At 57.8% G+C, this 43,928-nt stretch carries 39 protein-coding genes (1 of these 39 running past the window's edge); 27 read left to right on the top strand and 12 right to left on the bottom strand.

All coding sequences use genetic code 11. From position 1 onward, the window contains the following. From dnaA to gyrB, 4 genes are all read left to right on the top strand, one after another. A partial coding sequence (dnaA, locus tag CWI75_RS03530) for a chromosomal replication initiator protein DnaA (RefSeq protein WP_101520120.1) occupies positions 1-815 on the top strand: 815 nt, incomplete at its 5' end. Between the two features lie 26 nt (positions 816-841). Further along, positions 842-1,945, top strand: a complete 1,104-nt coding sequence (gene dnaN, locus CWI75_RS03525) for a DNA polymerase III subunit beta (protein WP_101520054.1) — start codon at positions 842-844, stop codon at positions 1,943-1,945. A 95-nt stretch (positions 1,946-2,040) separates the two neighbouring features. Continuing rightward, positions 2,041-3,141, top strand: a complete 1,101-nt coding sequence (gene recF / locus CWI75_RS03520) for a DNA replication/repair protein RecF (RefSeq protein WP_101520053.1) — start codon at positions 2,041-2,043, stop codon at positions 3,139-3,141. Positions 3,142-3,251: 110 nt separating this feature from the next. After that, a complete protein-coding gene (gene gyrB, locus CWI75_RS03515; RefSeq protein ID WP_101520052.1) occupies positions 3,252-5,669 on the top strand; it encodes a DNA topoisomerase (ATP-hydrolyzing) subunit B in 2,418 nt (805 codons plus the stop codon). A 112-nt stretch (positions 5,670-5,781) separates the two neighbouring features. Here gyrB and CWI75_RS18895 read toward each other — a convergent pair whose 3' ends face one another. Beyond that, positions 5,782-6,192, bottom strand: a complete 411-nt coding sequence (locus CWI75_RS18895) for a thiol-disulfide oxidoreductase DCC family protein (RefSeq protein ID WP_101520051.1) — start codon at positions 6,190-6,192, stop codon at positions 5,782-5,784. Positions 6,193-6,246: 54 nt separating this feature from the next. Here CWI75_RS18895 and CWI75_RS03505 point away from each other — a divergent pair, with 54 nt between their 5' ends. Beyond that, the gene (locus CWI75_RS03505) at positions 6,247-6,690 is read left to right on the top strand and encodes an MOSC domain-containing protein (protein ID WP_206604619.1); all 444 of its coding nucleotides are present in this window, start codon (positions 6,247-6,249) and stop codon (positions 6,688-6,690) included. On the opposite strand, the gene CWI75_RS03500 is transcribed toward CWI75_RS03505, so the two are convergent. From CWI75_RS03500 to CWI75_RS03490, 3 genes are all read right to left on the bottom strand, one after another. Beyond that, entirely contained in the window at positions 6,680-7,963 is a 1,284-nt protein-coding gene (locus CWI75_RS03500) for an MgtC/SapB family protein (protein WP_101520050.1), read from the bottom strand. The genes CWI75_RS03505 and CWI75_RS03500 overlap by 11 nt on opposite strands. A gap of 97 nt (positions 7,964-8,060) precedes the next feature. Next, positions 8,061-8,480: a Zn-ribbon domain-containing OB-fold protein gene (locus CWI75_RS03495; protein WP_101520049.1), complete on the bottom strand. Its 420-nt coding sequence runs from the start codon at positions 8,478-8,480 to the stop codon at positions 8,061-8,063. Positions 8,481-8,484: 4 nt separating this feature from the next. Next, positions 8,485-9,699 carry a thiolase family protein gene (locus CWI75_RS03490; protein WP_101520048.1) on the bottom strand — a complete coding sequence of 405 codons (1,215 nt, stop codon included), beginning with the start codon at positions 9,697-9,699 and terminating at the stop codon, positions 8,485-8,487. 247 nt (positions 9,700-9,946) lie between these two features. Here CWI75_RS03490 and CWI75_RS03485 point away from each other — a divergent pair, with 247 nt between their 5' ends. The 11 genes from CWI75_RS03485 (at position 9,947) to CWI75_RS03435 (ending at position 23,637) form a co-directional block, all read left to right on the top strand. Then, the gene (locus CWI75_RS03485; protein WP_101520118.1) at positions 9,947-12,094 is read left to right on the top strand and encodes an adenosylcobalamin-dependent ribonucleoside-diphosphate reductase; all 2,148 of its coding nucleotides are present in this window, start codon (positions 9,947-9,949) and stop codon (positions 12,092-12,094) included. A 14-nt stretch (positions 12,095-12,108) separates the two neighbouring features. Further along, on the top strand, positions 12,109-12,792 hold the full coding sequence (locus CWI75_RS03480) for a TSCPD domain-containing protein (protein ID WP_101520047.1): 684 nt from the start codon (positions 12,109-12,111) through the stop codon (positions 12,790-12,792). 4 nt (positions 12,793-12,796) lie between these two features. After that, the gene (locus tag CWI75_RS03475) at positions 12,797-14,053 is read left to right on the top strand and encodes a sigma 54-interacting transcriptional regulator (protein ID WP_146003540.1); all 1,257 of its coding nucleotides are present in this window, start codon (positions 12,797-12,799) and stop codon (positions 14,051-14,053) included. After that, on the top strand, positions 14,037-14,609 hold the full coding sequence (locus CWI75_RS03470) for a hypothetical protein (protein WP_101520045.1): 573 nt from the start codon (positions 14,037-14,039) through the stop codon (positions 14,607-14,609). The genes CWI75_RS03475 and CWI75_RS03470 overlap by 17 nt, the downstream gene beginning before the upstream one ends. A 104-nt stretch (positions 14,610-14,713) precedes the next feature. After that, the gene (locus tag CWI75_RS03465; protein ID WP_101520044.1) at positions 14,714-15,127 is read left to right on the top strand and encodes a response regulator; all 414 of its coding nucleotides are present in this window, start codon (positions 14,714-14,716) and stop codon (positions 15,125-15,127) included. A gap of 3 nt (positions 15,128-15,130) precedes the next feature. Next, entirely contained in the window at positions 15,131-15,691 is a 561-nt protein-coding gene (locus tag CWI75_RS03460) for a chemotaxis protein CheW (RefSeq protein WP_101520043.1), read from the top strand. Next, positions 15,688-17,028, top strand: a complete 1,341-nt coding sequence (locus CWI75_RS03455) for a methyl-accepting chemotaxis protein (RefSeq protein WP_101520042.1) — start codon at positions 15,688-15,690, stop codon at positions 17,026-17,028. The genes CWI75_RS03460 and CWI75_RS03455 overlap by 4 nt, the downstream gene beginning before the upstream one ends. Before the next feature lie 30 nt (positions 17,029-17,058). Continuing rightward, the gene (locus CWI75_RS03450) at positions 17,059-19,428 is read left to right on the top strand and encodes an Hpt domain-containing protein (protein WP_146003539.1); all 2,370 of its coding nucleotides are present in this window, start codon (positions 17,059-17,061) and stop codon (positions 19,426-19,428) included. A 27-nt stretch (positions 19,429-19,455) separates the two neighbouring features. Continuing rightward, positions 19,456-22,617 (top strand): hybrid sensor histidine kinase/response regulator, encoded by a 3,162-nt coding sequence (locus CWI75_RS03445; protein ID WP_175580182.1) that lies wholly within the window; start codon positions 19,456-19,458, stop codon positions 22,615-22,617. Positions 22,618-22,634: 17 nt separating this feature from the next. After that, positions 22,635-23,075 carry a hypothetical protein gene (locus CWI75_RS03440; protein ID WP_146003536.1) on the top strand — a complete coding sequence of 147 codons (441 nt, stop codon included), beginning with the start codon at positions 22,635-22,637 and terminating at the stop codon, positions 23,073-23,075. Between the two features lie 226 nt (positions 23,076-23,301). After that, positions 23,302-23,637 carry a hypothetical protein gene (locus tag CWI75_RS03435; RefSeq protein ID WP_101520038.1) on the top strand — a complete coding sequence of 112 codons (336 nt, stop codon included), beginning with the start codon at positions 23,302-23,304 and terminating at the stop codon, positions 23,635-23,637. A gap of 67 nt (positions 23,638-23,704) precedes the next feature. Here CWI75_RS03435 and glyS read toward each other — a convergent pair whose 3' ends face one another. Together glyS and glyQ are read right to left on the bottom strand one after the other, a co-directional pair. Next, entirely contained in the window at positions 23,705-25,792 is a 2,088-nt protein-coding gene (gene glyS / locus CWI75_RS03430) for a glycine--tRNA ligase subunit beta (protein ID WP_101520037.1), read from the bottom strand. Further along, positions 25,789-26,733 carry a glycine--tRNA ligase subunit alpha gene (gene glyQ, locus CWI75_RS03425; protein WP_241521059.1) on the bottom strand — a complete coding sequence of 315 codons (945 nt, stop codon included), beginning with the start codon at positions 26,731-26,733 and terminating at the stop codon, positions 25,789-25,791. Before glyQ ends, glyS begins: the two co-directional genes overlap by 4 nt. A gap of 130 nt (positions 26,734-26,863) precedes the next feature. Here glyQ and djlA point away from each other — a divergent pair, with 130 nt between their 5' ends. Beyond that, on the top strand, positions 26,864-27,658 hold the full coding sequence (djlA, locus tag CWI75_RS03420) for a co-chaperone DjlA (protein WP_101520035.1): 795 nt from the start codon (positions 26,864-26,866) through the stop codon (positions 27,656-27,658). Here the strand turns inward: djlA and CWI75_RS03415 are convergent. From CWI75_RS03415 to def, 5 genes are all read right to left on the bottom strand, one after another. Beyond that, on the bottom strand, positions 27,655-29,103 hold the full coding sequence (locus CWI75_RS03415; RefSeq protein WP_101520034.1) for a TrkH family potassium uptake protein: 1,449 nt from the start codon (positions 29,101-29,103) through the stop codon (positions 27,655-27,657). The two genes, djlA and CWI75_RS03415, sit on opposite strands and share 4 nt — an antisense overlap. Positions 29,104-29,113: 10 nt before the next feature. Next, positions 29,114-30,490 (bottom strand): Trk system potassium transporter TrkA, encoded by a 1,377-nt coding sequence (gene trkA, locus CWI75_RS03410; RefSeq protein WP_101520033.1) that lies wholly within the window; start codon positions 30,488-30,490, stop codon positions 29,114-29,116. A gap of 97 nt (positions 30,491-30,587) precedes the next feature. Next, positions 30,588-31,874, bottom strand: a complete 1,287-nt coding sequence (gene rsmB, locus CWI75_RS03405) for a 16S rRNA (cytosine(967)-C(5))-methyltransferase RsmB (protein ID WP_101520032.1) — start codon at positions 31,872-31,874, stop codon at positions 30,588-30,590. Beyond that, positions 31,871-32,833 carry a methionyl-tRNA formyltransferase gene (fmt, locus tag CWI75_RS03400; protein ID WP_101520031.1) on the bottom strand — a complete coding sequence of 321 codons (963 nt, stop codon included), beginning with the start codon at positions 32,831-32,833 and terminating at the stop codon, positions 31,871-31,873. Before fmt ends, rsmB begins: the two co-directional genes overlap by 4 nt. A 19-nt stretch (positions 32,834-32,852) precedes the next feature. Beyond that, positions 32,853-33,359 carry a peptide deformylase gene (def, locus tag CWI75_RS03395; protein WP_101520030.1) on the bottom strand — a complete coding sequence of 169 codons (507 nt, stop codon included), beginning with the start codon at positions 33,357-33,359 and terminating at the stop codon, positions 32,853-32,855. A gap of 225 nt (positions 33,360-33,584) precedes the next feature. On the opposite strand from def, the gene CWI75_RS03390 reads away from it, so the two are divergent. The 5 genes from CWI75_RS03390 to aroE all read left to right on the top strand — a co-directional run bounded on the left by CWI75_RS03390 (position 33,585) and on the right by aroE (position 38,540). After that, the gene (locus CWI75_RS03390) at positions 33,585-34,619 is read left to right on the top strand and encodes a LysM peptidoglycan-binding domain-containing protein (RefSeq protein ID WP_101520117.1); all 1,035 of its coding nucleotides are present in this window, start codon (positions 33,585-33,587) and stop codon (positions 34,617-34,619) included. 65 nt (positions 34,620-34,684) lie between these two features. Further along, the gene (dprA, locus tag CWI75_RS03385) at positions 34,685-35,806 is read left to right on the top strand and encodes a DNA-processing protein DprA (protein WP_101520029.1); all 1,122 of its coding nucleotides are present in this window, start codon (positions 34,685-34,687) and stop codon (positions 35,804-35,806) included. A gap of 114 nt (positions 35,807-35,920) precedes the next feature. Further along, on the top strand, positions 35,921-36,544 hold the full coding sequence (tsaC, locus tag CWI75_RS03380; protein ID WP_420913245.1) for an L-threonylcarbamoyladenylate synthase type 1 TsaC: 624 nt from the start codon (positions 35,921-35,923) through the stop codon (positions 36,542-36,544). 226 nt (positions 36,545-36,770) lie between these two features. After that, positions 36,771-37,682, top strand: coding sequence for an oxygen-dependent coproporphyrinogen oxidase (hemF, locus tag CWI75_RS03375; RefSeq protein ID WP_101520028.1), 912 nt, complete (start codon positions 36,771-36,773; stop codon positions 37,680-37,682). Between the two features lie 21 nt (positions 37,683-37,703). Then, a complete protein-coding gene (gene aroE / locus CWI75_RS03370) occupies positions 37,704-38,540 on the top strand; it encodes a shikimate dehydrogenase (RefSeq protein WP_101520027.1) in 837 nt (278 codons plus the stop codon). Here the strand turns inward: aroE and CWI75_RS03365 are convergent. Beyond that, a complete protein-coding gene (locus tag CWI75_RS03365) occupies positions 38,537-39,115 on the bottom strand; it encodes a gamma carbonic anhydrase family protein (protein ID WP_101520026.1) in 579 nt (192 codons plus the stop codon). The genes aroE and CWI75_RS03365 overlap by 4 nt on opposite strands. Positions 39,116-39,281: 166 nt before the next feature. On the opposite strand from CWI75_RS03365, the gene CWI75_RS03360 reads away from it, so the two are divergent. From CWI75_RS03360 to CWI75_RS03335, 5 genes are all read left to right on the top strand, one after another. Next, positions 39,282-39,545, top strand: coding sequence for a YheV family putative zinc ribbon protein (locus CWI75_RS03360; protein ID WP_101520025.1), 264 nt, complete (start codon positions 39,282-39,284; stop codon positions 39,543-39,545). A 434-nt stretch (positions 39,546-39,979) separates the two neighbouring features. Next, positions 39,980-41,095 (top strand): cytochrome c oxidase subunit II, encoded by a 1,116-nt coding sequence (gene coxB / locus CWI75_RS03350; RefSeq protein WP_241521069.1) that lies wholly within the window; start codon positions 39,980-39,982, stop codon positions 41,093-41,095. Positions 41,096-41,097: 2 nt separating this feature from the next. Continuing rightward, entirely contained in the window at positions 41,098-42,660 is a 1,563-nt protein-coding gene (gene ctaD / locus CWI75_RS03345; RefSeq protein ID WP_101520022.1) for a cytochrome c oxidase subunit I, read from the top strand. Positions 42,661-42,670: 10 nt separating this feature from the next. Continuing rightward, positions 42,671-43,231: a cytochrome c oxidase assembly protein gene (locus CWI75_RS03340; protein WP_101520021.1), complete on the top strand. Its 561-nt coding sequence runs from the start codon at positions 42,671-42,673 to the stop codon at positions 43,229-43,231. Between the two features lie 42 nt (positions 43,232-43,273). Beyond that, positions 43,274-43,928: the 5' portion of a cytochrome c oxidase subunit 3 gene (locus tag CWI75_RS03335; protein WP_101520020.1), read on the top strand. It continues 320 nt past the right edge of the window; only the first 655 of its 975 coding nucleotides appear in the window; its start codon is at positions 43,274-43,276; its stop codon lies beyond the right edge, outside the window.

Raw genomic sequence — 43,928 nt, 5'->3', positions numbered from 1 at the left:
GGGTTGTGTATCTGCACTCAGAGCGCTTTGTGGCGGATATGGTCAAGGCGTTACAGTTGAACGCGATTAGCGATTTCAAGCGATACTACCGGTCGGTGGATGCATTATTAATCGACGATATTCAGTTTTTCGCTAAAAAAGAACGCTCGCAGGAAGAGTTTTTTCACACATTTAATGCGCTGCTTGAGGGCGGCCAGCAAATGATCCTTACCTGTGATCGCTATCCCAAGGAAATCGATGGGCTGGAGGAACGTCTCAAGTCGCGCTTTGGGTGGGGTCTTACCGTGGCAGTAGAGCCTCCCGAGCTGGAAACACGGGTGGCGATACTCATGAACAAGGCTAATCAGGCGCGTATTGACCTGCCGCCGGATGCTGCATTTTTTATCGCACAGAAAATCCGCTCTAATGTTCGTGAGCTCGAAGGTGCGCTGAAGAGAGTGATAGCGAGCGCTCACTTCACTGGTAGATCAGTGGATGTTGATCTAATCAAGGAGAGCCTCAAGGATCTGTTGGCCCTGCAGGATAAACAGGTCAGCCTGGATAACATCCAGCGCACAGTCGCCGAGTACTATAAAATAAAGGTCGCCGATCTCATGTCCCGGCGACGTAGTCGTTCCGTCGCCAGGCCCAGACAAGTGGCTATGGCTTTGGCCAAGGAGCTGACCAACCACAGTTTGCCTGAAATTGGAGACAGCTTCGGGGGTAGAGATCACACGACAGTTCTTCACGCATGCCGTAAAATAAAAGAACTTCGGGAAATCAATGCTGATATTCGCGAGGATTACAAAAACCTGCTGCGGTCGTTGACGACGTAAGGCCTTTAGGGAAGGAACCTGTATTTATGAAGTTTTCGATTTCGCGGGATGCGCTGCTGAGACCGCTTAACCTGGTTGCGGGAGTTGTTGAGCGCCGTCAAACCCTGCCTATCCTGTCCAATGTCCTGCTGGTACTCGATAACGGGCTGCTCTCTCTTACGGGTACAGACCTCGAGGTTGAGCTTGTGGGCAGGGTGAACCTGGAAGCGCCAGGTGTTGGGGGCGAGGTTACAGTGCCTGCGCGCAAGCTGGTTGATATTTGTAAATCCCTTCCCGAGGGTAGCAGTATCGAATTTACCGCAGAAGACAGTAAGGTCACCGTCCGTTCAGGGCGCAGTCGCTTTACATTGTCTACTCTGCCGGCTGGCGACTTCCCGAGTGTCGACGAAAGCGTAGGTACCCATCAATTGGTGGTCAGGCAAGGGGAACTGCGGCGCCTGGTAGAGCGTACCGGATTTGCAATGGCACAACAGGATGTGCGGTATTATCTCAATGGCATGTTGCTTGAACTGAAGGATGGCCGGTTGAGGGTGGTGGCTACCGATGGACATCGCCTTGCGATGTGCACGTTAGCCTCCGTGGTGGAAGGTGTTGAGGATACTCAGGTGATCCTTCCGCGCAAGGGTGTCCTTGAGCTGGCCCGACTGCTGCTTGATGAGGATGAGCAGATCACCGTTGTGCTTGGAACCAATCACCTGCAGGCGACGACCGCCGAGTTCAAGTTTACCTCCAAGCTTGTGGACGGGAAATTTCCGGATTATGAGCGCGTACTCCCGCGGTCACCAGACAAGATAGTGACAGGATCGCGTCTCGAATTGAGGCAGGCCTTCACCCGCACCGCTATTCTGTCCAATGAAAAGTATCGGGGGGTTCGATTGAAGCTGGCCTCCGATGTAATGGAGATTGTGGCCAATAACCCTGAACAGGAACAGGCTGAAGAGCAAGTGCCCGTCAATTACCAGGGAGACGGTGTCGAGATAGGGTTCAATGTCAGCTATTTGCTGGATGTGCTGGGAGTTCTGAGTGGTGAGAATGTGAAATTCTCTCTGTCCGATGCCAATAGCAGTGCGCTGCTCGAGGAATCGGAGGATGGCGATTCATTATACGTCGTGATGCCGATGCGACTGTGATTCAGCGAGTAATCGGCGGTGTGGTCGTATTCGACCGCGCTGCCTTGCCCCTTCCCTCCTCCCCCGCTCCAATTTTACAAAAGTAGTTTACCCGCGTGGCTATCTCCCAGCTCCAGATCCATAACATCAGGAATCTCCGACAGGTTTCGCTTCACCAGTTTTCCAACATCAACATCTTCTTCGGCGCCAACGGTAGTGGTAAGACCAGCATTCTGGAAGCCATACACCTGCTGGGGATGGCCCGTAGTTTCCGCAGCGGCAATACGCGCACGTTGGTGACCCATGGTGAAACCCAATGCACGGTGTATGGGGTATCCACGACAGACAGCAAGCCGGGAGGGATTCCCCTGGCTATTCAGCGGTCCCTGAACGGAGATGTACTGATTAAGGTCGGGGGCCAGGTGGTGCGGACGACGGCAGAATTGGTAGAGTATCTGCCGGTTCAGTTGTTGGACGCGACGAGCTTTGAATTGCTGTCAGGGCCACCCGGTGCGCGGCGACAGTTCCTGAACTGGGGTGTGTTCCACGTGGAACAACGTTTTTTCCCAGTATGGCAGCGATTTCAGCGCTGTATAAAACAGCGCAACAAAGTCCTACGGCATGGTAAACTAGGCGATGCAGAACTGGCGGTGTGGACGCGGGAGCTGGCGCTAGCGGGGGAGGAGATTCACCAATACCGACTGATGTACTTCGAGGCGCTTGCGCCTCTCTTCCGGGAAATCATGCGTGGTTTGGCTCCATCGCTTGCGGGATTGGAGCTCAGATACCGCAGGGGCTGGGACAAATCGTTAGATTATAATGAGGCGCTCAGAGCAAGCAGCCAGGTAGATCGGGAGCAAGGGTATACCCACGCCGGGCCCCAAAGGGCAGACATCAAGGTTAGTATTGATGGCTTTTCAGCGGCTGACACGCTGTCGAGGGGACAGCAGAAGCTCGTGGTCTGCGCTCTGAAGCTGGCTCAGGGGCAGCTGATGACGGAACACCAAAGGCGCTCATGTACCTATTTGGTGGACGATTTGCCTTCGGAACTGGACGCGTTGCACTGTCGCCTGGTTTGCGATGTTTTAGCGGAGATGGGTTCGCAGGTTTTTATTACTTGTGTAGCCAGAGCGGACCTCGCAAACATGTGGCCGGAGGGTGCAAAGACGCAGGTGTTCCACGTGGAACATGGTCAAATCAGTAAAGTGGCTGGATGATTACACTGAGCCAACAAAACAGGATCCCCTGGTGGAGCTAGCGGATTCCCCGAGCAAGAGCCATCTCTGGCTACGAGATGCCTACATTAAAACGTAATGAGAGCAGTTTGATGAGCGATAACGAACAGAACTACGACTCCTCCAGTATCAAGGTACTCAAGGGTCTGGACGCCGTACGGAAACGCCCTGGCATGTACATCGGTGATACAGACGACGGCACCGGTCTTCACCATATGGTTTTCGAGCTGGTAGATAACTCGATAGATGAGGCCCTCGCGGGCCACTGTTCTCGTATAGATATTGCGATTCACCCGGATGAGTCTGTTTCAGTGAGTGACGACGGCCGTGGCGTACCTACCGAAATGCATGAGGAAGGGGTGTCAGCCGCCGAGGTCATCATGACCGTACTCCACGCGGGCGGTAAGTTTGACGACAACTCCTATAAGGTCTCTGGTGGCCTGCACGGTGTCGGCGTATCAGTAGTGAATGCCCTGTCCGAAGAGTTGGTGCTTACCATTCGGCGTGAAGGCAAGCGGTACGAGCAGGTCTATCACCATGGTGTCCCCCAGGCCCCTTTGGCTGTAGTTGGTGATACTGAAACATCGGGTACCTCGGTGCGTTTCCGCCCTTCTCCCGAAACCTTTTCCAATATCGAATTTCATTTTGATCAGCTGGCCAAACGGCTGCGGGAGCTGGCATTCCTCAATTCTGGTGTTCGTATCGTGCTCAAGGACGAACGATCCGGGCGGGAAGAAACCTACCAATACGATGGGGGCCTGAGGGCATTTGTCGACTACCTGAATCACAACAAGACCACGGTAAACAAACCTTTCCATTTTGAACTGAGCACTGATGACGGTATTACAGTAGAAATTGCCTTGCAGTGGAACGATACCTTTTCTGAAAATATCTACTGCTACACCAACAATATTCCCCAGCGCGATGGCGGCACTCATATGGCCGGTTTTCGTGCGGCACTCACACGCAGCCTGAACAGTTATATTGAGCGTGAAGGGATGGCAAAGAAAGCCAAGGTCTCCGCGACAGGCGATGACGCACGCGAAGGCCTTACGGGTATTGTGTCGGTGAAAGTCCCGGATCCCAAGTTTTCATCGCAAACCAAGGACAAGCTCGTGTCATCCGAGGTTAAAACTGCGGTTGAACAGGCGATGAACGCCAAATTCAACGAATACCTGCTTGAGAACCCGATTGAGGCCCGGTCGATTGTTGGCAAAATGCTCGATGCGGCACGGGCACGGGAGGCAGCACGCAAAGCGCGTGAGATGACTCGTCGCAAGGGTGCACTGGATATTGCCGGTCTGCCCGGTAAGCTGGCTGATTGTCAGGAGAAAGACCCGGCCCTTTCAGAGCTTTATCTGGTAGAGGGTGATTCAGCGGGGGGCTCGGCCAAACAGGGCCGTAATCGTCGTTTCCAGGCCATCCTGCCTCTCAAGGGTAAAATTCTTAATGTCGAAAAAGCACGCTTTGATAAAATGCTGGCCTCAGTAGAAGTGGGGACGATCGTCACGGCGTTGGGTTGCGGCATCGGCAAGGACGAGTTCAACCCCGATAAACTCCGCTATCACAGCATCATCATCATGACCGATGCGGACGTGGACGGCTCCCACATCAGAACTCTGCTATTGACGTTCTTTTTCCGGCAAATGCGCGAATTGCTCGAACGCGGACACATCTTTATTGCCCAACCACCGCTTTACAAGATTGCGCGTGGCAAGCAAAGCCAATATCTCAAGGACGATGAAGCACTGAACCAGTATCTGACGCAATCTGCGCTGGACGGAGCGGCCATTATTGTAAATCCGGAAGCGCCTCCAATCACCGGCGCTGGTCTGGAAGAACTGGTCACCCGGTTTAGAAAGGTTGCAGCAACGATTGATCGGCTGGCCCGACTGTATGCGCCGCCAGTTTTATGGGAAATGGTTTATGGCGATTCTTTGCTGCTTGAGCAAATGGCCGACGAAGAAACCGTCGCTCGTTTCGCTGAGCATCTAAGTGAGCGCTTACTTACTGTGGCCCCCAAAGGCGCCGCATACAAAGTAACAGTACGTAAAGATAATGAGCGAAAAACGTATTTTCCGGTAGTAACCCTGATGTCCCATGGCGTAGAAACCGAGACCGAATACCGGCACGAATTTTTCTCATCCGGGGAGTACCGAAGCTTGGTAGCGCTGGGAGAAACGCTTAATACGCTGATAGATGAAGATGGATACTTCAAGCGCGGCGACAAGACCCTGCAGACCCGGGACTTTGCAGAAGGCCTGACCTGGTTGATGGCCGAGGCCCGCAAAGGCTACAGTATCCAACGCTATAAAGGCCTGGGCGAGATGAACCCGGACCAGTTATGGGAAACCACCATGGATCCGGAGGTGCGTCGCATGCTCCAGGTTAATATTGAGGATGCCATGGCTGCCGACCTGATATTTACCACCTTGATGGGGGATCATGTTGAGCCCCGCAGGGAGTTTATTGAAGAGAATGCACTCTCTGTCGCCAATCTGGATGTGTAGTGATGTGACACACACATTCTGAGCTCAATTTCTACGGTGTCACAGTGGCCGGCAGCTTTGTAGTGGACGTGAAGCCGCAACGAAAAAGCTGCTGCTGTGATTCGCCTGGTCATTATGTCTTGATACCAACAAACCGTGACCTCACCTCTTTTGATGGCACCATACAGACATCTGTCCTACCAAAAAGCTTATAGCGATTGCGAGCAATCAATCTATAGACAGCGTCTCTGATCGGCCTGGGCACGATCCTAACGACATTAAACAGGAACCATAGCCCTGTCAGATCCCTCGCTATTTCAAGCGCTGCATCAGAAAAGACATAGCACCGGTCATTTTTTATGAGCAACAAGGTATCGAGTCCAACATTTGCAATGTTGAACTGCTCTGTTAGTTCGTACGCCAGGTCGCTTTGTATCGGTGTGAATGCGAAGATTCCATCCGGATCTCTCTTGATGATGAAATTCACTGCGCCATTGCATAAATTACAAACACCATCAAAGATTACGATATGTCGGTTATCCATATTCTTGCGCCTCGAGCTCTCTTATTAAGAGTTATCTTAAGGACCTTAAAGGAAATGATCGAATTGTGTGGTATTGCCATCCGGAAGCGGCCCAGGGCTGACATGCAGCCGCTTGAGCGTTGTCACATTTCTCCGCAACGCGGGCTGGAGGGTGACTTCCGTGGCAAGCCGGGCAAGCGCCAGTTGACCCTGTTAAGCCTGCAGAGCTGGCAACAGGTTTGTGCAGAGTTGAATCAGGACATCCCCTGGTGGATCCGACGGGCCAACTTGTTGGTAAGCGGGGTCGAATTTGGCGCTCATGATGTGGGCAAAACCCTCTGTTTTGGTGACGTTGTCGTACAGATCACTCGTGAAACGGATCCCTGCAAGCGTATGGACGAGGCCGTTTCCGGCCTGCGTACCGCCCTGGAACCGTCCTGGCGTGGCGGCGTCTGCTGTCGTGTCATTACCGGCGGTGATGCTGTTATCGGGCAGCGGATTGAATGGCTTACCAGATAGTAATAGCAGCGAATGCCAGTACCAGTGCAGCCGTGACGACAGTCGGTACCAATACCTTGTTGCCCAGCCCGGGCCCGGCAATCCAGCGACAATAGACACCTTTCATAATAGTGTTGGTGGCCGCCGCCAGGCTGATACTCATGACGGCAACATCGGTGCCGAGTGAATCCTGGGCGCGTGGCGCCAGCGAGAGCACGATTGCATCCACATCTGTAGTACCCGTCAGGACTGCAAGCACGTACAGGCCCGCCTCGCCATACCACTGTTGTAATGCTTCAGAGGCCACCATCACTATCGCCAGCAGTAGGCCAAATTGCAGCGCCGTCAACAACTGCAACGGATTCTTGATTGCCGGGCTCTCGCTTTCCCTACTTCCCCGGACCCGGAACATGCGCCATAGCGCAATCCCCAGCAACGCCAGGAATCCTGCAGCTATGGCCGGTATGGTAGCCGGCAGCAAGTCCCTGTTGATTACGAAAACGACCACGGCGATGCGTGCATACATAGTGCTACAGGCGAGGAGGATGCCGCTGCTGATCATTGTGGTAGCCCCCGGTAGCTGATCGCGATGCAGCCGCGACAGGCTCACTGTGACCGCGGTGGAGGATGCAAGGCCACCGGCCAGGGACGTCACCAGTACGCCGCGCCCCGGGCCCACTATGCGCATGGCAAAATAACCGAGCATGGACAGCCCTGAAATAAGCACCACCATCCACCACAGCTCCCATGGGTTCAGGCTCCCCCAGGGGCCGAACTCCCGGTTCGGTAACAAGGGCAACAACACCACCGACAGCAGCAAAAACTGTAATGTGCCCAGTAATTCCTGATGGTCCAGAACCTCGAGCCAGTGGTGCAGCTTGCCCTTCAGGTGCAGCAGCAGGGTCAGCACTACGGCGCTGGCCGCGGCGGGCAACGCAAGTCCCAGAACCGGCATGGTACCAAGCCAGAACGTTGCCATGGCGGCTACTGGCGTGGTGATACTGAGGTCCCCATTGCGGCGCGTTTCCAGCACATACCCCACCACCAGCAGGAAGGCCAGAGGCATGAATGCCAGGGCGGAGGCGAGTACTGCCCACTTCGGTGCGAAATGCTGGCCGCTGGCGGCTACCAGCGCTCCCAACAAGGCCATCAGAGCAAAGGTCCGGATTCCCGCTACCCGCTCTCCCTCTGCATAGTTACGTCGATGCCAGCCACGCTCGCTGCCAATCAGCAGGCCAATTGCCAGCGCCAGGCCCAGGTTGGCAAAGTGATTGAGTACCTCACTGTAATCCACACCGGCTCCCTGTTTCCCGTTGGAACATTTGAGTATCGCACAGTGTCCGGAAGTTGCATGGCAACTTCCTGCTGATCGCCCGAAATACGCTTTTCACCTACCGGGTGGGGTCGATATTGGCCACGGTGAACAGCAGGCGGGTTGTCCCCTGCTCGTCAATGACGTCAAAAGCGGGCTCTAATGCCATACCAATGTGAATATCATCGGCATTCATGCCGGTCAGCGAGGTGTTGGCATTAAAACCTTCCTCGAAGGTAACGATGGCGAGATTCTGCAGCGGTAGCTCCGCAAATGCGGGCAGGGTTGCTACCCTTGCGAAGGTGTAACTGTGCAGGGTCGCCCGTCCCGAAACCCGGCGCCATGTCAGGCGCCGGGAGCCGCACTCGGTGCAGTGTCGGCGCGGGTAAAATATCCAGGCGTCGCAATGGTCACACTGCGGTACCTGGATGATCCGTTGTCTGAGTCCATCCCAGAAAGGGCGTGAAATGGCAGTTGGGTCAGGTCTGGGTATCTGCATGAGGTTAATTGCTCCCTGCCAGTATCAATACACCCTGTTCACTCATGACTCCCCCGGTACCCGAGACGAAGGCCGTATCGTGTACCGGCAACTGGCGTCCACCGGCATCCCCCCGAATCTGGGCCACTGCCTCAATGACCTGGGACATGCCCCCGGCAACACCGGCCTGCCCAAAGGAAAGCTGCCCGCCATGCGTATTCAGCGGGAAGTCTCCTTTCCAGGTGAGATCATGCTCTCTGACGAAGTGCATCCCCTGCCCTTTTTCACAAAACCCTGCATCTTCGAGACTCAGTAACACGGTGATGGTGTAACAGTCATAAATCTGGGCCATATGCATATCCGCCGGTTTCAGCCCCGACATGTCAAAGGCCTTCTTTGCCGCCACTGCGATAGGGGTAGTGGTCATGTCGTGTGAATAGGATGGCGACTTGAAGCTCAGGCGCTCACCGCATCCCCTGACCAAAACCGGTCGGTGCCGACAGGATCTGGCTAAACTCTGCGAGCTGACAATAACGGCGGCTCCTCCCGCTACCGGCATCACAATCTCGAGGATGCGCAGGGGATCGGCAACCAGTTTGCTGGCCAAAACCTCATCAACAGTCAGTGACTGCCCAAAAAACAGCGCCTCCGGATTGGCTTGTGCGTTATAACGCTGATCAACGGCGATTTTAGCCATGGCTGTTGTGTCATAGCCGAATTTATAAGCGTATTGTTGCGCGATCATCGCGTAGCCCGTGTTTTGCCCGACATGGCCATAGGGGATGTCGAACTCGGCCTCCGGTGCGCCAAAGGTCGTGCTATGGGCACCATAGGTCATGGCCTTTGCCGCAGCCGCGAGGTCCTCATCCGGACCTGCCGGTGCCATTCTCTGCGGCAGTACACAAAGAACCGACGAGCACAGGCCCAGTTCGATGGCTGCCGCGGCACGCCAGATCATGGCAACAGCACTGGTGCCCCCAAGGTCGACCACCTCGGCGAAATTGACTTTCACCCCCAGGTACTCGGCTACAATGGCTGGTACAAAGGCCGATGCTTCATGAAAATGGGCGCCGTTTATGACCAGGCCGTCAATGTCCCCAAGACTGAGGCCGGCATCAAGGAGGGCCTCCCCTGCCAGGTCAGCCGCCTGTTCAAGATGAAACATCTGCGGGGCAGTCTGGTATTTTTCGGGCTTGTATTGTGCACAGCCGACGATGGCGGCTTCACCGCGTAAACCCATGGGAATTCTCCGATTCGTTGGCAATTGCAGGATTACCCGAACAGTCTACAGAGCCTTCTCCAGCAGGGGGGCCCGAGATGGCCGGGAACAGCCAAAATTGCCGCCCGGGCTATTCGACTGAACCACGTCCCGGGTCCGGCCGGCGCGGTACCCCGGAAAATTGGTTCAACACCCCCTGTGCGACTTGCCAGGGGAGGCGGCCTTCGCGCACTATAACGATGAACTGTTTGCTTACTCGGAGCTCGTCATGGGAGAAGTTGTGAAAGCCTTGCACAAGGTGGTGGATATCGGTCTGCAGGACGCATCGCTGGATATCTGGGACAAGAAATACCGCCTGCAGGACCGCAACAATAATCCGGTGGATCGGGATATCGCCGATACCCTGAAGCGTATTGCCCGTGCCCTGGCAGATGTCGAGGACAGCGAGACCGGCCGCAAACACTGGTATCAGCGCTTTCTGTGGGCTCTGCAGAACGGCGCACTTCCCGCCGGGCGCATTATTTCCAATGCCGGCGCTGCCGCCTACAAACCCGCCACCTCAACGATCAACTGCACGGTCTCGGGTACCATCACCGATTCCATGGACGACATCCTCGGTAAAAACCACGAGGCCGGCATGACGCTCAAGGCGGGTTGCGGCATCGGCTATGAATTTTCGACGCTACGCCCCCGTGGGGCCTACGTGAGTGGCGCCGGAGCCTATACCTCCGGGCCCCTGTCATTCATGGATATTTACGACAAGATGTGCTTCACCGTGTCGTCCGCGGGTGGCCGTCGCGGTGCCCAGATGGCGACCTTTGATATACACCATCCGGACGTGATGGATTTTATTCGCGCCAAGCGGGAGAACGGCCGCCTGCGGCAGTTCAATCTCAGCCTGTTGATCACCGATGAATTTATCGAAGCGGTGAAAAGTGAGGCGGACTGGCCCCTGAGTTTCCCAATGACCGAAAAAGAGGCGCTCAGCTCGGGCCTGGATCTCAACACCGACCCGTCGGTAATCTGGCGACCGTTCCCGGTCACCGCCGGCTATGTGAGTAATTCCCGCGGTGAAGTGGCTTGCCTTGTTTACAAGACCCTGCCGGCGCGTCGGCTCTGGGACATGATCATGGCGGCCACCTACGACTTCGCCGAGCCCGGCTTTATTCTGATTGATCGGGTTAACCAGATGAACAACAACTGGTGGCTGGAAAATATCCGCGCTACCAATCCTTGCGGCGAACAACCCCTTCCCCCCTATGGCAGCTGCCTGTTGGGTTCCATCAATCTTACCCGGCTGGTACTGGACCCGTTTACCGAAAAGGCCCGCTTTGACTGGGATCGCTATCGTGAAGTGGTAGCGGTGTTCACCCGCATGCTGGATAACGTGGTTGATATAAACGGGCTGCCACTGGAGCAGCAGCAGCATGAAATCACCTACAAGCGCCGCCATGGCATGGGGTTTCTGGGCCTTGGTTCCACCATCACCATGTTGCGAATGTGCTACGGTGACGACGCCTCTCTCGAGTTCACCGAACAGGTGGCCCGGGAAATGGCCCTGGTTGGCTGGCAACAGGGTATTGAGCTGGCTGCCGAAAAGGGTCCCGCGCCCATTATGGAGGACCTGTTTGAGGTGACACCCGAAATGCTGGCCACGCGGCCGGATATGGTTCGCGACGGTATCGCGGTTGGTGACCAGGTGCCCGGCAAGGTGTTACTGGCCCGCTACAGCCATTACATGCAGCGAGTAGCGGAGGTTGCACCCGAGCTGGTGGAACAGCTCGCGAGCAAAGGTGCGCGCTTTACCCATCACTCCTCTATTGCCCCGACCGGTACAATCTCCCTCTCGCTTGCGAATAATGCAAGTAACGGCATCGAACCCAGTTTTGCTCACCACTATGCGCGCAACGTGATCCGTGAGGGACGCAAGACCAAAGAAAAAATTGATGTGTATTCTTTTGAACTGCTGGCCTATCGGAGCCTGGTGAATCCTGCCGCCATGCCTTTCAGCGATAAGCCAGGGGAACAGTTGCCGGATTATTTTATTGTTGCCGATAGTGTCACCCCGAAACAGCACGTGGATATTCAGGCCGCGGCGCAAAAATGGGTGGATTCGTCCATTTCCAAAACGGCCAATGTGCCTACGGATTACCCGTTCGAGGATTTCAAGGATATTTACCTGTACGCCCATGCCACCGGCCTCAAGGGTTGCACTACCTTTCGCTTTAATCCCGAGGCCTTCCAGGGAGTGCTGGTCAAGGAACAGGACCTGGCCGATACCACCTATCAGTTCACCCTGGAAGATGGCTCCAGGATAGAGCTGAAGGGTAACGAAGAGGTTGAGTACGATGGCGAAATGCATACCGCCGCGAATCTTTTTGACGCATTGAAAGAAGGCTACTACGGCAAATTTTGAGCCAGGAGACGGTAATGACAGTGAAAATTGGCAGCAGGATTGTCGACTATAAGGTTGTGCGTAAAGAAGACACGGCGGCGGATGCGGCCCCGGTCAGCGATGTGGTGCACATGCATGAATCCTTTCAGCGTCCCGAGCGACTCATGGGGTCCACTTACAAGGTAAAGACGCCGATGTCGGAGCATGCACTCTATATCACCGTCAACGATGTGATCCTCAACGAGGGCACCGAGCACGAGGTACGTCGCCCCTTTGAGGTCTTTATCGCATCGAAGAACATGGAACATTTCCAGTGGGTGGTTGCGCTCACACGCCTTATTTCGGCAGTATTTCGCAAAGGGGGCGACGCCACTTTCCTGGTTGAGGAGCTCAAGGCGGTGTTTGACCCTCGCGGTGGCTACTTCAAGAAGGGAGGGGTATTCATGCCCTCCATTGTCGCTGAAATTGGTCACGCCATTGAAGATCACATGAAACACATTGGTCTTATCGGCAACAGGCTCGATGATCACCAGCGACAATACGTCGAGGACAAGCGTCGCGAGTTGATGGCAGCGGCCAATAACGACGCCGGCGCGGAAGAAGAGAGCCCGTTGTTTCCTCCAGGGGCTGTCTTGTGCCTCAAGTGCAACACGCGGGCCTCGGTGATGCTTGACGGCTGCATGACCTGTCTCAACTGCGCCGATTCCAAGTGCGGCTAGTCACTTGCCTTTAGCCGCCGCTGACACCCTGAGCGGTTATGTGCTCGATAATATGGAGGGCGCCGTCGACCAGGCCGGTTTTCTTGCCACGACGGACACCCCCGTCGCTATTGTGGGGGCCCGGGGAACAGGGAAAATGTATATTGCCCGGGTTTTGCACGCGAAAACGGGAGCGTCACCCGAGGCACTGGAGGTGGTGGATTGTCGCGAGTTCCGCAATCGCGACGAGGCTAACCGGCGCATTCGCGAGGCTCTGCTGTCGGGCGCGGGCAAGACGCTGGTCTTCAAGTCGCCCCATGTGATGAATATAGAATCCCAGCTAAAGCTCGCGCGGCAAATCGCTACCAGGCGGCTGGCAGACACCGAGACACCCACCTACCTTCCGGCTGTCAGGCTCATAGCGCTGTTCCCCGACAACCTGCAGCGGTTGCTGCTGCAAGGGTCCCTGCATGAGCGCCTGGCGAGCGTATTCGCCGGCTACCCGATCCAGGTGCCGCCGATTCGCCAGCGCAAGCGCGCGATACTGCGCTGGGCCTATAAAATCCTGGGCCAGGAGCAGGAACATGTAACCGGTAAAAAGCATATCAGGGGTTTTACTCCCGAGGCCGAACAGGTCATGCGAGAGCACACCTGGCACGGTAATATCAGCGAGATTCGCAGCCGCATAGTGCACGCGCTTGAGCATAAACAGGACGGCGAATGGCTAACGCCGGTTGACCTGAAGCTGTTTAGAGGTGAGCAGACAATAATCACAACCATGGCGCTGCCGTTACAGGACATGGATGCTTACGCGGCAAGACACGAAAGTTACAGCCCGAACGCCTGGGAAGAACTCGATGTTATCCTGGGAGACCGCGTAAATCGTGTATTACAAGAGGCAACGCCATTACCGTTGGGCACCTGGCTGGCAGATGAAGTGGTACTGGCGGCCCTGGCCCGTTACAGCGGTGACCAGGGGCGCGCCGCCACCTTCCTGCAAACCAGCAGGCGTAACCTCAGCCGCTGGTTGCCGGGCATAAGGCAGCGCAGCAGTGCCCGGGCTTCCTCTTCCCTGTGGCTGGAGCCCGCGCGTCTGATCGGCGACTGGGTGCGTGGCCTGGGCATCGCCGGGGTCGCTCCCCTGGCACAGGCCGAAATGCTTCTGCTGGGCCACCTCGAAGCCCGTCGTCAGGACACGACGATTAATTTTCGTGGCCAGCTGTTGGGTGTGTCGAAACCTACTTATGTTAAAAAGGTGCGGGATCTTGAAGCCACCGCGTAAGGATCTAACCACCCTGGCAGCCAGCTATCGGGCCTGTGCAGCGGAAACAGCGCCGCCACCATTGGGTTTTTCAGCGCGCCTGAACCTGCTTTGGGACCTGGCAGGTGCCGCACCTTCCCTGATCGAGGGTCGTGTCCTGAGTGTGCTCGCCATCAATCCCGAATGGCGGGAAGCCGATGTGCGCCGCTGGTTGCAGCAGGATGTATTGCCGCCGCGGCAGGATCTGCGCAATATGGTCGCTTTTCTGGTGGCAGAGCTGGGGCCGGAGCACGATACCGTGCGCTGGGAAGCCTTTCTGGTCTATGGCGCACCTATCGTGCCCTCCCCTGTGGAGCACCTCCTTTATCAACAGGACTCGGGCCGGCGCCTGATTGCGGCGAGGATATTTGCCCGGATCACCGAGCAGTATGGGATTCAACCGTCAAGCTATGATGCCGATATAGTATTCCAGCGCTGCCTGAAACTGATGCACCAGTTTAATATCTATGAGTGGCAGGATTTCCAGGCCGGACATATGGACCCTTTCAGGAACGTGTTGTTTCCAGCGGAGGACTGACAACCGGGAAGCCCGCTGCTGAATGTGTACGAAAACGAAGATATTACTTGCAGACCATGCCCTGCTTTTAAAATACTGGGCAACCTTATTTCACGAGGAAGAAGATGACGGAACAAGCGGAAGACCAGGATATAGCCGGTGTCAGGGTTGCGATAGTGGATGACGCCAAGACGATTCGCATGATGATGTCCCACACATTGAAAAAAATGGGCTGCGAAGTGGAGTCGGCTGAAGATGGCTACCGGGCATTGGGTCTGTTCAGGCGCTTCAGGCCCGAGATAATTTTTCTGGATATCAGTATGCCCGGGCTCGATGGCTACCAGACCTGCAGCCTTATCCGGCACTCGGAAGAAACCCGCGATATTCCGGTTATCCTGTTGTCTTCCTCCGATGGTATTTTCGATATCGCCCGGGGCCAGGCACGTGGCGCTACGGCACATGTCAGCAAAATTCCGCCCGACGCAGTTCTGCGCCAGCTTATTCATGAACATACCCGCACTTCCGGCGTGGCCGCATAAGGCATGACAGTCGCCTTTGTCGCCCTGACGGATCTTCAGCAGAAGTTTGCCCTGGAGTCTGTAGAGCTTCCCGTGCCATTGCCGGCAGTTGACCTCTGGCAGGGGGTATTGCTTGGTATCGCGGATGTTCCGTTGCTGGTCGCAACCGCAGACATTGATGCGATTGTGGCGACCCCCCCTGTTGTGCGAATCCCGGGTACCAAAACCTGGGTGCTTGGCATGGCCACCCACCAGGGTGGGTTGCTGCCGGTTATCTGTAGCGATAGCCTGTTTTACCAACGGCCCCATACCGGCCGCAAGCGTGAGTACTGTATGGTTGTCAAACGCCCGGGCTTTCATTTTGCGCTTACTCTGAGCACACTGGAGCGAAATATCAGCCTGCCCCTGGCGCAACGGGACATGCAACATCCGGTGGTGGAAAGTTTCGCTCCTTACTGTGCCGGCGGCTTTATCCGGGAGGACCAATTCCTGCCGATCCTGGATATCAACAAGCTACTTGCCGACCGCGCCCTGTCGGATACGGCAGCTAATTCTGAATTCCCAGTTGAGGATCCACTGCAATGAGCCAAAAATCCATTTTCGGTGCCGTACCGCCAGGGCTCGCTGCCGTAACGGTGGGCATTTTGCTGTGCCTGGCGGGAATGTTTTATGCGCTGGGTTTAATGCCTGCCGGCAGCGGCGCGGCGAGTGAGTGGGCCGCCTTGCGTGCGACAATAATGGGCGCAGCAGGAGTTTTGCTGGTGTCGGCGGTTATTGCGCTGGCCCTGCTCTGGCGAACATTTCGGGAAGGCAACCAGCCCACTGCCGCGGAAGGTGTCAACAGCGCCCTGCGCAAAATTGCCGAGGGCGACCTGACCACAACCGCCAGTGGAGACTCGCCTACTACCGCAGCGATTGCGGAGCAGTTGAATAACGCCACCGCCCGGCAGCGTGAATTGATACACAATATTCGCGCGCCGTTTGAAACGATCGCCACTGAAATCCACAAGCTGGGACGAGCCAGTGCCGGCCAGTCCCAGACCAGCGCGGAGCTGGCGCGACAGCTGCACGATGCGGCCGCAGCCCTTGCCCGCAGCCTGCAGGGCGCCGAGGACATTAAAAGCGCCAGCGGCGATGTGGTCACTACCAGTAACGATTACCGGCAGCGGGTGGCACGAAGTCACACATTATCGCGGGACATGTCCCGGGCTGCGGTCGAGGTGCGCGAGTCGGTACAGGCCACTTCCAAGTCTGCCAAGCGGCAGGGCGAGCTCATCCAGTCGGTCAGTACGGCTGCCGAGTACATCCAGTCACTGAATACCAAGATCTCGGTAGTCGCTATCAATACGCGCATTGAAGCCGAGCGGGCGGGCGAGTACGGCAGGCCTTTCCTGGGCATCGCGGAAGCGATTGCCGACCTGCTGCGTGAGGCCGAGGAGGAAGGACGCAAGATAACGGCAGAGGTGCGCATGCTGCAGGGCCTGTCAGCAGAGAACCTGCACAGCATGGAAAATACCGTTGGCGCAGTGGTGACGATTCTGGAATTTGTCGAGCGTATTGACGGTGCCCTTGAAGACATTAACCGGGGCGCCGGGGAGACGGCACGGATTATTACATCGCTGGCCGAACGGTCAGGGCAATCTACCGCCAGTGCGCTCGAGCTGGAGAGCTTGCTGGACCACATTCGCGAGCAGAATCTCAGTCTTGGCCAGAATAGTGAGCTCGCTCAAAAGAGCGTTGGGGTTCTACAGCAAACCGTTGCCGGCTTTGCCCGCAATCTGGGCCGTTTCAAAATAGATGACACCGGGTCGGGTGGCTACGTGGAGTCATTTGCGCAAGAGTCCGCGGTGGCCGCCGATGTCCCTGAAACGGCAGTCGCCACAAGAGATGTTAGCGCTGCCCGCAGTCGGGCTGCGCTTTAGATGTGCGAGTACGAACGGGGGGACGGGTAAGTGGCTGGCAAGATAGATATGGTGGCGCTGGATTCAGTGCTGGCTCCGCTGGCTGAACGAATTGAGCAGGCGGAGGCTGCACTGATTGAATACAGTCGTCACCCGGACCATAAGCAACAACTGGTGCTGTGTCTCTGGGCCGTACATCATATCACCGCCGCCGTGCAGCCATTGCGGCTTTACAAGGCGGAACTGCTGTCGCTGGAAATGGAACGGGGGTTGCACCGCCTGTACCACGATAAAGTAGTAGCAGAACGTCGCAACCTTACTCTTGGCGGGCTGATGCGAGCCATCAAGGTATTCCCCGCCTATCTCGACCATGTGCAGCGGGTGCGGGTGGATACCGGCCAGGGCCTGGAACCGTGCGTTAACGATCTGCGGCGCTGGGAGGGGGTGCCTCCGCGCCCGAAAGCACTGTTTTTCCATATGGACATTGCCGAAGGCTGCGGCATCAGCGCCACTGCGACGCCTGAGGCGGACGAAACCATCAGGCGCAGTGCCAACGTGTTGCTGGCGCCCTATTTGCAGGGTGCCAAATCGGCACTTGTCCGCGACCAGGGTGTTACCAGCGTCCGCACGGTAGCGCGCATCGCACACAAGATGAATACCCTGTTTGCCGGTACTGTCCAGGAACCTTTCTGGCTTAATCTCACCGGGTTGTGTGAGGGCCTGGCCGGGGGGTTTATCGTGCCCGATGAATGTATTGCCCAGATATTCAAGGCCGGCGCCTTCATGATCAAGCATGCCCGCGAACACGGTAGCCAACCTGATCCACGGATGCACTACGACGAATATTTGCAGCAGATGCTCTATTACATGGCGTCGTGCGAGACCAGGCCATTGTATATCGGCCATATCTGGCAGGTATTTGGCATCGATGGTAATACAGGCAAAGATTCACAGCGCGGCCTTATCCATTCCGATGTATTGGTCGCAGTGCTTGATAGTGCATTGGTATTGCTGAATCAACTTGTCGCTCACCTGGAGTCCAATGACCTCAAGGCGGTGGCGGCCGGCGACCTTCCGCCGGTATCCGGGGCGCTGGAGATAATAGATGATCTGTGTCTCCGGCTTGTCGCTGTCGAAGAGATTGCGCATGCGGATACGATGCGAGGGGTGCGCGATCTGCTGCGCCAGCTTTACGATGGCCGCTTCACCGCAGATAGCGGGCACCGTTCCCAGGTAATCGGGTGGGTGGTAAGCAGTATCGTTGAGGTTCAGCTGGCGGTTGAACTGCGTCTGCGACATGGTGGCTTCGTGCCTTTCGGTGTTGAAGAGCTGGAGCGCCGCAAAGCACTTACAGCCGCCACTTTTACGCAGATGGCGCAAATGCAGGAGCAACTGCAGGGCGTCCTGCAACGGCAGAAACTGGATGCTGTGCTCTCTGGTTTGCCGCTCGGCGCCGGTGACATGCAGCACCTTGCCGTGGCCCTGAATCCTTATCTGGCCAGGCTTGACCAGGGCCATGAAGAATTGCGCGGCATGGTGGCCGAGGCCGGTGCAGGTACTGCAGATGCGACCGTATTCTCTAACCTGGCCAGGGATTTTTCATTGCAGCTGGAGGATATACCAGAGCGTGAAACCGTCGCCCAGTGCGTGGCGATACTGGCGGCCGTAAACGAGGCCCTGGATTTTGCCGGAATGTGCCGTGAAGCTGCGGTAATCGATAGTGGCCGGAAATGGCTGGAGGTCACGCAGCCGATAGATCATATGCGCCACCAGGAGCCGCTGGGTCGTCTTGCCGACGCGTTTGCCTGTCTTGAGATTCATCTGGAGCGCTCCCTGCTCGACCCGCTGGAAAATAATGACCATTTCATCAATCTGGCCGAGCAGCACTCCGGACGGCTGGTCGATTTTATACCGGTACAGGGGGAGGCTCAGCAAGAGCTCCCGCCGGAAACCGTCCCTGAAACTGTGGTGTCGGCAGAGGATGAAACGATCTCCGAAGTGTTCAGGGAGGTTTTTCTCGAGGAGTCGCGGGATATTATCGACCGCCTCCAGCAGGTCTTGCCGCAGTGGGAGCGCAGCCCTGAAACGGCAGACCTGCTGGAAGAGATACGGCGTCACTTCCATACCTTCAAGGGTAATGGTCGTGCGGTAGGCCTGAATAGTCTCGCCGAGTTTGGTCGCGTAGTGCAGGACATGCTTGACCGGGTGATAGACCGCGCCGGGACCATGGATGAGCGCCTGCCGACACTATTGCGCGATGTGGTGGCGGCGTTGCCGCAGCTGGTGGCAACCTGTGGTGGTGCCGGGCATTACGATGCCCAGGCAGTGCGGACTTTGAGTCGTCGCTGTGAGGCCATTCACCAGTATGGAGACGTTGGCTCCAGTGCAGGTGGCAACAACAGCAACGCCGGATGGCAATAATCGCCAAAGGCGAATGGAGAGGTCAGGGTGGAGACGAAGCCAGACGCAATGAGTACCGAAGAGTGGGCGCAGGACCTTATCGAAAAATGGGGCGAACACGCGTTCCACTGGTTACTGGAACAGGACCCCGAGGAACCCGAAGAGAAGTTGTTCACAGTAGCCAGGGACGGCCTGGAGCACAGCGGCGGACTCAGCGAGGCGGAGGCACGCCTTGCCAACAGGCATATGCTTGGAGGTGTGGTCAGCGATGATCTGGCGGACTTCATAGAAGAAGAAATCGTACTCACCTCGGTCGGCGATGGCAGTGACATCTATGCCGATAACAGTCGGCGACAGGATACCCCGGTAGTGGACCCATCTCGCCATAACTTTATTGCAGTGCAACATAACCGCGGCCATCCACAGCAGGCACTGCCGGGCAGTTTCGGCCATCTCGAGGGGGTCGACATTCTTGGTCTGGGTGCGCCCGTGCAGCCTTCGGCGCCTTCGCCAGAACCTGAGACAGAACCTGAGACCATACCCGAGACCAAGCCCGTCACACCCGCTGAAATTGAAATACCAGAGACTGATATAGCCGATACAGAGGCCCCGGCGGATCTGCCGGAGCCATCCGAGCCGGATTACCAGGCCGATACGCTGCCATCAATGGCATTTCATATTCCACAACCGGAAACGACAGAAGCCGCACCACAGGAAGTCAGCACACTTTCTGAGCCAGAGCCAGAGCCAGAGCCAGAGCCAGAGCCAGAGCCAGAGCCAGAGCCAGAGCCAGAGCCAGAGCCAGAGGCAGAGTCGGTTGAGGCCGACGGTAGTGACGAATGGTCCTGGTGTGTGCCGCGGGATATCACTTTCAATTTCAGCACGCGCAGTAGCGCCGAGCTGTTCCCGGATTTTCTGGACGCCTTTATCGAAGAGGCGGGTATGGAGCTGGAAAAACTGGAGGATGCAATCGGTGGCTGGGAGCGTGAGGCCGATTCGGAGAAGTTACCCCAGGCCGTTCTGCGTATCCTGCACACCCTCAAGGGCATCGCCAAGGGTGTGGGACTGCAGCGTTACGGCACCTTTATCCACAATTTCGAAACCCTGCTCGGGGGTTTGCCGTCGCCCCGGGACGCCGCGGCCGAGGAGTTTTTTCGTATCGTAAACGCATGGCTGGATACGGCGGTTCGCGGTTACGACCATATCCAGGCCCAGCGCGCCGATGTCGCCAGTGAATTGCCCCGCCAAAAGGACAGCCCGGCTCCGGCTGCCGCCGCCACGGGCTCGGCAACCGGTAGGGCTGTGGAAGGCGTATTTCCGCAGTTACAGCCCCTCACCGAGGGCGATCGGCAACAGGACAAACAGATAGCCGATGCCGGGGCCCAGGCTCTGGGTGCGCAACAGAGCATTCGCATCAGCGCCGACGCCCTGGACTATTTGCTGAATTTGGCAAACGAAGTGCAGAAACTGGGCGTCCGCGCCTCCCAGAGCACCATGAACAGCAAGCGTGCGGCCGGCGAGTTACTGGGTCGGCTGGGCAGCTTGCGTACCCACATCGCGCGTATATCCGACCGGGCGCTGCTCAGTGTTACCTCCCAGGGGGGACGTCCCGAAAACAATCTTGACGCACTGGAGATGGACCAATATACAGATATTCACGAGGCCGCGAGTATTCTGCGGGAAGCGGTTGATGACCTTGACGAGCTGGCGCGGCTTTCCAGCCGTCACACCTCCGCTGCGGAAGCGCTGCTCAAACAACAGGCTGCAGTAGTATCCAGTCTGGGCACTTCCATTCGTACCTCAAGAGTTGTTCCCGTATCCAGGCTGATGCCCGGCTTGCGGCGAATTGTGCGTACGGTCAGCGGTGAGCTTGGCAAAGCGGTCACCTTCCGGGTGCTGAGCGAGGCCGGCAAACTGGATCGTGACAGCCACGCCTGTTGCCAGATTATTCTTGAACACATGGTTCGCAACGCGCTGGATCACGGCCTTGAGCTTCCGACTGAGCGGGTCGCTGTAGGTAAGCCGGACACGGGTGTGATCACCATAGAGGTACGCAAACAGGGCTCTGACTACCTGGTTATCCTGAGCGACGACGGTCGTGGCATTGACCCCGAAAGGATGAGGGAACAGGCGCGCCGCAAAGGTCTGGATGTCGTTCCGGAAAACCTGAGCGACCGGGATGCGCAGCGCCTGATTTTCCATCGAGGGTTTTCCACGTCAGCCGCCATCAGCGAGATTTCGGGTCGCGGGGTCGGTATGGACATCGTAATGGGAGAACTGCAGCGTATTGGCGGTGACATTGAAATCGACTCTCAGGTTGGCCGGGGCACGACTTTCCGTATTCGTATTCCCTCCAACATCAGTGTTAACGGTGCCCTGCTGGTAGCAGCTGGCGAGACTTCCTACGCAATCCCCTTTGACGGCCTGATTGGGGTCGAGCACGTAGCGGTCAAGGATTTCTACCAGGCTGTCGAACAGCAAACCCTGTTACCCCTGCTGGGCAGGACCTGTGTGCCCTCCTATCTTGCTACCTTGTGCTCCGGTACTCCCATTCCCGACCATTCCGTATGGGGCGCCACGATGCCGGTCATTGTTGCGGGATCGGGCGGGCGCCATATGGCGATCGCCGTTGACCAGGTAGAGCAGGCGCTGGAACTCGTTATACGGTCCCTGGGTAGCCAGTTTGCCGCTGTGCCCTGGGTTGCCGGCGGCACCACCAGTGCCGACGGGCGGGCAATTGTCGCCCTGAACCTCAATATCCTGGTGGCCAACCAGCCGACAAGCAGCTTGCCATCGCTTACCCTGGAGCCGGCGCAGGATGCGGAGCTTATGGTGATGGTGGTTGATGATTCGCGAACCCAGCGGATGGTGGCAACCACCCAGTTACACTCATTGGGCGTCACTACAGTAACCGCTGAAAACGGCGAGGTGGCGATGGACCTGCTGGGAACCCTGCCTCGGCTACCGGATATTATCCTGCTGGATATTGAAATGCCGCTCAAGGATGGTATCCAGACCCTTCGTGAAATCCGCCGTTCAGAGCGTCTGCAGCATATCCCCGTCATCATGATTACTTCCCGCACGGGCCATAAACACAGGGAACTGGCTGCGCAGGAAGGCTGCAGCGGCTACATGGGCAAACCTTTTAATTTCCCGCTCCTGGTGGAGCAGATAGCAGAGCTCACCGGCCGCCCCCTGCAGGCATCGTGAACCAGGGTGAAGATGCAATGAACGGCACACCCGGCTTGCGCTGTGTACTCCTTCCCTGCGCTGGCCCACACACCTGGGCGGTGCCCCAGGACTGTATTGCCGAGATTGTGACCATGACGGGATCGGTTTCCGGACATCTTGGCTGGCGTGGCTGCGAAGTACCGGTTTACGGCCCCGACAACTACCCTATCGACACTGCCACTGATGCCCTGGCTGCTACGACTGCTATTTTCGTTGTTTTCTTCGGGCTCAGGGGACGAGGTTGTGATTACTGGGCGGTTCGCTTGCAGGGCCATGGTCTCACCTCCACCGAACTTTCCGAGAGCGCGATTGAGGATCGGCCGGATCTGCTGTTACCGGGTTTTCTGGCTGCGTTTACCCTGGCGGGCAAAACCTGCCAGGTGCCGGATTTACCATTTCTGCAGTCACAGGTTGCAGCGGCAACGGACGCTGGCTGACAGGAAAAGGTTGAAATAACGATATTGGCGTTCCATCCCCGTAGGAAAATTATGGCATATCAGCGGTATTTCCTTCGGTAATTGTCCTGCCGGATGGAAAATTATGGCACCTCCAGCTGCGCCTTTTGAATTTTGTCTGAAAATCTCCCCACTTGTATCTGTTCAGCGCCCTTATCCAGTCGTTATAAAGGTTGCCAGTAAGGATTCCAGCGAAAGGGGAACAAACATGTTAACGATTACACCTACTGCTGTTTTGGGGCGCGGCCAGTCAGAGGGCGTGGAAGTTTTTGCGGTAATTGACGGGCGCAAGGTTTTCCTCCCCGAGGAAGCCCGCTATGTGATGCAGGACCGGCGCGGTCTCTGGTTCTATTGCAAGCGCAAGCCCCGGTTGTCGGAAGGAGACTGGACGCCCAATAAAACCAGCATCGCCTGTGTTACTGAGCGGGGCTGTGTGCGGGTCCTGAAAACGGAGAATTCCAGGTCATGGCTCGAGAGCTGCCAGAGCACAGTGCGCATGGTTGCGTCTGACGGCAAACGTCGCCCTGCCGGCGACACAGCCTGAGACACCCCGGTTCGCGTCGGCTGAGAGCGCGCCAGCCGTTTCTACCCTCGTAGAGTCTTGTTCAGTTCTACGGGGTCCGCGCCGCCAGCTGCGAGATATCTGCGACCTGCAGGAACAGATTCTGCAGCCTGTGCAGGAGGTTAAGCCGATTGCGCCGCAAGGCATCGTCTTCGGCGTTCACCATGACGCCGTCAAAAAAGGCGTCAACCGGACCCTGTAATACCGCGAGGCAGGTCAGCGCCTCGCGGTAGGCACCTTTCTCCAGGTGCTCGCCGCTTATCCGCGCCAGGTGCCCCATTTTCTCGGCAAGCGCCTTTTCTTCTGGCTCTATCAGTAAGTGTACGCTTACTTCGCTAAACTCGAAGCCCTCTTCCAGCTTGCCCAGGATATTGCTTACGCGTTTATTGGCGGCGGCCAGGGCCGAGGCTTCGGGCAGTTGCCGGAACGCATTTACCGCGTGTACCCGCCGCTGAATATCCAGGGGACGACTCGGCTTGTTGGCACTGACGGCGCGAAACACCTCGACCGGAATTGATTCTTCTTCATACCAGGCACGGAACCGTTCCAGCATATACTCGAGAACCTGGTCGCTGCTGCCCTCGGCCAAAAGGCCTTCAGGATAAGCACCGGCCGCAAGGGCCAGGCAATCCCGCAAATCGAGGTCCAGGGATTTCTCCACCAGGATGCGGAGCACCGCCAGGGATGCGCGGCGTAGCGCAAAAGGATCCCTGGAACCCGTCGGCGGCTGCCCGATCCCGAAAATCCCCGTCAGGGTATCCAGCCGGTCGGCCAGGCCCAGGGCCGCGGCGGTCAAGCCTTCCGGTAGGCGGTCGCCGGCAAAGCGCGGCCAGTACTGTTGCTCCAGTGCCTGGGCCACCGCTTCGTCTTCGCCATCATGGCGGGCATAGTAGGCGCCGGCGATACCCTGCATATCGGCAAATTCCAGCACCATCTCGGTACCCAGGTCGGCCTTGCTCAATAGCCCCGCGCGCTTTGCCAGCTCGGCTGAACTGCCGAGCTGGGTTGCCAGTTGGCCGGCGAGTGCGGATACCCGCAGGGATTTCTCGTGGAGTGTGCCCAGCTGTTGCTGGAAAACGATGTTGCGCAGGCCGTCTACCCGCGCTGCCAGAGGCTTCTTCTTGTCAGTTTCAAAAAAGAATGCTGCATCGCTCAGTCGCGGACGGATTACCCGTTCGTTACCTTCAATAACCTGGAACGGATCCGAGCTCTCAATATTACTCACGGTTATGAAATGGGGCAGCAAGTTGCCGGTACTGTCCACCAGATGAAAATATTTCTGGTGTTCCTTCATCGACAGCACCAGTGCCTCGGCCGGCACTTCCAGGAAGCGTGCTTCAAAATTCCCGGTAAGAGCCACCGGCCACTCGACCAGGCCGGTCACTTCGTCCAGCAGATCGGGATCTATGACCGCCTCGGCTCCCAACGCGTCGGCCTGGGCCTTCACCTGTTCGGAAATCATCGCTTTGCGCTGCTCAAAATCGGCAACCACTTTTGCCCGGGCGAGGGTCTCAGCGTAGTCTTCCGGGCGTTGCAGGGTAATATCACCACTACTGTGGAAACGGTGTCCACGCGTGGTATTGCCGGTTTTCAGGCCGAGTATTTCACCGTGATCAAAGCTGCTGCCGAGCATCGCGACAACCCAGTGTACCGGGCGTACAAACTCAACCCGGGAGGCGCCCCAGCGCATGCGGCGGGCGATGGGAAGGTCGCGGATACTATCGTGAATGATGTTATTAAGGCAGGCGCTGGTGTCGGCACCTTTGGTGTGGGTACGCAGGCCCAGGCGAGCGCCCTTGGGTGTCTCTATGGTCAACAGTTCCCCGGGCTCTACTCCCTGCTTGCGAGCGAAGCCAAGTGCGGCCGGGGTCCAGTTGCCCTCCTCGTCCCTGGCTCTGTCAGCGGGGGGGCCCTGCACCTCCACTTCCTTATCCGGCGCATGCAGCGCAACGTCCCGGATCAATACCGCCAGCCGCCGGGGAGAGGCAAACCACTCTACGTCACCATGGGATAATTCACGCTGGTCAAGGCCGGCGACAACCCCGTCGCGAAATGCCAGGCCCAGTGTTTTCAGGGATTTGGGTGGCAGTTCTTCGGTGCCCAGTTCCACCAGCAGGGTTTCACTATGGTTGCTCACGGCGTCGCCTCCGTGTTCGCGTCAGCCAGGAATTCACGTTGCAGGCGCTCGTCCGCCAGGGGGAAACCGAGACTGGCACGGGTATCGAAATAAGCCTGTGCGACCCCGCGCGCCAGTGTCCGTACCCGAAGAATGAAACGCTGGCGCTCGGTTACGGAAATGGCGTGGCGCGCATCCAGCAGGTTAAAGGTGTGGGAAGCTTTCATCACCATCTCGTAGGCTGGCAAAGGCAGGCTCAACTCGGTGAGGCGCAGCGCCTCGCGCTCACAATAGTCAAACTGGCCGAACAGGTAGTCAGTGTCAGCCTCCTCGAAGTTGTAGCGGGACATTTCCACTTCATTCTGGTGGAAAACGTCGCCGTAGGTCACCGTGCCGGTTGGGCTGTGTGTCCACACCAGGTCATAGATGCTGTCCACACCCTGCAGGTACATGGCTATCCGCTCCAGTCCGTAGGTGATTTCACCGGTAACCGGGTAGCACTCGAGGCCGCCGGCCTGCTGGAAATAAGTGAACTGGGTGACTTCCATACCGTTGAGCCATACTTCCCAACCGAGCCCCCAGGCACCCAGGGTGGGTGACTCCCAGTTATCCTCGACAAAACGGATGTCGTGCAGGGTACTGTCGATACCCAGGGCTTTGAGCGACTCGAGGTACAGTTCCTGAAATTCCGCCGGCGACGGCTTCATGGCCACCTGGAACTGGTAGTAGTGCTGCAGTCGATTCGGGTTTTCACCGTAGCGGCCGTCGGTAGGCCTCCTGCTGGGTTGCACGTAGGCGGCATTCCAGCTTTCGGGGCCTATCGCGCGCAGGAACGTGGCGGGGTGAAAAGTGCCGGCACCCACCTCCATATCCAGTGGCTGCAGTATCACGCAGCCCTGCTGCGCCCAGTATCGCTGGAGCGTGAGAATAAGATCCTGAAATGTAAGCTTGTCCGGGGACACAATGACACCTGTTCGCTGGCCGCAAAAAGGCTGCTATTGTACAGGCTCTTGCGTCGGCATAATATGCGCAACCACACAGGTTTACACAACCCAGCGTGCCTGCGCTGATTCACGTGACAGCAGGAGTGTTATGATTTTCGGCAAGTTGGTTGCTGGCGCCATTGGCCTGATCGTTGGCGGCCCCATCGGGCTGATCGCAGGCCTCTTCCTTGGCCATATATTCGACCGCGGGCTGGGACAAACCCTGCAGGCCGGGTCAGCCGAGAATATCGCCCGTATCAAGGAGCAGTTTTTCGAGACCATTTTCCTGTTGCTGGGCTATATGGCCAAGGCCGACGGTCGTATATCGCAGCAGGAAGTCGATCACACCGAGATGATCATCCGGCAAATGCGGCTGGATTCCACCCAGCGCCAACGCGCCATTGACCTGTTTCGGCGCGGTGCCTCCCCGGAGTTTCAGCTGCACAGTACGGTGTCCGCTTTCGTCGAAGTTGCCGGCCGCCAGCCTCAACTCCGCCAGACCATGCTCCTGTTTTTGATTTCCCTGGCGCTTGCCGACCACGGCATTGAGCCGGAAGAACACGAGGCGCTGGGCACTATCGCGGCCCTGCTCGGCTTCAACCGGCTGCAGCTGGAGCAACTGTTACGCATGGCCCAGGCCCAGGAGCAGTTCCATCACCGTGACGCCGGGCAACCGGATTCCCCCGACAGATTACAGGCAGCCTACGCCGCACTGGGGCTCACCGCCGCCGCCGGTGATCGGGAATTGAAACATGCCTATCGTAAGCTGATGAGCCAGAATCATCCGGATAAGCTGATCGCCAGAGGCGTGCCCGAGGATATGCTGCAGGTGGCAACCGAGAAATCCCAGGAAATTACCGCGGCCTACGACCTTATCCGCAAGCACCGCAACGGCTCCCGTTAGAGCCGCCAGAACATGGGTGTAAAGAGTACCAGCAAAGTAAAGATTTCCAGTCGCCCCAGCAGCATCGCCAGGCACAGCAGACCTTTGGCAAAGTCGCTGATACCGGCATAGTTGGCAGCGACTGCGCCCAGGCCCGGCCCGAGATTGTTCAATGAGGCCGCGACGGCAGAAAAGGCGGTAATAAAGTCCAGCCCGGTTGCCAGCAGCAGTAGCATGATGGTCACAAAGACAAACATGTAAACGGCGAAAAAGCTCCAGACTGCGCTAACCACAGTTGCCTCCACGCGGTGTTTCCCAACCTTCAGGGGAATCACCGCCTTGGGGTGAACCAACTGCTTCATTTCCCTCAGTCCCTGTTTGCCGATCAGCATCAGGCGTACCGCCTTGATGCCGCCTGCGGTTGAGCCGACACAGCCGCCCATGAACGAAAACATGATCAGCATGATCGGGAGGAAGGTGGGCCAGACTGCGAAATCCTGGGTGGTAAAGCCGGTGGTGGTCGCAATTGAGACGGTCTGGAACAGGCCGTGTACAAGACCCTCCTCCAGGGTCAGGGTCTCACTGATTATCAGGAAGCTGCAGGTAATGGCTATGCCCAGCAACAGGACCCCGAGAAAGAAGCGGGACTCCGAATCCCGGCCATAGGCGGCCAGGCTGCGGCGCCGCCAGGACAGGAAGTGCAGGCCAAAATTCATCGCCGAGATAACCATGAACAGGGTGCAGATCAAGAGGATGGCGTCACTGTCAAAATAGCCCATGCTCGCATCATGGGTAGAGAACCCGCCTATGGCGACGGTGGAAAAGGCGTGAGCGACGGCGTCAAAGCCCGACATTCCCGCCGCGTAAAACGCCGCTGCGCAGACCACCGTCAGGGCCAGGTAGACTGCGAACAGGGCTTTTGCGGTTTCGGCGATCCGGGGAGTGAGTTTGCGATCCTTGCTGGGGCCTGGTATTTCGGCCCGGTACAGCTGCATCCCCCCGATACCCAGCATCGGCAGGATCGCCAGCGCGATGACAATAATACCAATGCCCCCCAGCCACTGCAGTAGCTGGCGGTACATCAGGATGGATCCGGGTAGGCCATCGAGGCCGGTCATCACGGTGGCGCCGGTGGTGGTCAGCGCGGAAATGGATTCAAAAATGGCATCCATAGGGCTCAGGGCCAGGCTGGTGGTCAGCAACAGTGGCAGGGAACCAAAAATACCGAGTACCGTCCAGAACAGGGAGGTCACCAGGAAGCCGTCGCGGATTCGCAGTTCGTGCCGCACATTCCTTACCGGCAGCCACAGCGCCAGGCCCACCAGGAAGGTCAGTCCCAGTGCGCTGGAAAAGGACCTGACAGTGGCATCGTTGTCGATCAGGGCAATGGCCAGAGGCACTGCCATGGTGCTGCTGAACAGCATCAGCAACAATCCGAGGATACGCATTGAAACAGTCAGGTGCATGGGCGGCCCGTCAGGAAAAGAAGCCGAAACCGACGGCGAACAGTTTTTCTACAGCGGAGATCTTGTTGCGATCGATCAGGAAGAGGACGACGTGATCATCGGTCTCCACCACGACGTAGCGGTGGGCAATCAATACTTCATCGCCGCGCACAATGGCGCCAATCGTCACACCTTCAGGCAGGGAAATCTCGTCCAGGCGACGGCCGACTACCCGGGAAGATCTGCTGTCGCCCCGTGCAGTAACCTCAATTGCCTCGGCGGCCCCGCGACGGAGAGAGTGGACATTACTGATGTCCCCCCGCCGCACGTGGGTCAGCAGGCTGCCAATGGTGATCTGTTGCGGTGAAATGGCAATGTCAATTTCGTCGCCCACCAGATCGGCATAGGCCGGGTTGGTGATGAGGGTGATGACCTTCTTGGCGCCCATACGCTTGGCCAGCATCGACATCATGATGTTGGATTCGTCGTTATTGGTCAGGGCACAAAAAACGTCGGTGGATTCTATATTCTCTGATGAGAGCAATTGCGGCTCCGCGGCGCTGCCGTGCAATACGATGGCATGCTTGAGCGATTCGGAGAGTACCCGGCAGCGGTCATAGGACTGTTCTATAACCTTGACCTGGTAGTTGCGCTCAATGCTCTGCGCCAGGGTGGCGCCGATGTTGCCGCCTCCCGCAATGATCACCCGGTGGTAGGGCTTGTCGACCTTGCGCAGCTCTGACATGACCGCGCGGATGTTCTTGCGAGCGGCAATGAAAAAGACCTCGTCGTCGGCCTCGACCACGGTGTCGCCCTCGGGAATGATGGCCCGGTCCTGGCGGAAGATGGCCGCCACCCGGGTATCCACCTTGGGCATGTGCTGGCGGATTTCCTGCAACTGATGGCCGACAATCGGCCCACCGTGGTAGGCGCGAACCGCGACCAGCTGCACCCGGCCATCGGCGAAATCCAGTACCTGCAACGCCCCGGGATTGGCGATGAGCTCGACGATATTCTTGGTTACCAGCTGTTCGGGGCCAATGATCACGTCAACGGGAATATGGTCCGGGGTGAACAGCTTTTCCTGATAGGCCAGGTAGTTGGGCGAGCGTACCCGGGAGATCTTGGTAGGGGTGTTAAACAGGGAGTGGGCAATCTGGCAGGCCATCATGTTGATTTCATCGCTGTTGGTCACGGCGATCAGCATGTCGGCGTCTTCGGCGCCGGCCTGGTACAGGGTGTCCGGATGCGAAGCTCCCCCGGTCACGGTGCCAATATCCAGCCGGTCCTGCAGGGCTTTCAGGCGCTTGCCGTCAGTGTCGACGACAGTGATATCGTTTTGCTCGTTAGCCAGGTGTTCGGCCAGTGTACCGCCTACCTGGCCGGCACCGAGAATGATGATTTTCATTGCTGGGAGCGCCTGCGTAAAATTCTTTGCACCTTAAAGAAAAGCCCTGCGGATTGTAAGTCCATTCAGGGCGAAATAGTGCAGCTTGTGGGCATTGTCACCCGGCGCGCTCAAGCAGGCCGAAAAACAGGCCGCCGGGCCCGTCTGCCTGGGGTAACAGCTGGCCGCCGCAGGAACGTGAATGGCCAACGCTCACCGGCAGCAACCCGGCGTCGGGTGTTGCGTCCAGGAACTGTTGCAGCACACCACTGTTTTCCTCTTCTATGACCGAGCAGGTGACATACAACAGCTGCCCTCCGGGCGCCAGCAAAGGCCACAGCCCCTGCAGGATGCGTAGCTGCTGCGCGGCCAGTTTGCGGATATCCTCCGGGCGGCGCAGCAATTTCACGTCGGGGTGTCGTCGTATCACGCCACTGGCCGAGCAGGGTGCGTCCACCAGAATCCGGTTGAAAAGCCGGCCGTGGAATAGTGAGGGTGGCAGCGAGGCGTCACCGCGCACTACGCTGGCTTCCAGGGACAGTCGTTGCAGATTTTCCCGCACTCTCTCCAGACGTTGCTTGTCCACATCCATTGCCGTCAGGTTTAATCCGGGCTCGAGTTCCAGCAGGTGGCAGGTTTTGCCACCGGGCGCGGCGCAAGCATCCAGGATGGCCTCGCCCGGTTGCGCCTGCAGCAGGTGAGCGGTCAGTTGTGCCGCTTCGTCCTGCACGCTAACGGCACCCCCGGCAAAGCCTGGCAAAGAGGTCACATCCGCCGCCCGCTCAAGGTAGATGGCTTCTGGGGCCAGTTGCCCGGGACGGGCTTCAATGCCGGCATCGGCGAGCAGCGCCAGGTAGGCGTCGCGGCTGTATTGCTGGCGATTGACCCGCAGTACCATCGGCGGTTGCTGGTTATTGGCCTCAAGGATCGCCGCGGCCTGCTCCGGCCAGTCGCGCGCAATGATGTCGTATAGCCACTGGGGATGGGAGGCCGCGGCCGCGGGGCTCAGTCGCTGTTCCAGCGTGGTTCGCTCGCGCAAGTAGCGACGCAGAATGGCGTTACAGAGTCCCTTGGCCCATGACTTGTCCAGGGCAAGGGTTGCTGCCACGGTCGCCGCTACTGCGGCATGGTCCGGAATCCGGGTGTCTGCGAGCTGGTAAAGACCCACCAGCAGCAGCGCCTCGATATCGCGGTCGCGACTGCGCAGGGGTTTATCCAGTAACTGGCCCAGTTGCGGCTGGAGTCGGGGATAACGGCGCAGGGTGCCATAGCACAATTGCTGCAGTAGCGCGCGATCGCGCTCGGCCACGGTATCAAGAGCCGGGGGCAGCAACTGGTTCAGGGAGGCGCCACCGAGAACGTCGGTGATCACCAGGGCCGCGGCGGCGCGAGTATCCGTAGTCATTGGTTTTGCTCCTGCGCCGGTAATTCAAAGCGGGCACCATCGGCGAACAGGGCGCTGCGTGCATTCAGAACCTGCCCGGCGGCAAGTACCTTACCACCGGGCAGTTGCAGGGTATCAATACACAGTGACCCCTGGCCACAGGCCACCACAATACCCTCGCGCCCGGCCCGCAATATCGTACCGGGTGTGACATCAGTGTGGGTTTCCGCCAGTGCCCTGGCCTGCCAGATACGGACGCGTTCACCCTGCAGCACGCCGTAACAGACCGGGAATGGATTGAAGGCGCAAATTGCGCGTGCCAGGGTCGCGGCATCCTGGCGCCAGTCGATGGCAGCTTCGCACTTTTCTATTTTATGAGCGTAGGTGGCGGCGGTATCATCCTGCACCTGGGCGGTTTTCTGGTATTCGGGCAGATCGGCCAGTACCTTCAAGAGCAGTGGCGGGCCAAGCTCGGCAAGTCGGTCATGCAGCTCGCCCGCGGTGGTATGGGGCAGGATGGCGCAGCGGGCCGTCGCCAGCATGGCTCCGGTATCCAGGCCGGCATCCATTTGCATGATGGTGATGCCACTCTCCGTATCACCGGCGGCAATGGCGCGCTGGATGGGGGCGGCCCCGCGCCAGCGTGGCAGTAAAGAGGCGTGTACATTGAGGCAGCCCATCCGCGGGGCATCAAGTATTGGTTGTGGCAAAATCAAGCCGTAGGCGACGACGACCATAACATCGGCGTCGAGGGCCGCCAGCCGTGCCACTTCATCCTCCCGGCGCAGGCTCGCTGGCTGTAACACCGGAATTCCCGCGGCCAGCGCAACCTCCTTGACCGGACTTGCCTGGAGTTTTTTACCGCGTCCTGCCGGTCGATCCGGCTGGCTATAAACAGCCGCAACAGTATGTTCACTCTCCAGCAGGGTCGCCAGGTGTGTGGCTGCAAATTCCGGCGTGCCGGCAAAAACGATGCGCAAGGGTGGGTTGGAGGAGGAGTCAGGCCTGGCGTCGATGTTCTTTCTCCAGTTTTCTGCGGATGCGCTGTCTTTTTAAAGGTGTGAGATAGTCTACGAACAGCTTGCCGTCGAGATGGTCAATTTCGTGTTGCAGGCAGATCGCCAGCAATCCCTGAAGTTCCCGGGTAAAGGTCTCACCGTCAGCGTCCAGGGCGGTAACCGAGATTCGTTGCGGTCGTTGTACGGTCTCGTAAAAACCGGGTACGGACAGGCAGCCTTCATCATACTCCCCAAGTTCCGGATCCAGCACGGTCACTTCCGGGTTGATAAAAACCAGGGGTTCACTGCGGTTTTCGCTAACATCAATCACCAACAGGCGCTGCTGGATGTTGACCTGCGTTGCCGCCAGGCCGATACCGGGCGCAGCGTACATCGTTTCGAACATGTCCGCCAGCAACGCCCGCGTGGCGTCGGTAACTTCAGCAACGGGCTGCGCGCGAGTTCGTAACCTCGGGTCGGGAAATTCCAGGATGTCGAGTATAGCCATGGTATCTGGTGCCTTGTCGGACTTAACGGGCCAATGGTGAATTAGTCACATTGGGGCTTGCCACGGGCTCGGGGCCATCGCAAACTGAGACCATTATATAACTGCTGGCAGGGTAGTGCCCAGCACCCGCATCGGGGTTGCTGTTATAGACCTGCTCGCATGGGAGAAGTTCTGCCGTTTTCTGACCGGCGGAAAAACGATAACAAGGCCAGGCTGGACGTAATGATGAGAGTGAAGTCTTTTGCGGTTTACCTGCTTTTTCTGGGGAGTCTGCTGTCAAGTCCCTGGCTGCAGGCAGCGGTAGAGCTTAATGATGATCTGCCCGATACCTACATCGTAAAGAAAGGAGATACCCTCTGGGATATTTCCGGGATGTATTTGCGAGAGCCCTGGCTCTGGCCGGAATTGTGGGACGTGAATCCGCAGATCGACAATCCCCACCTGATCTATCCCGGGGATGAGCTCTACCTGACCTGGGTTAATGGGGAGCCCCGTTTGCGTGTGCGTCGCGGGCGCGAGGTAAAGCTTGAACCCAACATGCGGGTGCAGCCACTGGATACGGCCATTCCGGCGATTCCCCTGGACCAGATAGGGGCCTTTCTCAAGCGCCATCGTATTTTAAATGGCGATGACCTCGATAATACCGCCTACGTAGTCGCCGGGAACCAGGACCGCCTTCTCAGTGCGCCTGGCGACCGCATTTACGGCCGCGGCATGTTTCCCGACGGCGAGCGCAGATTCGAGATTTACCGGGCAGGTGATACCTACGTGGACCCGCTGACCGATGAAGTGCTCGGTTACCAGGCTCGGGATATCGGCAGCTCGCGCCTGATTGGTAGCAATACCGATCCCATCACCGAACTGGAAGTTACCCGGGTAACGGAAGAAGTGCGTATTGCCGACCGACTGCTGCCCCTGCAGGAACGCGTGCTTGATGCCATGTTCCAGCCGCGGGCGCCACGCTCCGGGATTGTTGATGGTTTCATGATTGCAGTGGATGGTGGTTTGAGCCAGATAGGGACCGACGATATTGTCGTGCTTAATCGCGGCGCTCGTGAAGGCCTTGAGGTTGGCAACGTATTGGCGATTTACCAGGCGGGCAGCACGGTCTATGATCGGGTGGCGGGCGAGAATGTGTCCCTGCCCGACACCCGTGCCGGCCTGTTGATGGTGTTCGAAGTGTTCGACAAGGCCAGCTATGCGCTGGTACTCAAGGCCAGCCGGCCATTGAAGGTGATGGACAAGGTCAGGAATCCCTGACAGCTGGAACGGCGACCATGGAATGGTTGCCTTACATTGAACAGACATTACGTCAAGGATGATGTATGGATGCGTCTCACTCGCGGCTGTGCCTGTTATTGCACAGTCTCCCCAGTCTGGACCGCGGCCGGCTTCGGCAATTGTTGCAACATTTTGGTTCCCCCGCCGCGTTGTGGTCCGCAGATCGTGATTGCTGGGATAAACTGAATCCCGGTGCCGCGGTGCTGGCAGACCTGGAGCTCGCCAGGCGATGTGGTAAACACCCGCGCGCTCTCCGGGATGTGGATCATCAGCTCGACAGCCTGTTGGCGGTCGATGGTTGGGTTCTCGCCCTGGGAGAGCCCGGATACCCTGCCGCGCTCGCTGCCATTCCTGATCCGCCGCCGCTACTCTACGTGCGCGGAGCTGCTGAAATACTGCAGCGGCCGCAACTGGCGGTAGTGGGCAGCCGTAAAGCGAGTCCTGCCGGCCTGCGCAGTGCCGGGAGTCTGGCGGCTGCAGCGTCGAGGGCGGGGCTCGTCATTACCAGCGGCCTCGCGCTGGGTATTGACGGTGCCGCCCACCGGGGTGCGCTTGAAGCAGACGGTGCCAGTGTTGCCGTAATGGCGACCGGCGTAGATGAGATATACCCCCGCCGACATCGCACCCTGGCGCTGGAGTTGCTGGAGCGGGGTTGCCTGGTTAGTGAGTTTGCGCCCGCCACACCGGCGCTTCCGGGGCACTTCCCGGCCCGGAACCGTATTATCAGCGGTTTGTCGCTGGGTGTTCTGGTGGTGGAGGCAGCGCTGCCCAGCGGCTCACTGATCACCGCAGGCACGGCTCTCGAGCAGGGCCGGGAGGTCTTTGCCCTGCCCTGGTTTCCCGACCATTCCGGCGGCCGTGGTTGCCTGCGTTTGATCCGTGATGGCGCCGTTATGGTAGAAACGATTGATGATATTCTGCCGGAACTTGGTGCGGCCTTTCAGTTACAGCACGAACTTTTTCCCGTGACAGCAAGCCTGCCGGCTGTTATCGGGCTGGAACCGGCGGCGCGGCAGGTGCTGGCCCAGGTTGGCTTTGACGTGGTGACGATACAGGAGCTGGTCCAGGCTGGTGACCGTTCGGTCGCCGAGATTCTGGCGGTGCTGTCTGCACTTGAAGTGAACGGCCTTGTGAGTCGCCGCGGCGGTGGCTATGTGCGCCGTTAAGCGCCGGGCTTGCCTTGATGGGGACAAGCCGGTAAATTTCCCCTCCCGGCGCTGGCTTGCTCAACGCCACTGGAGCCATATTATGAATCGACTGCCTGTTGCCGTTATCAGGGGGTGCACTATCAACCCGTTCGTAATGGCTGCCTTTTTTTCGCTATTATCGTTATTGCGGAGCTGAACCTGACTTCCGAACTCCACCTGCGGGCCGCAGTTCGCGTCCTTGGCCAGGGCGGCGTCATAGCCTGCCCGACCGAAGCTGTCTGGGGGCTGACCTGCGATCCCGGCAATCCCGATGCGGTAGCGCGGCTGCTGGACCTGAAGCAGCGGCCGGTGAGTAAGGGCCTGATTCTGGTTGCTGCCGATATGAGCCAGCTTGCACCATTGCTGGCAACGCTCACCGAGGCCCAGCGCAGCAAACTGGCTCTTTCCTGGCCCGGCCCCACGACCTGGTTACTGCCGCATAATAATTGCATTCCGGCCTGGGTGCACGGTGAGCACGATACCATTGCGGTGCGAGTAAGCGCTCACAACACGGTGGCCGCCCTATGTCGTGCCTGGGGTGGCCCCCTGGTGTCAACCTCGGCCAATCCTGCCGGCAGCAGGCCGGCAACAGCCGCTTTCCAGGTGCGCCGTTACTTTCAGCAACAGCTTGATTACATCGTTCCCGGTGCGGTGGGCGGCGCCACCCGGCCCTCCGTTATTCGCGATTTGCTGACCGATCGAATTATTCGATCCTAGGAGCCTGTCGGGCTTAAGGCTGCTCTGCTGCGGAACAGCCGGATTGGCCCTTTTTTGAGCAATTTCTCGTTAAATAGAACCACTATTCGCCTCAAAATTGCTCAAAAAATGACTCAAACCGGACTTTCCCTCGCTACGAACGCTTAAGTCCGACAGGCTCCTAGTGCCCCCAGCGCTATGCGATGCGTATAATAAGCCCCGTCGCCAAGCAATCACGAGATGATTTATGCAACTGGATGCCGTCAAATCCTACCTTTTGCAATTACAGGAAAACATATGCGATGAGCTCGCCGCTGAAGACGGTGGCTCTGAATTCATCATTGACGAATGGCAGCGCGCCGAGGGTGGCGGTGGTCGTACCCGGGTACTCGCCGAGGGGGCGGTATTTGAAAAAGCAGGCGTTAACTTCTCCCATGTGATGGGGGCCAGTCTTCCCCCCTCCGCGACTGCGTCACGACCGGAGCTCGCAGGACGCAGCTTTCAGGCCATGGGCGTATCCCTGGTGATTCACCCACGCAATCCTTATGTGCCCACTTCCCATGCCAATGTCCGGCTGTTTGTGGCGGAAAAGCCGGGTGAAGAGCCGGTCTGGTGGTTTGGCGGCGGTTACGACCTGACGCCTTATTATGGCAACCGCGAGGACTGCGTACACTGGCACCAGGTAGCAGCCGCTGCCTGTGAGCCCTTTGGTACCAGTGTTTATCCACGCTATAAAAAGTGGTGCGACGACTATTTCTACCTGAAGCACCGGGGTGAGCCCAGGGGCATAGGGGGCCTGTTTTATGACGATCTCAGCGAGGGCAGTTTTGATAATTGCTTTTCCTTTATGCGCTCCATTGGCGACTCCTTTCTGCAGGCTTATCGACCGATTGTGCAGCGGCGCAAGAACCAGCCCTGGGACGAACACGAGCGCCAGTTCCAGCTTTACCGTCGGGGTCGCTATGTGGAATTCAATCTCGTATTTGACAGGGGGACACTATTTGGTTTGCAATCCGATGGTCGGACCGAGGCTATCCTGATGTCGCTGCCGCCACTGGTACGCTGGGAATATAATTATCAGCCGGAGCCTGGCTCCCCCGAGGCAGAGCTAACGGAGTATTACCTGCAGGCCCGTGACTGGTTACAGCAGGCACCCTGATACGCAAGGCGCAACATTATCATGACTGAAAAGGACAAATACGCCGTGTTTGGCAATCCCATCAAACACAGTAAATCCCCGGCTATCCACGCAGCCTTTGCCGAACAGTGTGGCCAGCACATGCAATACCGCGCAGTCAGGGTAGAGCTGGATGGGTTTCAGCGTGCGGCGGAGCGTTTTTTTGCGAGTGGCGGTCGCGGCCTTAATGTGACGCTACCCTTCAAGCAGGAGGCCTTTGCCTTTGCCGACACATTAACCGACCGGGCCCGCCGGGCCTCCGCGGTTAATACCCTTAGCGCTTGCGAGGACGGTGGTATTGCCGGCGATAACACCGACGGCATCGGCCTGGTGAGAGACATGGTGGCGAATCTGGGCTGGCAGTTGCAGGGCAGGCGCATCGCACTGCTCGGCGCCGGGGGTGCTGCTCGCGGAGTTCTCGAGCCACTGCTGCGTGAACACCCGGCTGTTCTGATGATAGCCAACCGCACCGCGGCCCGCGCACACGAGCTTGCCGATGCCTTTGCCGACCTGGGCGATATCGTGGGCGGCGGTTATGAGGTGCTGGCGGGGCACGAGTTCGACCTCGTTATAAATGCGACCAGTGCGGGCCTTTATGGCGAGCTGCCGGCCCTGCCCGAGATGGGCCTGGCGGAGCGCAGCTGCTGCTACGATATGGTATACGGGAACGAGCCCACAGTGTTCATGCGCTGGGCGGCACAGAACACGGCCTGGGCAGTAGCGGACGGCCTGGGCATGCTGGTTGAGCAGGCGGCAGAGTCGTTTTACCGCTGGCGGCAGGTGCGCCCGGCAACACAGCCGGTAATCAACCAGATGCGGCAGCTTTTGGCCGCGGCCTAGGAGGTGAGTCCGACAGGCTCCTGGTCAAGCTCGGCCAGGTGCCGGTCCTTGAGGCGTACATAGTTGTCGGCGCTGTAGCTGAAATAGTTGCGTTCCGCTTCGGTTAGCGGCCGCACTTCCCGCGCCGGGCTGCCGGCATATAAATAGCCGCTGCGCAAGGTCTTGCCGGGCGTAACCAGTGCACCGGCACCAATGACCACCTCGTCCTCTACCACAACGCCATCCATCACGGTCGCCGCCATTCCGACCAGGACCCTGTTGCCGATAGTGCAGCCATGCAGGATCGCCTTGTGGCCAATGGTCACCTCGGAACCGATCAGCAGTGGCCAGCCTTCCGTGTTATAGGGTCCCGCATGGGTGATATGCAGTACGCAGCCATCCTGTACACTAGTGCGGGCGCCCAGGCGGATCGAGTGCATGTCGCCGCGAATGACCGCCTGCGGCCACACCGAGACATCGTCTCCGAGTACCACATCGCCGAGCACCACCGCGCTGGGGTCGATCAGCACCTGTTTACCGATTTGTGGCAAGTGTCCGCCAAAGCTGCGAACACTGCCGGCCGTGTAGCGAGGCATAGTAAAAACTCCCTGAGGTCATGTTTACACCATAGCGACACTTTCCGTCACTGGCCAGCGGTTGTGCGATCCGTGTAACTGTGGGCGGGCAGATCCATTCCCTGATTCTGTTACAATGGAGGCCTGTCAAGTAGTCGGCCAGCTGCGGCTGGCCAAAGGATGATATATGCCCCGCTCCCCCTCCAGCCGGCGCTTCATCGCCGGCGCTGTATGCCCACGCTGCAGTGCGATGGATACCATTCTTGTGGACCGCGATACGGACCTGCGTGAGTGTGTCGCCTGTGGTTTCAGTGATCCCCGCCCCCCCGATCCGCTGGTTAGCAAAGAACCCGCTACCCGGGTGAGCCGTGCCGCCGCCAGGCGGGTGGAAACGCCTGTATCGGTGGTTCGCATTATGGAACCAGCAAAGAAATCCGACCCCGGCAACTGAATGCTCCGGGTCCTCTGGGCTGAGTGCGCCCCATATCTGGTGGTGCACTCACTTTTTTACCACCAGATATGGGCAGTTGGCGAGTTCATTACAGCGCCTGCAAATTCCGCGGTAAAGCCCTACAAAATCGGCATATCAGTATTTTTTAGCGCCGGCTTTCGCTATAATCCCCGCGCTCTAAACTGCGGCAGCTGGTCGCAGGCGGGCGGTAACAGCTGAAACCGGCAACCACCCCATTATTTCCCGTCCTCAGGCGGAGGACCCTGGTATCAGGGGTTCCTGCCAGCGGCAATGCGGGACTTGCAAGCAGATGTGCGGCAACAATTGGCGGTGATGTGGTTTTGGTAGGGGGAATTTTTGTGATGACTATGGAGACACGGGAAATGGTCTTGAAAGCGAACAGGCTGCGTAAGCTGGCGCTTGCTCCTGTGCTGATGCTCCTGAGCCTGGCGAGTGCCGGCGTTCTGGCTGCTGGCGGCAAGGTGAATCAGGTGAATATGTCACCCGGCGCTACCGAAATCGGTCAAAGTATCTTTGACTTGCACATGCTCATCTTCTGGATCTGCGTGATTATCGGTGCGCTTGTTTTCGGGGTGATGTTTTACTCCATCTACTATCACCGTAAATCTCGTGGCGTTACACCGTCTACTTTTCACGAGAGCACCAAGGTAGAGATTGCGTGGACCGTAGTGCCGTTCCTGATCCTCATTGGTATGGCCGTGCCCGCAACGTCAACGTTGCTTGAGATCTATGATTTTGACGACGCCGAAATGGATATCATGGTCACCGGCTTCCAGTGGCGCTGGAAATATGAATACCTGAATGAAGAGGGCGAAAACGTTGTCTTCTTCAGCAGCTTGCGCACACCCCAGAGCGAAATCAGAAACGCCGAGGCCAAGGGCGAACACTATCTGCTTGAGGTCGACGAGCCCATGGTGATTCCCGTTGACACCAAGGTGCGCTTTCTGGTCACCGCCAATGACGTTATTCACTCCTGGTGGGTGCCGGAACTGGCGGTGAAAAAGGACGCCATCCCCGGGTTTATCAACGAAACCTGGACCCGCGTCAGCACCGAAGGCATCTATCGTGGTCAGTGTGCGGAGCTATGCGGCAAGGATCACGGGTTCATGCCCATCGTTGTCAATGTCGTGAGTAAAGAGGACTACGCCGAGTGGCTGGACGAGAAGCAGGCGCAAGCCGCTCAGGTCAGCGAACTGATGGCCCAGACCTTCACGCTGGACGAATTGATGGAGCGCGGTGAGACAGTCTACGATCGTAACTGCCTGGCGTGCCATGGTGCGAACGGCGAAGGCGGTGTGGGTACGCCCATCGCGGGCAGCCCCATTGCCACGGGCGATATTGACGCCCATCTGGAAATTGGTATCAACGGCGTTCCCGGCACAGCGATGCAGGCCTTCGGGTCACAGATCAACAATGTGGAGATGGCCGCGGTGATTACCTATCAGCGTAATGCTTTCGGTAATAATATGGGCGATATGGTTCAGCCCATTGACGTGTACAACCACAAACAAGGCCAAGGGGAGAATTAAAGATGGGCGATCATCATCATGGTCCTGCCAAGGGCCTTAGCCGGTGGCTGTTCACCACCAACCACAAAGACATCGGAACCATGTACCTGTGGTTTTCCTTTGCCATGTTTATCCTGGGCGGTTCCTTTGCCATGATTATCCGTGCCGAGCTGTTCCAGCCCGGCATGCAACTGGTTGATCCTGCATTCTTCAACCAGATGACGACCCTGCACGGCCTGGTGATGGTGTTCGGTGCCATCATGCCGTCATTCGTGGGGCTGGCCAACTGGATGATCCCGATGATGATCGGGGCGCCGGACATGGCTCTGCCGAGAATGAACAACTGGAGCTTCTGGATCCTGCCACCGGCGTTCCTGATCCTGGCGTCCACCCTGTTCATGGAGGGTGGTGCCCCGGCTTTTGGCTGGACTTTTTACGCACCTTTGTCCACCACCTATGCGCCGCCGTCGGTTACCTATTTTATCTTTTCCATCCACGTGCTGGGTCTGTCCTCCATCATGGGTTCGATCAATATCATCGCCACGGTGATGAATATGCGCGCCCCGGGCATGACCTACATGAAGATGCCCATGTTTGTCTGGACCTGGCTGATAACAGCTTTCCTGCTGGTGGCAGTGATGCCGGTACTGGCAGGGGCTGTGACCATGATGTTGATGGATATCCACTTCGGCACCAGCTTCTTTTCCGCGGCGGGCGGTGGTGACCCGGTTCTGTTCCAGCATATTTTCTGGTTCTTCGGCCACCCTGAAGTGTATATCATCATTCTCCCGGCCTTCGGTGTGGTCTCGCAGATCATCCCGGCATTCTCCCGCAAGCCGCTGTTCGGCTATGACTCCATGGTCTATGCGACTGCCGCAATCGCCTTTCTGTCCTTTGTGGTTTGGGCGCACCACATGTACACCGTGGGCATGCCTGTCGCGGGTGAGCTGTTCTTCATGTACGCCACCATGCTGATCGCCGTTCCTACCGGGGTTAAGGTGTTCAATTGGGTCAGTACCATGTGGCGCGGCGCCATGACCTTTGAAACCCCCATGCTGTTCGCGATCGGCTTCCTTGTGCTGTTTACTATCGGTGGTTTTACCGGCCTCATGCTGTCTATTGCACCGGCTGACTTCCAGTATCACGATAGCTACTTTGTGGTCGCGCACTTTCACTATGTAATGGTAGCGGGTGCGGTGTTCTCCATGAGTGCCGCGGTGTACTACTGGCTGCCCAAGTGGTGCGGCCGCATGTACAACGAAACCATGGGTAAAACCCACTTCTGGATATCCTTTATCGGCTTCAACATTGCCTTCTTCCCGCAGCACTTTGTAGGTCTGGCCGGTATGCCGCGCCGGATTCCGGACTACGCGCTGCAGTTTGCCGACTTCAACATGCTGTCCAGTATTGGCGCATTCATTTATGGCGCGTCCCAGATCCTGTTTCTCTACAACGTCGTAGCGACTATTGTTGCGGGCAAGCCTACCAGTGAAGAAAAGACCTGGGATGGTGCAGAGGGCCTCGAATGGACAGTCGCTACACCTGCGCCTTACCACACATTCGAAACACCTCCCCAGGTGAAGTGAGGGTAGAACGATGCTGAGGTTAAACAACAACCCTGTACTGGACACCGTGATCAAGCTGGTGACAACCGCGGTGGCGATGTTTGCCTTTGTCTTTGTGGTGATGGTGCCGCTGTACGACGTGCTCTGTGATGCCCTTGGCATTAACGGCAAGACCAGTGGTGAGGCTTATACCGCGGTACAAGCCGGGGTGGACGAGTCGAGAACGATTACAATCCAGTTCGTTGCAACCAACAACGAATCGATGCCCTGGGAGTTCGGGCCATCCGTAACCATGATGAAAGTAAATCCCGGTGCCAGCAATGACACGGTATTTCTTGCACGCAATCCTCTGCCTCAGGCAATGATTGCGCAGGCGATACCCAGTGTGTCCCCTGCTCGCGCCGCGGCCTACTTTCACAAGACCGAGTGCTTCTGTTTTAACCAGCAGCCACTGGATGGTGAGACCGCGACGGATATGCCCCTGCAATTCATAGTGGATCGCGACCTGCCCCAGGATATCAAGACCATTACCCTGTCCTACACGCTATTCGACATTACAGATCTTGTGGACGGCGACGTCGCCGCACGCTAACGCCCGGTCCGGGGGGACGGGTGCTTCAAACGGAGAGATACAATGACAACCCAGAGTTCCACAGAGTACGAGAAGTATTACGTACCGGAAAAAAGCAAGATGGCCATCTGTGCAACAATTGGCCTGTTTCTGAGCACCTATGGTGCCGCCAGCATCATGAACGACATGACCTTTGGCGACCCCGGTGTGGAGACCAACTCGTGGACGATTTTCTGGGTCGGCCTGTTCTTTTTCTCTGCTACCCTGTTCGCCTGGTTCCGGATAGCCATCAAGGAGAACATAGCGGGCCTTAACAGCGCCCAGCTGAAAAAATCCTACGTATTGGGTATGTTCTGGTTCATCTTTTCGGAAGTGATGTTCTTTCTCGCATTTTTCGGTGCGCTGTTCTATCTCCGCAACCTGGTGGGCCCCTGGCTCGCGGGCGAGGGCGAAGGCGGGCGCATGAACCACTTGCTGTGGGAGGGCTTTGAGTATAATTGGCCCATGTCACTGACGCCGCAAGAAGCCGTAGGCGGCGCCGCGAACCAGCCGATCGCCAACATGGGTAGTTTTACCAGCGCTGAAAAGTCCATGGCCTTTGGCGAAGCTGCCGCCTGGTACCTGTGGTTACCAATGTGGAACACCCTGGTATTGTTGTCATCCAGTGTCACCGTCCATATTGCCCACATGGGCATCCTCGACGGTAACAAGCGCAAGT

The organism is Kineobactrum sediminis, assembly GCF_002868715.1.
Lineage (GTDB): Bacteria > Pseudomonadota > Gammaproteobacteria > Pseudomonadales > Halieaceae > Kineobactrum > Kineobactrum sediminis.
Note: the sequence above shows the minus strand (reverse complement) of the source record. Positions and strands in the feature narration are given on the sequence as shown.

What these genes read in the sequence shown, in the direction of transcription:
- ctaD (WP_101520022.1), top strand. Translation starts at nt 41,098, where the DNA reads ATGGGCGATCATCATCATGGTCCTGCCAAGGGCCTTAGCCGGTGGCTG.
- djlA (WP_101520035.1), top strand. Translation starts at nt 26,864, where the DNA reads ATGATTTTCGGCAAGTTGGTTGCTGGCGCCATTGGCCTGATCGTTGGC.
- CWI75_RS03455 (WP_101520042.1), top strand. Translation starts at nt 15,688, where the DNA reads ATGAGCCAAAAATCCATTTTCGGTGCCGTACCGCCAGGGCTCGCTGCC.
- CWI75_RS03365 (WP_101520026.1), bottom strand. Translation starts at nt 39,115, where the DNA reads ATGCCTCGCTACACGGCCGGCAGTGTTCGCAGCTTTGGCGGACACTTG.
- CWI75_RS03505 (WP_206604619.1), top strand. Translation starts at nt 6,247, where the DNA reads ATGATCGAATTGTGTGGTATTGCCATCCGGAAGCGGCCCAGGGCTGAC.
- trkA (WP_101520033.1), bottom strand. Translation starts at nt 30,490, where the DNA reads ATGAAAATCATCATTCTCGGTGCCGGCCAGGTAGGCGGTACACTGGCC.
- CWI75_RS03390 (WP_101520117.1), top strand. Translation starts at nt 33,585, where the DNA reads ATGAGAGTGAAGTCTTTTGCGGTTTACCTGCTTTTTCTGGGGAGTCTG.
- aroE (WP_101520027.1), top strand. Translation starts at nt 37,704, where the DNA reads ATGACTGAAAAGGACAAATACGCCGTGTTTGGCAATCCCATCAAACAC.
- CWI75_RS18895 (WP_101520051.1), bottom strand. Translation starts at nt 6,192, where the DNA reads ATGGATAACCGACATATCGTAATCTTTGATGGTGTTTGTAATTTATGC.
- CWI75_RS03485 (WP_101520118.1), top strand. Translation starts at nt 9,947, where the DNA reads ATGGGAGAAGTTGTGAAAGCCTTGCACAAGGTGGTGGATATCGGTCTG.
- CWI75_RS03460 (WP_101520043.1), top strand. Translation starts at nt 15,131, where the DNA reads ATGACAGTCGCCTTTGTCGCCCTGACGGATCTTCAGCAGAAGTTTGCC.
- def (WP_101520030.1), bottom strand. Translation starts at nt 33,359, where the DNA reads ATGGCTATACTCGACATCCTGGAATTTCCCGACCCGAGGTTACGAACT.
- CWI75_RS03490 (WP_101520048.1), bottom strand. Translation starts at nt 9,699, where the DNA reads ATGGGTTTACGCGGTGAAGCCGCCATCGTCGGCTGTGCACAATACAAG.
- CWI75_RS03360 (WP_101520025.1), top strand. Translation starts at nt 39,282, where the DNA reads ATGCCCCGCTCCCCCTCCAGCCGGCGCTTCATCGCCGGCGCTGTATGC.
- gyrB (WP_101520052.1), top strand. Translation starts at nt 3,252, where the DNA reads ATGAGCGATAACGAACAGAACTACGACTCCTCCAGTATCAAGGTACTC.
- hemF (WP_101520028.1), top strand. Translation starts at nt 36,771, where the DNA reads ATGCAACTGGATGCCGTCAAATCCTACCTTTTGCAATTACAGGAAAAC.
- CWI75_RS03465 (WP_101520044.1), top strand. Translation starts at nt 14,714, where the DNA reads ATGACGGAACAAGCGGAAGACCAGGATATAGCCGGTGTCAGGGTTGCG.
- CWI75_RS03435 (WP_101520038.1), top strand. Translation starts at nt 23,302, where the DNA reads ATGTTAACGATTACACCTACTGCTGTTTTGGGGCGCGGCCAGTCAGAG.
- CWI75_RS03495 (WP_101520049.1), bottom strand. Translation starts at nt 8,480, where the DNA reads ATGCAGATACCCAGACCTGACCCAACTGCCATTTCACGCCCTTTCTGG.
- CWI75_RS03480 (WP_101520047.1), top strand. Translation starts at nt 12,109, where the DNA reads ATGACAGTGAAAATTGGCAGCAGGATTGTCGACTATAAGGTTGTGCGT.
- coxB (WP_241521069.1), top strand. Translation starts at nt 39,980, where the DNA reads ATGCTCCTGAGCCTGGCGAGTGCCGGCGTTCTGGCTGCTGGCGGCAAG.
- CWI75_RS03440 (WP_146003536.1), top strand. Translation starts at nt 22,635, where the DNA reads ATGAACGGCACACCCGGCTTGCGCTGTGTACTCCTTCCCTGCGCTGGC.
- dnaN (WP_101520054.1), top strand. Translation starts at nt 842, where the DNA reads ATGAAGTTTTCGATTTCGCGGGATGCGCTGCTGAGACCGCTTAACCTG.
- rsmB (WP_101520032.1), bottom strand. Translation starts at nt 31,874, where the DNA reads ATGACTACGGATACTCGCGCCGCCGCGGCCCTGGTGATCACCGACGTT.
- CWI75_RS03340 (WP_101520021.1), top strand. Translation starts at nt 42,671, where the DNA reads ATGCTGAGGTTAAACAACAACCCTGTACTGGACACCGTGATCAAGCTG.
- CWI75_RS03415 (WP_101520034.1), bottom strand. Translation starts at nt 29,103, where the DNA reads ATGCACCTGACTGTTTCAATGCGTATCCTCGGATTGTTGCTGATGCTG.
- dprA (WP_101520029.1), top strand. Translation starts at nt 34,685, where the DNA reads ATGGATGCGTCTCACTCGCGGCTGTGCCTGTTATTGCACAGTCTCCCC.